Genomic DNA, 57671 nt, shown 5'->3' on the forward strand with positions numbered 1-57671 from the left:
GGAAACAAAGCTACTTTGAAACTTGAAGAAGGAGTAGAAAGATATTCTGACGCTCCTCAGGGAGAAGCTCACGGACATGAAGCCGGAGCTGCAGAGCACAAAGAAGAGGCTCATGCAAAACCAGAAGCTGCTGCTCCAAAAACAGACAGTACTGCTGCAGTAAAACCTGCTGAAGCTGATAAAGCTCCAAAAGCTGAACACTAATTAGAAGTACAAAATATATAATTGCCCTGTTTCTGCAGGGCATTTTTTATTAAAAAGAAGGCTATAAGGTTCATTAGTACAAGATTGGGAAAATCCTTTCTTTTTGTTTGTCCCTGCCGGGCATTTTTTTTAATTTTAACAAAATAAATTTTTACAATGCAAGAGACATTAAGTTACATCAACGAAAACAAACAGCGTTTCGTGGATGAATTATTTGAGTTATTGAGAATCCCTTCTATTTCTGCAGATCCGGCGTATAAAGATGACGTTTTGAAATGTGCAGAGGTAGTGGCAGCACACCTTAAAAATGCTGGAGCTGATAATGTGGAAGTGTGCCAGACAAAAGGGTATCCAATTGTTTTCGGGGAGAAAATTTTAGATAAAAGCTTACCTACAGTATTGGTATATGGGCACTATGACGTTCAGCCGGCAGATCCGTTGGAATTATGGACAAAGCCGCCATTCGAGCCTTATATTGAGAAAACTGAATTACATCCTGAAGGAGCCATTTTTGCCAGAGGTTCTGCTGATGACAAAGGACAGTTCTTCATGCATTTGAAAGCCTTTGAAGCCATGATGAAGACCAATGCTCTTCCTTGCAATGTTAAATTTATCTTAGAAGGAGAAGAAGAAGTAGGTTCTGTAAGCTTAGGCGACTGGGTAAATGAAAATAAAGAAAAATTAGCGTGTGACTGTATCTTAATTTCCGATACACATATCTACAGCAACGAACAACCAACTGTAACAACAGGTTTAAGAGGTTTAAGCTATGTAGAAGTAGAAGTGGAAGGGCCAAACAGAGACTTACACTCAGGCCTTTATGGCGGAGCTGTTCCGAATCCTATTCATGTTCTTTCCAGAATGATTGCTAATCTGATCGATGAAAACGGTCATATCACCATTGATGGGTTCTATGACAATGTTGAAACGGTTTCAGATGCTGAGAGAGCTGAAATGAATAAACTGAAGGACAATCCGGAAGAATTTAAAAAATCAATCGGATTAAGCAATATCGAAGGTGAAAAAGGTTATACTACTTTAGAAAGAACATCTATCCGTCCTACTTTAGACTGCAACGGAATCTGGGGAGGATATACAGGAGAAGGCGCTAAAACAGTAATTCCTTCAAAAGCTTTTGCTAAAATTTCAATGCGTTTGGTTCCTTACCAGACTCCACAGGAAATCACAGAGAAATTCACGAAATATTTCGAAAAGATCGCTCCGGATACGGTAAAAGTAAAAGTAACACCTCACCACGGAGGAATGCCTTACGTTTTACCAACCAATACAAAAGAATTTGCTGCTGCAAAACAGGCAATGGAAGCTGCATTTGGAAAAGAAGTTCTTCCGTACAGAGGAGGAGGAAGTATTCCGATTACAGCCATGTTTGAGCAGGTTTTAGGAGCTAAGTCTGTATTGATGGGCTTTGGCTTGGATTCTGACGCCATCCACTCTCCAAATGAACATTATGGGCTGTTCAATTTCTATAAAGGGATTGAAAGTATTCCATTGTTCTTTGAGAATTATTCAAAATAATTAATCGAAAATACGATATCGCAAGGTGTTTCTGCAAAGAAATACCTTGTTTTTTTGCTCTTTTATCAAATGCCGGCAAACCTTTTTCAAGGTTTTGAAAATTAAATTCACTGAAAATAAAAGGGTTAATTTTTATTTGCAATAAGTTATTTCACTATTCATTGAAAGTTTATATTTTTAATACAAAACTTAATTTAATATGAAAAAATACTACCAAATTGCATTTTTGCTATCATCGTTATGCATTTTTGCCCAACAGACCATATCCTTTGAACCTATTGAGGGATTCAGCGTTGGAGATATTAACGGGCAGGCAGGCTGGATCAGTACTCCTACGGGAGGTGTGCCGGAAAATGTAACCCATCAGACCATCAATTCAGATAAAGCCAGTGATGGAAACCGTTCCCTGAGAATCGTGAAAGAAAATACGTATGGAACTCAGAATGATCCTGTTATCGGAGGATTTTATAACCTTTCAACCCCTTTGGCCTACAATAATTTTTCTGTATCATTCGATATCAATATGTCACAGCTCAATGGTTCAGATTTTGGTTTTCAGGGAGTAAACAATAGTGATGACGAGTTTGTTGTAAGATTGGATTTTGGAAAGACCGGATGGATAAAGGTCCTCGATATGTTATCTGGTATACAGAATCTTATTTCTACACCTTCAGCCTGGCTGCCCAATACCTGGTATCGCTTGAAAGTAGTTGGAAGTGCCACAGATGTGCGGTATTACCTTAATAACATACTGATCTATACAGGATCAGCAGCAAATTCCTTGAATATAAACCAGCTTCGTTTCGTACATAATAATTCATTAGGATCAGCTTATGTCGATAATATCAAAATTAATAGTGAAGCTGCATTGTCTGTAAAAGACGCAGTGAAAAATGACATAAAACTGTCTATCTATCCGAATCCGGCTACTGATATTGTAAAAATCACAACTCCAAACAAAATCAAACATGTTGAAGTATATGATATGTCTGGAAAGAGAGTGGATGCAACATTCAACGGAGATCAGGTAAATGTTAGCAGACTGGCTGCCGGAGCTTATTTGCTGAATGTAGAAACAGAAGGAAGAAACTTTACAGAGAAGTTTATCAAAAAATAATTACTGATAAATCTTAGGATCAGCGAAGCGCTCCAATTGGAGCGTTTTTGTTATTTTAGAGAATTAAAATTTCAATCATATGTCAGATCAAAAAACAGCTTATATAACTGGAGGAACCAAAGGAATAGGTTTCGGAATTGCAAAAATTTTACTTGAAAACGGTATTGCTGTGGCATTTTCAGGAAGAAAAAGAGATGATGTAATAAAGGCGGAAGAAGAACTTAAGCAATATTCAGGGAATGTATTGGGAATTGTTTCTGATGTAAGAAGTCTGGAAAGTGAACAGGAAGCTGTAAAATATGCCGTTGAAAAATTCGGAAGACTGGATTATATCATTGCCAATGCAGGATTGGGGATTTTTAAGCCTGTAGATGAACTTACGGCAGAAGAATGGAATGATATGATAGAAACCAATCTTACAGGTGTTTTCTATACTTTAAAAGCCTCAGTGGAAGAGTTAAAAAAGACAGAAGGTTATTATATTACCATTTCCAGCCTTGCAGGCGCTAATTTCTTTGAAAACGGAACAGGATACAATGCTTCCAAATTCGGAGTGGTAGGTTTCACACAGGCTGCCATGATCGATTTAAGAAAATACAATATTAAATCTACAGTGATCATGCCGGGATCTGTGGCCACCCATTTTAATGGAAATATTCCGTCTGAAAAGGACAGTTGGAAGATTCAGCCTGAAGATATGGGGAATCTTGTACTGGATATTTTGAAGATGAATCCAAGAGTTTTACCAAGTAAAATAGAGTTTAGGGCAACGAAACCAGCTAAGTAACTACATCTAATGTATTGAATAATAATTTAATAAGTATTATGCATGCATAATATATTTTTTATTTATATTAGCAAAAATTAATTCAAACAAAATCTCTGCATAAATTGTCATGATTTTATGCATTAAAAGGAAAATTAAATAGTACACGTGAAACCCTAAGGTTACATATGACCAATAAAAAAAATTAAGAACAACATATGAAAATATTAGTTTGCATTAGTAGTGTTCCGGATACTACTTCCAAAATTAACTTTACAGCAGATAAATCTGCTTTCGACAAAAACGGAATTCAGTGGGTAATCAACCCTCTAGACGAATTTGCGTTGACAAAGGCGGTTAAACTTCAGGAATCTCAGGGAGCAACAGTAACAGTAATCAACGTAGGTGATGCTGCTACAGAGCCTGTAATCAGAAAAGCTTTGGCAATTGGTGCTAACGATGCGGTAAGAGTAAATCTTGATCCGAAAGACAGCTATTCTACAGCAAAAGAAATTGCAGCTGTGGCACAAAACGGAGGATATGATCTTATCCTTTGCGGAAAAGAATCTATCGATTATAACGGAGGTTCTGTTCCGGGAATGGTAGCTCAGTTATTAAACCAGCCTTTCGTAAATGCTTCAGTAGGATTAGACGTAAACGGAAGTGAAGCTACAGCAGTAAGAGAAATTGAAGGAGGAAAAGAAACTATTTCAGTAAAATTACCGGCAGTTATTGCAGGCCAGAAAGGATTGGTAGATGAGAAAGATCTTATCATCCCGAATATGAGAGGAATTATGTCTGCAAGAACAAAACCTTTGCAGGTGGTAGAGCCTTCTTCTTCAGAAGTAAAAGTTCAGGGAGTATCTTATGACAGCGTTCCGCCAAGAGCAGCTGTGAAAATGGTTTCTCCGGATAATCTTGATGAATTGGTAAGATTACTTCACGAAGAAGCTAAAGTAATTTAATAAGAATCAAGTAAAAAGTAAAAAGATTCAGGATAAAATTTGATGTCATCAGACATGATCTGAATTTCATTACTATTCAGAATTAGATAATCTTGAATCCTGAACGTTAAACCTTAAACAAATTAGAAATGGCAGTATTCGTATACGCAGAAAATATAAACGGAGTTTACAAAAAAGCAGCTTTCGAAGCAGTTTCTTATGCTAAAGCTATCGCTGATAAAGCAGGAGATACCGTTACGGCAATCTCTGTAAACCCAACAGATTCTTCAGATTTATTATACAAATATGGAGCATCAAACGTAATCAATATCAAAGACGAAGGTCTTAAAAATTTCTCAGCAAAAGCATTTGCACAGGCTGTAAGTGAAGTAGCAGACGGAAATATCATCGTTTTCCCTCACACTACTGATGCTTCTTCCATTGCTCCTATGCTTGCGGTAATGAAGAACTATTCTTTAATTACTAACGCATTGGAAGCTCCTGAAAGCCTTTCTCCTTTCCAGGTAAAAAGAAGAGCATTCTCCGGAAAAGGTTTCATGCATGCAAAAGCAGAAGGGAACGGAGTAATCGTTACTGTTTCTCAAAACGCTTTCGGTGTTAAAGAAAATGCAGTATCAGGTTCTGAAGAAGTAAGAAATTTATCGGTAGCTAATGAAGATACTAAAGTGATTTCTCACGAGCAGAGCTCAGGTAAATTAGACCTTAAAGAAGCTGAAGTTGTTGTTTCTGCAGGTAGAGGAATGAAAGGACCTGAAAACTGGGGAATGATCGAAGATCTGGCAAACGTTTTAGGAGCAGCTACAGCATGTTCTAAGCCCGTTTCTGATATCGGATGGAGACCTCACACAGAACACGTAGGACAAACAGGAAAAGCTATTTCTCCGAATCTTTACATTGCAGTAGGGATTTCAGGAGCGATTCAGCACCTTGCCGGAGTGAACTCTTCAAAAACTATCGTAGTAATCAACAGTGATCCTGAAGCACCGTTCTTCAAGTCTGCTGACTACGGAGTAGTAGGAGATGCTTTCCAGATTATTCCTGCACTAACAGAGAAAATTAAAGCAATTAAAGGATAAGAAAGTGAATTGTGAATAGTTAATTCTCGCTTTGCTCGTCGATTTTTAATTAAATAAATCACTTGCGAAACAAAATTCACTATTGACGTTTGACAATCATCAACAATACAGATAAAAGCTCGGCTTTCCGGGCTTTTATTTTTGCGTAAAAAAGTGAAAACACAATAAAAAATTAATCTATATTTGTAGCTATGGATTATAAGCAGCTAATTATTCGCGGAATATCGTACAGCCAGACCCAGTCGGGGGCTTATGCATTGTTATTGGAACATGAAGAAACACACATAAAATTACCTGTTGTTATAGGAAATTTCGAAGCCCAGTCTATCTCTCTCGGTTTGGAAAAAGATATTCATCCACCGCGTCCTCTTACTCATGATTTATTTACAAAATTTATAGTTTCTGCCAATTATGAGCTTATTTCTGTCATTATCTATCAGATTGTAGACGGAGTTTTCTTCTCCAATATCAACTTTAAAAATAAAGTAACCGAAGAAGAACTAATCCTTGATGCCAGAACTTCTGATGCTGTTGCCATGGCCGTAAGATTTGACGCGCCAATATTTACAACTCAGCAGGTTTTAAATGAAGCCGGAATTTTATTGGAACTGGAAGATGTTTCAAAAGAAGAGCAATCATTCTCAGAAACAGTACAGACAGAAGATAACTTAAAATCTATTTCTATGGAAGAGCTTCAGAAATTATTAGACGAAGCTGTTAAAGAAGAAGACTATGATACCGCCCTTGAAATCCAGGAAGAAATCAAGAGGAGGAAAAAGAAAATTGATTAAAGAGATACTTTTTATATAAACTATGAATTTAAAATTACGACTGACCATCCTCAGTTTTCTCCAGTTTTTCGTTTGGGGAGCTTGGCTGATTACGATGGCAAACTTCTGGTTTGGCACAAAACATTGGGATGGAACTCAGTTTGGAGCTGTGTTCGGAACAATGGGAATTGCTTCTATCTTTATGCCAACCATTACCGGAATTATTGCTGACCGCTGGGTAAATGCGGAGCGCATATTTTCAGTATTACACATTCTTTATGGGGTTATTCTTTTTATTTTACCTCATTCTGCAGACCCGAATTCCTTCTTTTCAGTAATGCTTGTGGCCATGTGCTTCTATATGCCTACCATTGCACTTGCTAATTCAATTTCTTATACAATCCTGAAAAATAACAATCTGGATGTGGTGAAAGACTTTCCACCGATTCGTGTATGGGGAACTATTGGTTTTATTGTTGCCATGTGGATCACAAACCTTAGCGGGAATAAAGAAACAGAAGGTCAGTTTTATATCGGAGGTGTTGTAGCAATTTTCTTAGGAATTTATGCCCTTACTCTTCCTAAATGTCCACCACAAAAACTGATTGACAAACACTCACCATTATCCGAGCAGTTAGGCTTGAATGCATTTAAGCTTTTTGGAAGCTATAAAATGGCATTATTCTTTATGTTTTCAATGCTTTTGGGAGCTGCACTTCAACTTACCAATGCATATGGAGACGTATTTTTAAGTGAATTTGCCCATTTTCCTAAATATGCAGACTCATTTGTAGTAAAAAGATCTACCATTATTATGTCCATCTCACAGGTTTCAGAAACCCTGTTTATTTTGGCAATTCCTTTCTTTCTGAAGAAATTCGGAATTAAGAAAGTAATGTTGATATCAATGCTGGCCTGGGTATTAAGATTCGGATTCTTTGCTTATGGGGTACCGGAAGGGTTTGGACTTTCACTGATCATTCTTTCATGTATTGTGTACGGAATGGCTTTCGATTTCTTTAATATCTCAGGATCCCTTTTCGTGGAAACGACTACCGATAAAAAGATACGTTCTTCAGCTCAGGGATTATTCATGATGATGACTAACGGTTTTGGAGCGGTTTTCGGAAGTTACGCCGCTGGATGGGCTATTGATAAGTTCTTTACCCACAAGTTTTCTACAGCTTCAGATCTATCTGCTTATCTTCAGACAACCCCTGATAATCCTACTTTCCTGAACATTCTAAAGAAAAGCTTCAACGCAGCAGTGAATACAGATGGAACTCTTTCCTCTGTGGTGATGGTAAAAGACTGGCAGCAGATATGGCTTTCTTTTGCAATATATGCGTTAATACTGGCGGTGTTCTTTGCCGTACTGTTTAAACATAAACATAACCCGGAAGATGTTTCATCAGTGAAACACTAATTGAAACTTATAATTTATAAGATATTAAATTGCATTTTTGAAAAAAAATGCAATTTTTTTATTTTCATATCCTTGTATATAATAAAGCTTTGCTGAAGAAAAATATGGATTCATATCGGTATTGAAATTGTAAGCGGTGATTTTTAATTCTGTAATAAATAAATTATTTCTTTATCTAATGAATAACAATAGTGATCTTTTTTTATGACTAATGAGCGTTTGTGTAGTGAAATTGTATTTTTAAAACACACTCTTTAAAAGTGTGTTTTTTTTTGTATTTTGGCACTTTAGTAAATATGAAAAATATTCAGTTATTAGGATTACTGTTAGTAATTGCAGGTAGCTTTTTACCCCTGGTACACGTGCCTGTAATAGGGAGCTGGAACTATTGGAAGCTTGATCATTATCTGGCTATTACCTGCTGGATCTTTTCCGCTTGTGCAGTTTTTGGAATTGTAAATAACAGTGCTAAAATCGTTAGATTTTTTGGTATTCTGCTTATTCTTTTATTCGGATTTACCCTGGTTGCTGTGAAAATGCAATCGCTGCAATACTTTAGCTTTTTGCCATTCAAATCCTGGCAGGAGACTTTTGCCGGAATTGTTACATTGAAATGGGGTTGGGCTGTAGAGTTTTTAGGGGCTTTTCTGATGGTTTTTGCAGGTGGAAGTAAAAAAGTAAATAATAGAACACAAATATAAATATGAACTTCTTAAAAATATTTTCAGCAGGAATTTTGTTGATGACGGCCGCACAGACGTATGCCCAGTCAACAGAACAGAAAAAACCGGATAATCCGCCTAAATGTACTAACATAAAAGAAGGGAAGTTTTTAAGACCTAAATATCCGGAAGCAATATGGTATATGACCATTAAAGATAATGTTCAAACCGAATATTTCAATAATGGAAAAGATTATATTAAATCGACATTGGTTTTTGTGGATGACTGCAATTATAAAGCAATTGTGATAGAGAAATCCGATAAAAATGATCCCGCACAGATAGGGGATGTCTTCAATAATAAAATAGTAGCCACTCAGGATAATCTTCTGAAAGTGAATTCCAAAATTGAGGGGACTCAATTCGATCTGGTATACATAAAAGTGAAATAAATTCTAACTATAAAAATGGAATCTTTATTCCGTTTTAGCTAAATAAAAATTATATACATGAAAGAAGTATTCATTGTTTCCGCAGTAAGAACACCTATGGGGAGTTTTATGGGAAGCTTATCAACAGTTCCGGCTACAAAACTGGGAGCAACTGCCGTAAAAGGTGCATTAGATAAAATCGGTTTAGATCCTAATACTGTTCAGGAAATCTATATGGGAAATGTTCTTCAGGCAGGAGAAGGCCAGGCGCCGGCTCGTCAGGTGGCTTTAGGAGCAGGTCTTTCAATCAATACACCATCTACTACCGTAAATAAAGTTTGTGCTTCAGGAATGAAAGCTGTAACAATGGCGGCTCAGGCGATCAAAGCTGGTGATGCTGATGTAATTGTTGCAGGAGGTATGGAGAATATGTCTTTAGTTCCTCATTATTACAATGCAAGAGTAGCTACAAAATTAGGTGATATCAAAATGCTTGACGGAATGGTACTTGACGGTCTTACAGACGTATACAACAAAGTACATATGGGAGTATGCGCAGAAAAATGCGCCGCAGACTATAATATTACAAGAGAAGATCAGGATAACTTCGCAGTAGAATCTTACAAAAGATCAGCAAAAGCTTGGAGCGAAGGTAAATTCAACGAAGAAATTGTACCGGTTTCTATTCCTCAGAGAAAAGGAGAGCCTGTAATTTTTGCTGAAGATGAAGAATATAAAGCAGTAAACTTCGACAGAATTTCAACACTTCCTACGGTATTCAAAAAAGAAGAAGGAACAGTAACAGCAGCAAACGCATCTACTCTGAACGACGGTGCTTCTGCACTGATCCTTGTTTCTAAAGAAAAAATGGAAGAACTTGGATTGAAACCTCTTGCAAAAATCGTTTCTTACGCTGATGCAGCCCATGAGCCTGAAAACTTTACTACTGCTCCGGCAAAAGCATTACCTATCGCTCTTAAAAAGGCAGGATTAGAAGTTTCGGATATTGATTTCTTTGAATTCAACGAAGCTTTCTCAGTGGTAGGTCTGGCAAACAACAAGATCTTAGGATTAGATGCTGCTAAAGTAAACGTAAACGGAGGTGCTGTAGCATTAGGACACCCACTGGGAAGTTCAGGTTCTAGAATCATTGTTACATTGATCAACGTATTGAAGCAAAACAATGGTAAATATGGTGCTGCAGCAATCTGCAACGGAGGCGGTGGAGCTTCTGCTATCGTAATTGAAAACTTATAATTGATAAGGATATAACCATATTTTGTGGTTTAAGATATAAAAATCGGGGTCTTTGAACCCCGATTTTTAGTTACAGAATAGGATAAAATTATCTGACAGTCCTACATTACTATGCATTATTTGAACCTTTCGATTGTATATCCGATCAGCTAATTTACTGATATGAATGAGAGAGTTTCAAACCTTACAACACATATACTCTAATCTGAGAAAGTATAAATTATATTAAAACTTTGATGATTGATTTCAATGCCTTACAATTATTATTTTCAAAATAATATTAAAAACCGTAGAATATTCCGTAGTTTTTCTATTTTTGTGCTACTAATATTTATTTGAAATGTCTGAAACTGAGAATCGACAGCCTAAAAACATAAAGAATAATCCGAAAATTATGAAGGCCTGGGCTGTATATGACTGGGCAAATTCTGTTTATTCCCTGGTTATTACCTCTACTATTTTTCCTATTTATTACTCTATCCTTACCACTGCTTACGAGAAAAAAGAATATGTGGCAGAAACCAAAACATGGATTGATGTTCCGGTAAGGCATATGATCAGAATTTTCGGAGAAGAATATCAGCCGGATGCCGTGTATGGATATTCCCTTACCATATCATTCTTTGTTGTAGTATTACTGTCTCCATTTTTATCTTCATTAGCAGATACCATTGGAAACAAAAAGTCTTTCCTGCAGTTTTTCTGTTATCTTGGGGCAACATCTTGTATGGGATTAGCCATGTTTACAGGAATGCATAACGTATTTCTGGGGCTTTTATTCAGTATTACAGCCAGTGTCGGTTTCTGGGGAAGTTTGGTGTTTTACAACTCTTTCCTTCCGGATATTGCCACACCGGACAGACAGGATGCTCTTTCTGCAAGAGGGTATGTTTATGGATATATCGGTTCTGTAGTTTTAGTGGTAATCTGTTTGGTATTGATTCAGGTTTTTGCCAAAGGGGCAGCTCAGCAGTTACTGTTTACAAGAATCAGTTTCCTGTTAACAGGAGCGTGGTGGTTCGGTTTTTCTCAATATACATTCAAGCACCTTCCTCAGTTTGGAGATGTGAAAGATAAACTTCCTAAAGATTTAGTGCTTTTGAACTATAAGAATATCTTCAAAAGACATGAAGAACAGGGTGGCTTTTTTGAGGTATTTAAAGATAATCTGAGCTTCTATAAAGATATTGCAAAAGAAAGTTTTCACGAACTCTTTAAAGTAGGAGGAGAGCTTTTTAAAGATAAAAACCTGAAATTCTTCCTGTCAAGTTTCTTCTTTTACAGTGTAGGAATGCAGACAATTTTCCTTATGGCAACTTTATTCGGAAAGAGTGAGATCAATCTTGCTCAGGATAAACTGATAGGAACCCTTTTGGTGATTCAGATCGAAGCGATCATCGGAGCCGTTATTTTCTCAAGATTATCCAAGAGAATTGGTAATAAAAATGTTATTTCAATTGCCATCATCCTTTGGATTGTGGCTTGTCTTTGGGCTTATTTCCTGAATAAAGAAAACCCGACCGTTGAATACCAGTTTTATGGAGTGGCTGCAGTAGTAGGTTTGGTAATGGGTGGTCTTCAGGCAATGTCCAGATCTACTTATTCAAAATTACTTCCGGAGAACTCAATGGAGAATACTACTTACTTCAGTTTCTATGATGTATTGGAGAAAATTGCCATTATTATCGGAACATTTATCTTTGCAACATTGATCGAGCATTTCAATAATATGCGTATTGCAGCATTGTCTATGACCATATTCTTTGCCGCAGGATTGATTTTAATCAGATTCCTGAAGGTTAAAATGAGAAAAGACAGAGAAACATTATAAAATTGAAAGACGTTATTTTTAACGTCTTTTTTTTATTTTAAAGAATAAAAAACATTTATTAAGCTTTTTGGTTGAATTTTGTTATATAATTAGTATAAATATTAGAATATAGCGGTTGTTTTTCACTATGTGTTGATTTTTTTTGTTTATTTGTAAAAATGATAAAATTATCAAAATCATGAAAAATTTTCTATTAATTTGTTTTTTGCAGTGTTTTGTGCTGAGTTTTTCTCAGAATTTAAAACCGGTCGCTCAAAAAGTTTTAGAATTTCATAATCGAAAATCAGAATTTAAAACGTATGACTTATTTGAAACGAATAAATCTGCAGATAAAACAGCCGAATACAAAAAAGCAGCAACAGACATCACTGTAATGTCTTTAAAATCTGCAGAATTAAAAAGATTAATCAAAGATAAACCTGATTTTATTGAAATTTCTTTTCCTTTTGATGATGGGAGACAAATCATTGTTGAAATGTACAGACATCAGATCTTAACCAGCGATTTTAAAGTAATTACAGATAAAGGAACAACCGTAGAATATACGCCTGGAGTTTATTATCAGGGAATAGTAAAAGGAGATAATGCTTCTATCGCAGCCTTTAGCTTTTTCAATAACGACATTGTTGGAGTTGCTTCCACCCCTGAATCAGGAAATATAGTGGTAGGAAAAGCTAAAAATTCTGAAGATTTTGTAAGCTATTCAGATTCTAAGTTAACAGGATCTAACCCGTTTGCCTGTGATGTAGACGGGCTGAAAGAAAATCAGGTTCAGAGACCTGTCTTTACACCGGATAATACTAACAAAAAAACAGATAATTGCGTAAGGATCTACTATGAAGCAGGTTATGGTCCTTATACCCAAAATGGGAGTAACACTACCACTACCACCAATTGGGTTACCGCTATGCATAATAATGTTTCAACACTTTATGCCAATGAGAATGTTAATGTAGCATTAAGTGAAGTTTTTGTCTGGACTACCACCGATCCTTATACAGGATCACCCGGCACAATTCTGAACCAGTTTAGAACCACCAGAACCACTTTTAATGGTGATTTGGCACAATTATTAAGAAATCCTGCCACAACAAGTATCGCATATGTAAATTCATTATGTACCGATTACAGATATTCTTACTGCGGTACGAATTTTAATTATCAAAATGTCCCCACTTACTCATGGAATATAGAAGCTATGACTCATGAACTTGGGCATAATTTAGGTTCACCACATACTCACGCCTGTTTCTGGAACGGAAATAATACAGCTATTGATGGCTGTGGACCAGCTTCAGGAAATAATGAAGGATGTACCGCAGCTCTTCCTCCGGCAGGTGGTGGTACCATTATGAGTTACTGCCATCTGGTAAGCAGCGTAGGAATTAATTTTGCAAATGGCTTTGGTGTGCAGCCTGGAACATTGATCAGAAATACCGTGGATTCAAAAGGATGCCTTGGTACCAATTGCATAGCATCATGCCCTGCATCAATTACCAATTTTACAATTACCAATATCACACAGAACTCTGCAAATGCAAATTTTACAGACGTAAGTTCATCATCATGGAAATATAAATTAACTACAAGTAACGGAGCGCTCGTATCTTCCGGAAGTACCAATACACCTTCTTTTAATTTTACAAACCTTCAGCCTGCCACTTATTACAGACTAAATGCAGGCACAAATTGCAGCGGCCCTAATGCATTCCAGCTATCAAAGTTGTTTTTAACTGATGGAGCATGGTGTGACGGAGTTCAATTCTTGGACACAGGAGGCTCAGCAGGTCAATATGGAGATAATGAAGAATTAGTAAAAACATTCTATCCAGCGTCCGGTTCCTCTTTAACAATGACTTTTACTGCATTCGATCTTGAACAAGGCTATGATTATATGTATGTGTATAATGGGGCTTCTACGGCTTCACCATTGTTTGCCAATGGAAATAATTTGAGTGGAAGTACTATACCAGGTCCGTTCACATCTACAGATCCTTCAGGAGCAATAACAGTTAAATTTGTTTCAGATGGAGGCGTTACAGGAAATGGATGGAATGTAAATTTCTCTTGCAGCGTTTTAGCCGTAGAAGATATCAATCCCCCAAATAATTCAATAGACATTTATCCGAATCCTGCCAAAAATATGATAACGGTGTCTTCAAAAGAAAGATTAAGAGGATATAAGATTTATGATGAAGCAGGGAGGTTGATCATTTCTGATTCTTCTCTTAAAGGAAATAAACAGGAAATAAATCTTTCCTCAATTCAGACAGGAAACTATGTTATCACCGTGGAAACAGAAAAACAAACCATCAATAAAAAGCTGATCAAACAGTAATTATAGGACGAATCTTTGCAAAAGCCTGATTTTATCAGGCTTTTTTCGTATCTTTATATAGAAAAAATTCGGCCTGAGTTTTGCTTATATTCAGAGGAATAATTTTTAACTTTGCAAAAAGATTTATTGTCAATATGACCAACCCTTTATTTTATGCAAAAATAATCCTGTTTGGAGAATACGGAATGATTGAAGATTCCCAGGGGCTTGTTGTACCTTACAGCTTCTATAAAGGAACTTTGAAATTCTCAGATTTGAGTTCTGATTTTGAACTTAACTCCAACAGACATCTGCAGAAGTATTCTGAATTTCTTACAGCACTTGATCTTTCCGATAACTTTAAGCTGGATATTGATAGCTTTAAAAAAGATATTTCAAACGGACTTTTCTTTGATTCCAATATTCCTCAGGGATATGGAGTGGGAAGTTCAGGAGCCTTAGTCGCTGCTATTTTTGAAAAATATTCAATCAGTAAGCTGAATCCTGAAAACATTTCAAAAGATAATCTTAAAAAATTAAAAGCTGTTTTTGGGGAAATGGAAAGCTATTTCCATGGAAAAAGTTCAGGGATGGATCCATTGATCTGTTATATGAATCTGCCAATTCTTATCGAAAATAAAGAAAATTTAGACAGGGTAAATATTCCGGAAGGAGAAGAAGGAAAAGGAGCTATTTTCCTGATTGATTCCGGAATGACCGGCGAAACAGGACCTATGATTCAGATTTTCTTTGAAAAAATGAAAACAGAAGGTTTCCGAAAAACCCTGAAAGAGGAGTTCATCCGTTACAACAACGCATGTATCGAATCTTTCCTTAAAAAGGACATGAATCCATTCTTCAGAAATCTTAAGAAGCTTTCTCACTGGGCTTATGAACATTTCCGTCCTATGATCCCTGAAAGTATCTTTAATATCTGGAAAAAAGGGCTGGATTCCAATGCTTATTATCTGAAACTGTGTGGTAGCGGTGGAGGCGGCTATATCTTAGGATTTACCAAAGATTATGCAAAAGCTGAAAAAATGCTTGACGGCTTCCAAAAAGAAGTGATTTACAGATTTTAAACAGATTGGAATGAATTCTGAAAAAGAACCTTTCCAATCTAAAAACTATTTATCAAAATCTCTATTTTACAGATTTTCACAATTCGTGGGGTTTCTCCTCGGAGCACGTTTTTTTGTAGCAGCTCTCCTGACTTTTGCTCTCTATGTTTCTACTTTTTTCCTGTTCAACCAGGATGAATCTTTCAGAAAATTTGTTTTCGATTTTAAAGTACACGGTATTATTTTTTGTACCGTTCTTACTATTCTGGCGGGCGGTATTATCAACCAATTTTACGATCTGGAGAAAGATCATGTAGTAAAACCTTTCAGAACACGGGTTCAGAGCTTTATCAAACAGAAATATTTTCTTTATGCCTATCTGGCGCTCAGTGCTATTTCTTTAGGCGTAGCCTGGATGATTTCTCATAATGTATTTGCTTTTTTTGTAGTTTATCAGTTCTTTATGTGGTTTTACAGCCATAAACTGAGCAGAATATTGATCCTGAATAATCTTACATTTGTCAGTCTCACTTTGTATCCGTTCTTTGGAATGATGGTGTACTACGAAACCTTTTCCAAAAAGGTTTTCCTGATGGCTGTCTTTCTCTTTCTTATCCTGCTCTGTATTGATATTGTGAAAGATACTCTTACCAGGAGTGTAGATAAAGCTTTCGGATATACTACTATTCCTAATTATTTTAAAAGCAGAAATACAAAAATCATTCTGACATCTTTATTGATAGTTACTATGGCAGTTTCAATGAAGATTATTACAAAAACCGGCATCACCGGGTTCATGGCTTATTATTTTGCCGGAGGGCTTTTTGTCATGATTGTATGTATTTATCTTCTTTTAAAAGCTTCAAGAAGAAGCAACTTTCTCACATTGAATGTATTAAGGTTCTGGGTTTTTGTCGGAATCATTGCCATGCTGTTAAATGGAATAGAGCATAAATTGTAAAAAAAATCTTTAAATAAACTGAGGTTATTATTACCTTTGCATAACTAAATTTAATAAATAGGAATGCCCATTTTTAATGATACTAAAATTGCATTTGCAGACAAGTCTGATGCACAATTGAGAAAGGCTTACTGGATGTTTAAAATGATTGAACAGCCAGCTCTTACCAGCCTTGGAACATCTGTTCTGAATTTCACAGTACACAATAACTTTCCTTTCGTTACCGGAATTGTAAAAAATACCTTATTTGCACAGTTCTGTGGTGGTGAAACCCGTGAAGAAAGTATGAAAGTGGTGAAGCAGCTGTTCAAAAGAGGAGTTGGAAGTATTTTTGATTATTCCATTGAAGGAAAAGAAGATGAAGAAACTTTTGATGCGGTTTGCAAAGAAATCAAGGACATTGTAAGATTCTCAGTAGGAAATCCGGCGATTCCCTTTATTGTGTTTAAGCCTACTGCTTTTGGAAGAATTGATCTTTATGAAGCTGTTGGAAAAGGGGCTGAGCTTACTAGCAGCCAGAAAGAAGAATGGGAAAGAGTGGTAAAAAGATTTGATGAAGTATGCAGTCTTTGCCATGAGCATGATAAAAAAGTAATGGTAGATGCTGAAGAAACCTGGATGCAGGATGCAGCAGACCACCTTTGTGAAGAGATGATGGAGAAATATAACCAGCAGAAACCTATCGTCTGGAATACCATCCAGATGTACAGAACCGGAAGATTGGAATATATGGAAGCTCATCTTCAGAGAGCAAGAGAGAAGAATTACTTTATTGGTTACAAGATCGTACGTGGTGCTTACATGGAAAAAGAAAGAGCCAGAGCAGCAGAAAAAGGATATGCAGATCCGATTCAGCCAACCAAAGAAGCGTCAGATAAAAATTATAATGCAGGAATCGATTTCGTGATGGATCATTTGGATAAGGTTTCAGCATTCTTTGGAACTCATAACGAAATCTCTTCTGAGCTGATTATGGATAAAATGAAAGCAAAATCTCTGGAAAGCGGTAATCCTCATGTATATTTCGGACAGCTTTACGGAATGAGTGATAATATTACTTTCTATCTGTCAGATAAAGGCTATAATGTGGCTAAATATCTTCCATACGGACCTGTAAAGGATGTTGTCCCTTATTTAACAAGAAGAGCTCAGGAAAATACCTCTGTAGCCGGACAAACCGGAAGAGAGCTTGGACTGATCAAAAAAGAATTGGAAAGAAGAAAGAAATAATAATATTGTTCTTAATACATTTAATTAGACCTGCAGTTTTGCAGGTCTTTTTTTATGGCAATTAAAGGGGCTGAATTGTATGGTCAATTAATAATAATCAGGGTAATCATCTTATGAATTAATTATATTTTAAAATAAATTAATTTTTATTGCTGATTTTATTTTAAATATTTATATTTGATAGAGTCATAAAAAAACGTATAACTATATCCTCATTTACTATTATGCTTCTGTCTTATGGCAGAACCTTTCCAGTACACGAATCAACTTTATTATAGGTAAATTTTAAAAATAAAATAAAGCAATAGCTTTAGTTTTCTTCTTCAAATATTTTTTAACCTGATCATTTTCTTTGGTCAGGTTTTTTTTAAGGCTCAAAACTTTCGAATTTTCCATTTTCGTAGAAGAGAACGATACGTTTTATTTTATTTTGCTGATTACCAAATAGTTGACCTAATATATGATCGCCGGAATTTTCTAATCGCTGAGAATCCGATATTTTTTCCTGAGCTTTATCCTTGGCGGGTATAAACGATTCTCCGGGACTTGATTTTGGAGCCTCTGTTTCCGTTTCATCACTTCCAAATTCATCGTCGTCTTTCATCATGGTAAAAAGATCGGGTAGTGGAGTCGTTTTCATTTTCTCTTCTTCAGTATTCTCTTCGCTAATTTCTGATTCGGGCAGTTGAGATTTCAACATTTCACCTTCACCGGTAACCAGCCAGTCCCATAGAAGTTCAGGGAAACGGGATTTTATTTTTATGATAAATTCAAGAGACGGTTTGTTTCTTCCTGATGTGATATGTGAAATGGATGAACGCTGCACATCAATCTCATCCGCAAACTCGGAAGGAGTAAGACGAGAATACTCTATAATTTTGGAAATTCTTTCATTTAAACTCATAAAAATAAGCCTTTAATTATTTTACAAATGTAACTCTAATAATTTACAAATGCAAAATACAAATGTAAATAAATGAAAATATTATCTGTATACATTTGTAACTTTAATTTAATTGTTTTTAAATCAATAGATTATACTTTAATTACAATTGTATTTATTTAATATGATAATCTTATTCAGTATATTTCTGTAACCATCTTTGATGGAGTAACGAATCATTATTTTACTTAAATATTAGTTTAAAATTGTAAATTAATGCTTTATTGCATGATATTTTGACCGTTAGATCTCTATAAAAATGCGATTTACATTATTAAACTACTGAACCTACTCCAGAGAGTAGGTTTATATTAAAATCTTCATGAAAATACACATAGAACTTATTATGTTTGATGACAGCTTTGTAAATTACCAATGTAAATGCACTATTTTAAGCCCCTATTAAGCTCAATTTAAAGGAAAAATGCCTTCCTATTAAGCAACTAATTTTTTGTAAGATTAAGGCTCTTAAAAAAAGTGTTATTTGAATAATTTTCTGAAGGGCATCTTGTTTTTTACTCATTTTACATATGTATACATCACTAAACAACCTGGTTTTCCACAATTTTAATGTTTAATAAAATAACACTCAAATGCCTTTAAACAGCATTTTCCGCACTTCAAGTATTGTTAGATTTAGTATTTATATAAATCTCATAAAGTGTTGACTTTTAATATTTTGATTATTTGCTTTTAAATTATTCGCAATCCACAATTTTATCCACAGACAAAATGTCATTATGTACTGTTTGATAATGTTACAAGTGTTAACTCACTTATTAAGTTTAAAAATGGAAATAATAAATGTTTGTAAATCGCAATTAAAATATTTGTCAAATGTAAATTCGTGGTTTTTGATGATATTTACAAATGTTAATTTATGTTTTTGGCTAAAAATGGCTAAATTTGATTTTTGTAAACTATTCCTAAAATGAATTTTGAACAGATCTATTCTCAAAACCCCGATTTCTCAAATCGCTATATTTCCCCTGAAAAATTATTTTCCTATCTACAGACCAATCTCAGCGATTATATTCAGGAGATCGGAACATCCTATTTAGATAAACCTATTTATCAGTTAAGCATCGGTACCGGAAACATTCACGTATTGGCGTGGTCACAAATGCACGGAAATGAATCCAACGCCACTCATGCTATGCTTGATCTTTTGGTAAGCCTTGATAAAGCTCCCGAAATGAAAGAAGACTTATTCAGTAAGATAACACTTGATTTCATCTTCATGCTGAATCCGGACGGATCTGAAAAATGGACCAGACTGAATGCAGCCGATATTGATCTGAACAGAGACTTTCATAATGAAGCAAGTAAAGAGATTAAATTCCTGAAAAAAGCAGCTGCTTCCAAAAAATATGATTACGCTTTAAACCTTCATGAGCAGAGAACCATATTTACTACTGATGGAATTCATCCTGCTACACTTTCCTTTTTAGCTCCTTCCGAAAATGTAGAACGTACCGTTACCGAAAACAGAAAAAAATGTATGGCAGTAATCGGAAGTGTTTACAACCATTTAAAAGAAATGATTCCCAACCAGATCGGAAGATATTCTGATGAATTTTATCCTACTTCTACCGGAGATAACTTTATTAAATCAGGAATGCCAACGATTTTATTTGAAGGCGGACATTTTGTAGATGATTATACGAGAACAGGAACAAGAAAATATTATACAATTGCTCTTTATTATGCACTGAAAGCAATCAGTGAACTGAACTCTGATAGTACAGGATGGGAAACTTATCTTGAAATTCCTGAAAACAAGGAAACGCATTATGATATTATTTACAGAAATGTAAAGCTGAATACAGAGCATGAATGTATTCTGGATATTGCAGTTCAGTACAGGGAGATCAAAGAAGAGGGGAAAAGTGAGATCTCATTTATTCCTTTTGTAATGGAAGCAGGAGATGTAAAACAAAAGAAAGGCTGGCTGGAAATAGACTGTACCGGAAAGAAATTTATTTCTGCCACTAAATATCCGAAACTGGATTCTGTGGTAGAATTTACAATTGAAGATTAAAGGATTTTAAATAATCTCCTCATACAAAAGCTTCGGCAGCCCTCAAAGGCTGCCGAAATTTTTTTATAACTAATTTCCAAAATTCAAATGGCTGTCCACTCATTTATAATGTTATTCAATAGGAATGGGCTTTAGCCCATTTAATTTAATGAATATTCAACCGGCTTTAGCCAAAACTTAATTTTAGAATGTCGATTCCTCTAAAGATTAGTTAACCACTTTAATTCCATTCGCTACAAATCTGATTTCCTCTTTTGGTTCAGTGATAGCATCAATTTCAGACTGGGATTGTTTAGCATCTTCTGCATAATGTTTCTGCTCATTTACAGAAATTACTTTTCTTTCTGCATTCCCATCCAATACTACATTTTTTCCTTTTAACGCTGTAGGTACAAAGAAAGCATAATCTTTCATTTTTACAAAAAACTTAGAATTATCTTCGGTCTGGATGGTAAGCCAGCAGCCTTTTTTGTCACATACGTCAGTCACTTTTCCTTTAATAGATACATTTTCAATTTTTTTGTTATCTTTTTTAAGCTGCTTATTCAATTTATCTACGGTGATCGCTTTGGATTCAGCTGATGAAGTTACCTGACTGCCATAAGTATCACCTACCAATGCTTTCCCTTCCGGAGGTCCGGATTGGGCAAATGCTAGCGAAGAACCTGTTAAAGCGGCTGAAAATAATAAAACTTTAAATTTCATGTTTAATATTTTTCTCAAAAATACTAATTAAAATTGAATCATAAAGGAATAAAAAATGATAAAAAACAGGTGTTTTGATGAATTTTTAACAAAATTGAAAATGAAAGGCAGATTTGATTATATTTGATCCCTATACTTGACTATGCAAAAAAAACTGAAACTATGGGATGCCATCATGCTTGTGATGGGATCTATGATCGGAAGCGGGATCTTTATTGTAAGTGCTGATATGATGCGAAACCTGGGATCAGGATTTTGGGTGATTATCGTATGGGTAATTACAGGAGTGATGACCGTAGCTGCTGCCATAAGCTATGGAGAACTGTCTGCACTGTTTCCGAAAGCCGGAGGACAATATACTTACCTGAAAGAGATCTTCGGTAAAAGAATGGGATTCCTTTACGGATGGGGATTGTTTACCGTAATACAAACCGGAACAATTGCTGCCGTAGCAATGGCTTTTGGAAAATTTACAGCCTACCTGATTCCCTCATTAAATGATGCTGCACCTATTTTCCAGAGTGGTGAATTTAAAATTACATGGATACAGATTCTGGCGATTGCCGTCATTGTTTTGCTTACCTATATCAACACCAGAGGAGTGGAAAGCGGTAAAATTCTTCAGAATATTTTTACAGGTTCCAAAATTATTGCATTATTGGGTTTGATAGCTGCCGGTTTTATATTGGTAGACATTTCTCATTTAGCAGAAAACTTCAGCTGGGGAACAGATTCTTTCAATAACCTTAAAAAAGATTTGAGTGGTAATTTCCTTAAAGAAGGCTGGGAACCCATAGGAGGAATGACTCTGTTAGGCGGAATTGCTGCTGCAATGGTAGGTTCTGTTTTCAGTTCTGTAGCCTGGGAAAGTGTAACATTTGTTTCAGGAGAGATTGAAAATCCTAAAAAAAATGTAGTAAAATCAATGATTTTCGGAACTTCTGCCGTAATGATCCTTTATATAGCAGTAAACTACGTCTACTTAAATGCATTAGACAGAGACGGAATTGCATTTGCTGCCAACGACAGGGTAGCAGTTGCTGCCTCTCAGAATATTTTTGGAAGTGCCGGAACCATTATTATTGCTTTACTGGTTATGATCTCCACATTTGGGTGTAATAACGGATTGATTCTGGCAGGAGCAAGAGTTTTTCAGACCATGGCAAAAGACGGAATGTTCTTTAAATCTGCAGAAAAAAATAATAAAAATGAAGTTCCTGAAAATGCACTTTGGATGCAGGGAGTCTGGGCCTCTATTTTATGTTTAAGCGGACAGTACGGAAACTTATTGGATATGATTTCTTTCGTGATCGTTCTGTTTTATATGATTACGGTTTTTGGAGTTATCTATTTAAGAATGAAACAGCCGGAACTGGAAAGACCTTATAAGACATGGCTTTATCCCGTAACACCTGTTATTTACCTTGTAATCGGAACTTGTTTCTGTATTCTATTGCTTATTTATAAACAGCAGTATACATGGCCCGGCTTTGTTTTGGTGTTGCTGGGACTTCCGGTATACTATTTTATCAATAGAAAAAAAGCAAATACTTAAAATAAAAATAGATCAGATTAAGGGCTTTCAATTCAGTTTGAAGGCCCTTTATTTTGAATAAAATTTTAAAGTATTACCATTATTATTGGGCGAAAATGTGTATTTTGGTATTCCGTTTTTAAATAAACGGATACCATGAAGTAAAAACTAAAAGTTATGGATACACCAAATTACAGAATGCCTTTCGTGCCGTCTACTTTAATGACTGAAGGCGGAAGTATCGATACCTGCGATATGGGGGAAAGTATTGCCCACAATATTATGCTGCTGATCACCACCAAAAAAGGGGAAAACAGATATGATGAAAACTATGGAAACGATGTCTGGAATCTCGAATTCGATAATGGAGTTACAAGTGCCATCTGGGAAAGCGTTTTTATCAAAAGCTTAAGGAGACAGATTCAGGAATATGAACCAAGAATCGTAAACCCTCAGATTGATGCTCACATACAATTCGTAGAGCACAGCTATGATACTAAAGAACACACCGAAATTAAAAAGAAAGTGAGAATTGCCATCAATGCAAAAATGGAAGAAACAGGAGAGCGTTTTAGTTTTTCCACAGAATTGTTTCTAAGCCCGATGTCTATTGATTGATATTTTTAACAGCGAAAGAAAATTATGAATTTAGATCAGAATATTTATTCCAAAGAATCTGTAAAAGCAAGAATGCTGCAAAATGCAACTAAAGTATGGGGATTGAAAAGTCCACAGTCTTTAGATCCTTTTGTAAAACTGCTGATAGATGCATTCAGTACAGAAGTTTTTAAAGCGAATAATGAAATACAGACGGTGAATGCCCGTATATTGGAAAAACTGGCAAAACTGCTTACACCGTCCATCTATACACATCCTATTCCGGCTCATTCTGTAGCTTTTACACAGCCTTATGAGTCTTCCGAAATTTTATTGGAACACACGGAATTTTTCTTCCGTAAACAGATGACCTCCACTGTAAAATCAGAATCAGACAAGCAGCTGAACATTCCTTTTACTCCTGTAGGAAATGTAAGAATCAATAAAGTTCACACTTCCATCATGTTTGTAGGAAATACGTGTTACAGCATTGATGACAGATTCAATAAAATTCCTATTGCAAGATTCCAGGGAAAACCTGAAGATTACAGAAGAATTACCATTGGAGTAGATGTAAGCAAATATATAAGTGAAAACTTTCCAAAATACCTGAGTATATTCTGCTCCAACCCGGCTTTTGAACACCTTGATTTCGTATACAAATTATTGCCTTACATTACGGTAACAAGTAATGGAAATCCTCTTTTTGTAAGAGAAGGATTAAGCTATCTTACAGAAAACCAAAATGATGGTTACGAGCAGATGTTCAAAGAACAGTCCATCAGAAATAAGGTGATTGAGGATATTAAAAGTATCTATCGCCATAAATTTATTGAAGTAACAGGAATTTCTCAAAGTTTGTTTTCAGAACCCGGACAGCTTCCACAGAACCTTGATTTTCTTTCCGGAAAAGAAGAGATCACAAAATTTCTTGATAGTAAACAATATCTATGGCTTACTTTTGAGTTTCCACCACAATTTTCAGCAGAAATCCTGGATAATTTTTCCTTTGTTCTGAATGCTTTTCCGGTATACAACAGAGGCTGGAAAAAAACAGAGTACAGCCTGGATATCATGGGGAATAATATTCCTTTGGTAACAGATGAAGGGGAACACTTCCTTTACGTAGACGAAGTTCAGGACGGTGATGGAAGAAAGTACACCGAAATCCCTTTCACTCCGGCTGATGATCTTAAAAAAGGGTTATACACAGTAAGAAAAGGAGGAATGGAACGTTTCACAAGCAGAAATGCCGTTGATATGATTGCCAATGTTCTGGAACTGACAAGGGACGAAATTGCAGCATTTTCCCTTTTGAACAGGGATAATGTAAAAGGAGTTCTCAGCGAAATGTCCGATAAAATGAAATCCATGGTACAAAAAGTAAACAATGCCAAAAGGAGTATCAGACAAGAGCTGAACTACGTGATCATGGAGCCTGTTGAAAAAACAGATCATACCTATGCTGCTTTCTGGGTAACTCATTGTACGCTTGCCAATCATATGCGTCCCGGAACTGAACTTTCCAATCAATTGAAATCACAAACCGTTGTACTGCTTACCGAAACATTAGGCGGAGCTGAAGAGCAGAAAGGGACAGACAGTATTCAGGCTTATAAATATGCACTCACGACCAGAGATAAAATCATTTCTTTGGAAGACGTTAAAAATTACTGCCGCATGATTCTGAAAGATGAGGTAAGAGAAGTAAGGGTAAGAAGAGGCACCATGATCAGCAACAAACCAAAAGAAGGTTTTGTAAGAACTGTTGAGGTAGAAATTATTCCTCAGAATTATTCTTTCTACGGAAGGGCGTATTGGGAAAATATGGCCAATATCATCAGAAACCAGATTATTGCTAAAGCCATCGACGGAATTGAATATATTGTAAGAATTAACAATGAAGATGTTGATTTTCAGGATATATAAATCATTTTAAAAATAAAATCAATTTAAAATATAAAATGCCGTACCCACTACGGCATTTTTAATGTAATAATCAGAATCACAATTCAATGAAAAAAATATCTTTTTTGCTGCTGCTTATCCTTTTCGGAGCCCATTTGAAAAGCCAGACTATTCAAGAGCTGAGAAATAAGATCAATCAGATTATCTCTACAAAAAATGCAACTGTTGGAATATCTTTAAAAGGAATAGAAGATAAAGATACGCTCAGCATCAACGGAAATAAAGAAACCCCGATGTTGAGTGTTTTCAAATTTCATATTGCCTTAGCTGTTTTGAATCAGGTAGATAAAGGAAAATTAAAACTTAATCAAAAATTCTTTATTAAAAAAGAAGACCTTTTGCCTGATACCTGGAGCCCAATCAGAGAAGAATATCCTCAGGGAAATATGTATCTTACATTAGATCAATTGATAAGGTATACGGTTTCCCATAGTGATAACAATGGCTGTGATATTTTGCTGAATATCATTGGCGGAACAGAGACCGTGCAGAAATTCATTAATCAACAGGGAATTAAAGATTTTACAATAAAAGTAAACGAGAAGGAAATGGCATCCTTCGAAAAATGCTACATAAATACCACAACGCCCTTGGCAACCACGGAACTTTTAGAAAAATTCTATAAAGGAAAAGTGCTGAAAAAAGAATCTACAAAATATCTGTATCAGGTAATGGTAGAAACCTCACGAGGACTTACCTGGATGAAGGCAGGGTTACCCACAGGTACAGAACTGGCTCACCGTACAGGAATTTCCGGAAGAAACGAAAATAATCTACGTGCAGCAATGAATGATGTGGGAATTATAAAACTTCCTAATGGAAAACACATCGTTTTATCCATTTATCTGAAAAATATCAATGAAGAAATGACAGATACGGAAAAAATCATTGCAGATGTCACCCGCGCTGTCTGGGATTACTACACGCGCAAATAAGTTGGTAATATGAATTATGAATTATGAATTATGAATTATGAATTATGAATTATGAATTATTCTTTTTCTAAACATCAATAGGAAGAGGCTGTCTCAAAAGTCAAACAATCTGGCTTTTGTTATTCTGACGAAGGAAGAATCTCATTGATAACCAAACATATGAGATTCTTCACTACATTTCATTTCGTTCAGAATGACACTTTTGAGACAGCCTCTTTTTAATTTTAAAAACAAACCTGCTGGCTTTAGCCAAAACATAATTACCTGAAATCAAAACTCAATAATATCTTATTCAATCCATTAACAAAACCTAAGAATTTTTTATGAAACTTTTATCCCTTTTATATTCAAAAAAATTCCATAAAATTCCGTATTTTTGCACGTTGTGATTTTCAGGCAAAGTCACTCCAAATTATGAGCAAATCAACAGAATATATAGAAGTTTACGGAGCCCGTGAACACAACCTAAAAAATATCAATGTAAAAATTCCACGCAATGAATTGGTCGTAATTACAGGCCTTTCCGGAAGTGGAAAATCGTCATTGGCTTTCGACACTATTTTTGCAGAAGGCCAGCGTCGTTATATCGAAACATTCTCTGCCTATGCCCGTCAGTTTTTAGGTGGATTGGAGCGTCCGGATGTAGATAAAATTGAAGGACTTTCTCCGGTGATTGCTATAGAACAGAAAACAACCAATAAAAACCCGCGTTCTACTGTGGGAACGGTTACCGAGTTGTACGACTTTCTGCGTCTTTTATATGCAAGAGTTTCGGATGCTTACTCTTTATCTACAGGACAGAAGCTGGTAAGCTATACTGAAGATCAGATCCTTGAAACCATCAAAGAAAATTATAAAAAAGAGAAAATCATGCTTTTGGCGCCAGTGGTGCGTTCCAGAAAAGGACATTATCATGAGCTTTTTGTACAGATGGCTAAAAAAGGCTACGGACAGGCAAGAATTGATGGAGAACTGCAGGATATTGAATATGATTTAAAACTTGACCGTTATAAAACCCACGATATCGATATTGTGATCGACCGTTGGATTATCGGGGAGAATGCCTCAGAAGGCAGAATGGAAAAATCATTGCGCACCGCGATGGATATGGGTGAAGGCATTATAGGAATTCAGAAACTGGGGAGTACAGACATTGAATATTTTTCTAAAAACCTGATGGATGCAGAAACAGGACACTCTCTGGCGCTGCCTGAACCCAATACTTTCTCATTCAACTCTCCAAAAGGAAGTTGCCCGAACTGTAAAGGTCTGGGAACTATTAAAAAGATCAATACCGATTACTTTATAGACAATCCGAAACTATCCATCAACCAGGGAGGATTGTTGCCATTGGAAGATATCAAATCCAACAAATGGATTCTGTCACAAATTAAAAATATTCTTGAAATCTTCGGATTGGGATTAACAACGCCGTTGCAGGATATTCCGGAGGAAGCACTGGATTACATTTACAACGGATGTCACAAAGAATTTAATAAAGACCTGAAATATGCAGGAATTACCAAGAAAATAAAGATTGGTTTTGATGGTTTGATCGCTTTCATGGAAGAAATTATCGATGAAAGAGAATCCTACGAAGCCATTTTATTGGAAAGACATTTTACCACAGAAGAAACCTGCCCGGAATGTCATGGAACCCGTCTTCAGCCATCAAGCTTAAGTTTTAAAATTGACGGAAAGAATATTGCTGAGGTTAACGGATTAAGCTTAGCAGATTTAAAAGACTGGTTGGCTGATGTTAAAGATAAATTCTCAGAAAAAAATAAAATCATTGCTCACGAGATCTTAAAAGAAATTGAAACCCGACTTCAGTTCCTGCTGGATGTAGGGTTGGATTATTTGAGTTTGAGCAGAAGTTCAAAAACCCTTTCAGGAGGAGAGTCACAGAGAATTCGTCTGGCAACACAGATCGGTTCGCAATTGGTGAATGTGTTGTATATCCTTGATGAACCAAGTATCGGGCTTCACCAGAGAGATAACGAAAGACTGATCCATTCCCTGAAAAACCTGAGAGACATCGGAAACTCTGTTTTGGTAGTAGAACATGATAAAGACATGATTCTTGAAGCCGATGAAGTGCTGGATATTGGTCCGAGAGCAGGAAAATTCGGTGGAGAAATTCTTTGGCAGGGAAAACCAAAAGACCTGTTGAAAGCAGACACCATCACTGCTCAATACATCAATGGAAAAAGAAAAATCGTAATTCCTGAAGAAAGAAGAGCAGGAAGCGGTAAAAATATTGTTTTAAAAGGAGCTACAGGAAACAATCTTAAAAATGTAACGCTGGATATTCCCCTTGGAAAACTGGTAGTAGTAACCGGAATTTCAGGAAGCGGAAAATCTTCTTTGATTAACGGAACATTATATCCGATCCTCAACAAACATTTCTACAGAGCGGTTCAGGAGCCGTTACCCTACAAAAAGATTGAAGGGTTAGAGAATATTGATAAAATTGTAGACGTAGACCAGACTCCAATCGGAAGAACGCCACGTTCGAATCCTGCTACTTACACCGGAATGTTTACTGACATCCGAAACCTTTTTGCCGAACTGCCTGAAAGTAAAATCCGTGGATATAAACCGGGAAGATTTTCTTTTAACGTAAAAGGCGGAAGATGCGAAACCTGTCAGGGTGGAGGATTGAAAGTGATCGAAATGAACTTCCTTCCGGATGTATACGTACACTGCGAAACCTGCAACGGAAAACGTTTCAACAGAGAAACCCTGGAAGTCCGTTACAAAGGAAAATCAATTTCTGATGTATTGGATATGACGATTGATGAAGCCGTAGATTTCTTCCAGCCGATTCCTAAGATTTTTGCGAAAGTGAAAACATTACAGGATGTAGGTTTAGGCTACATTACCCTGGGACAGCAGTCAACAACCCTTTCTGGAGGTGAAGCGCAACGTATCAAGTTAGCAACCGAACTGGCGAAAAGACAAACCGGAAACACCCTTTATATACTTGATGAACCAACAACAGGATTGCATTTTGAAGATGTAAAAATCCTGATGGATGCCATCAACCAACTGGTAGAACTTGGGAATTCATTCATCATCATCGAACATAATATGGATGTCATCAAATTAGCAGACCACATTATTGATGTTGGTCCGGAAGGTGGAAAACACGGCGGACAGATCGTAGCACAGGGAACTCCTGAGGAAATTGTGAAATCTAAGAAAAGCTTGACAGGGAAGTTTTTGAAGAGAGAGTTGGAATAAAAACTATATAAATATATTACGGAAAACCACAATGAAAATTGTGGTTTTTTTATTTACTTTTGGAAAAAACGATAATACATGAGCTTTAAACTTTTAGCGATTAGGCCTTTGGAGGGTTGTAATCCAAAATTTCTGAAAAATTTAAATCCAAATGAAATCTATAAATTTTATCAGGAATATGATTTCTTGGATATTCACGAAAAAAGAATAGAATGCTTTAAAAATCATATAGAAGTAAATAGAGTAAAGAATAATTCAGATTTTTCAGTAATAAATAAACTGTATGGAGAAAAAATTAATATATCTGCGGTTGTAGGTAAGAATGGAAGTGGTAAAAGTGCATTAGTTGAATTACTCATAGTATGTATCAATCAACTTTCTCTAAAATTGATTGATGGAGAGCTGCATTCTGATGCTGAATTGAAAAGTGCTACAGAAAATGAAAATGAAAAAATTAAATGTGAAATATTTTATAAAATTAACAATGATGAATTCTTGAAATTGATCATAAATGATGAAAATTTTTCATTTGCAAATCTGAATAATAAAGAAGAATCATTCAATTTAAAGGATTTTTTCTACACTGAAGTGATAAATTATTCGATTTATGCATTTAATTCAAATATAATAGGTAAATGGGTTGATGGATTATTTCATAAAAATGATTCATATCAAATTCCAATTGTAATTAATCCTAAAAGAGAAGGAAAAGATAATCCATATTGGGCAGGAATTATTGACATTAATAATGAGCATTTTCTTTTGAAACAAAGATTATTGAATAATATTTTACAGCCAATCAAAGATAATAATTTGAATTTTAGAAGGATAGGAGATAATATGATTGCTGTTAAAGTTGAATTAAATAAAAAAGAAATCAGAGACTTTTTTATTTATTCAAATGATGAGAATCAAATAGGAAGGAAAATTACTGAGTATGAAGATAAAAAGAAATTATATGAAAACTTTAAAAATGATGAAACCTTTGATTTTTCGGTAAATATAGAGGCTTATAACCAAGATGCTCCATTGTTATCATGTCATAATATTTTTGAAATTTTAAATAGTATTAAATCAGAGTTTAAATTAAAAGATATTCCTGATAGTGATTTGCAAATGCAGTTAGATTTTTATATTATCTACAAAGTAATAAGTATTTGTGATAAATATGTAGAATATAGGAAGTTTGTTGATGTATTTTATAAAATTTATCCAGATAAAGAATATAAAAGATACAAAATAAAAGTTTTAGAATTTATTAATCATTTAAAAAAATACAGAAGTCATATTACATATAAATTATTTCAAGCTATTAATTATATTAAGTATTATGATAATGTATGGGGTGACCTAAAACTCAATGATAAAATTGATTTAGATCTAATATCTGAAAAATTAATAGAACCTTCAATTGAAAATGAGAGTTTAATAGAAGTGCTATTTCCTCCCATTTTTGATACTGAAGTATATCTTAAGAATGAAAAAGATAATGATTTAATAAAATTGAGTGAATTAAGTTCAGGAGAACAACAACTTATACATTCGGTTAGCTCAATTGTTTATCACTTAAATAATTTAAATTCAGTTAAAGGTGAAAAAATTGTTAAGTATAAATATATAAATCTAGTTTTTGATGAAATTGAACTTTATTTTCATCCAGAATTTCAGAGAAAATTCATTCATTATATTTTGAGACAAATAAATAGTATAAATCTTAATGATATATCTGGAATTAATATTCTTTTTATAACACATTCGCCCTTTATTTTATCTGATATTCCTAAACAGAATGTATTATTTATAGATAATGGTAACTCTGAAGATTTTAAAAGAATGAATACTTTTGGAGCTAATATTTCTGATTTACTAGCAGAAGGTTTTTTCTTTAGTGAGGAAGAAGGCAATAAAATATTAATGGGGGATTTTGTTAAAGAAAAAATAGAAGAAACTATTAAGATTATTAAAGAAAAAGATTTTGCTAAAAAGGAAAAGGCAAAACAAATAATTGATTTAATAGATGAACCACTTATAAGAACTAAGCTTGAAGAAATGTATTATGAATATTTTGATAGTGAAAAGTTAGTGCAAATTGAAATGTTAGAGCTAGAAAGATTAGCAAAAAAATACAATAAAAAAATACAGTAAATGATTTACATTGATTTCGATAAAAATATTTTAGATAAATATCATAAAATTATAAAGTGCTGGTTTTTAAGAAAATTTGCTGGTGGAAAAACTTATAAGAATGGATATAATTGCGGAAATGATAAATGTGAAATTTGTCCTAAGTCCATACACAAAGTTAGTAACATTCCAGAAGCCGCTGTTGACTTTTTTAAAAATAATATTGATACTTTAATTATTGGAAACCCATCTGAACTAACAAAATTGTATAAAGAATATATTAAATTGGGAATTGATGATAGTGATGGTATTATAAGTGATTTTTTTGTTATAACGGGCTATACAAATTGGTTTCAAGATGAATTTGCAAAAGACTTTCTAAGTGATTTAAATATTAATACTTGTATTTATTGTAATAGGAATTATACATTAGATATTTTATATTCTCACACTAGAGCGGAACTAGATCATTGGTTTCCCAAAGATAAATTTCCAATTTTAGCATTATCATTATATAACTTTATTCCTAGTTGTCATTCTTGTAACCATATAAAAGGAAATGGAGATAAGACTTTGAAAAAAATGTTAAAAAATGAAAACCTTTCAAAAAAACAAATACAACAATGGTGGGAAAATGTTTTAGAAACAATGAATCATCCTCATGACAAAAATGAAAATGAAAATTTTACTTTTAGTTATGAATTTGATGAAAGTTTAAATTCTTTGAGTGTGAAATTTAGAATTAATCCTATTTCAAAAAAGGTTTCAACAACATTAGAGTTTAATAAAGTTTTAGAAATTTATAATTCTCATGCTAACTTTGAGTTAAAAGATTTGTATGATTTACGCAAAAAATATTCAGATACTTTTTTAAATATAATTGAAAGTAATTTTGATGGTATTATGAAAAAGGAAGAAGCCTATCGAATGATTTTTGGAATTGAAATTAAAGAAGAAGATTATCATAAAAGACCTTTTTCTAAATTTAAACATGATATTATAGAAGAACTTAAAAGAACTTGTTGATTAAAATAACCCTCCAATATTAAATTTTCAATTATTTTTAAAATTTATTATACTGATATTCAGTGTTTTATGTTTTAATGTTAACTCAATGTTAACTGAATGTAAAATTAATATGAATTATTTTTAATAACTTTGGGTAAGAGATACAAAATAAGGTTAGTATAATATTTAAAACCAAATAGTTATGAAAAATAAAATTCAAATATTGATCGCCTCACTTTTCGTTTGCGGATTTGCTGCTGTTTTGAACACTGCTAAAGCTCAGACTACAGATCATAATACCATTCAGGAAATTCAGCTGAACAAAAGTGAAACGTTTAACGATATAAGAAATAAACTGGAAGCCAATTTTGACCTTACCAACCCTGATTACAAACAGGGAACCGTAAATTCCGTGGTAAAATTTGATATTGCAAAAAACGGGAAAATTGTAAATGTTCATTCCAGCGGAGATTGCAAAACCGTAAGCAAAGAAATTGAAACCGTGTTAAGCGATCTTGACTACAGAGTAGACCGTAAAAAACTGACTGATAATATGGTTGCCTACACTTACGTAATGCCTGTGACAGTAGAGATCCACAACAGATAGTATTTACTGTATATTATTCAATCATGTGTGAATAATGAAAACTTATCCCATGAAGTTATAATAAACAATAGAATATAAGATTTTAATTTTGGGCTACCATAAAATTAAAACTATATGAAAAATTTAAAGAAGCTGACAAAATCAGAGTTGAAGTCAGTGAATGGAGGAGAACCGGTAAAATACTGTACATTTTGCGAATGGGCGAATAAAGTAATTTGCAGCGAAATTCCAATCGTTCAGTGCCCTTAAAAATAAAGCCGCTTTTATCAGCGGCTTTTCTACTGTTGTGAACTTTGAACAAATTCTGTTAATCTGGCTTTAAGATCTTTAGAATTTCCTATTGGATCAAAAGTAACATTATCTACTCTTCATCCTTTATCTGTCCATAAAATATTTTTTACCAATCACAAAAATCGATACATTTGAGTAGATAAAAAAATTGTGAATCCTATTCTTAACGTTGCCGTCCGTTCCCTCTGCGTTTACCTTTTTATGGTAATTGCTATCCGTTTATTTGGTAAAAATCAGCTTTCCCAGCTTAATACAGGGGATGTTGTATTACTGCTGTTAATTTCAAATGCTGTTCAAAACGCAATGGTAGGTCCTGATACCTCTCTTCAGGGCGGAATTATTGCGGCATTGGTTTTGTTTGTTGCTAATTTTGTTTTGAAAAGGATCATGTTTTCCAGCCGCTCCTTTCAGACTCTTATGGAAGATGAGCCGGTTATTTTGATCAGAGATGGAGTCGCTGATCAGGCAGCCCTGAATCGGGTAAAAATCACCGAAAGCGAATTGCAGGAAGCTATAAGAGAGCACGGAATTGAAAAAATAGATAATGTAAAACTTTCCGTTCTTGAAGTGGACGGAAATATCAGTGTTGTTTCTCAGGATGAAAAGAGTAAACAGACTCACTATTCAAGAATTAAAAGAAAAATTAAAAGAAAATACCATTAAACAAGATGAATTACGAACTAAGAGAAATGCTTCCCAGTGATGAGCCCAGAGTCCTTGAGATTTTTAAGCAGGGAGTAGACGGCGGTATTGCAACTTTGGAAACAGAAGTCCCTACAGCTGAAGCCTGGAGCATGGAATATTTTAACGACTGCCGTTGGGTGCTGGAAAATGACAATAATGAAGTAATAGGATGGTGTGCCCTGAAACCAGTCAGCAAACGGGAATCTTTTAAAGGAGTCGCAGAAGTAAGCATTTATTTTGATAATGAATACCAGGGAAAGGGATTGGGTTCCGTATTGCTTAAAAAGATAATTTTGGATAGCGAGAATCACGGATTCTGGACATTACAGACCAACATCTTCTCCGAAAATGAAATGGCCATTAAATCTCATCAGAAAAACGGTTTCAGAATGGTAGGTGTCCGAAAAAAAATCGGAAAGCTCAACGGGGAGTGGAAAGATCTTATCCTGATGGAAAAAAGAAGCGAAGTCATTTAAAAAATTATGAATGATGAATGATGAATGATGAATTTGTTTGATAAGCACACTAATCCGTTGTTACAATAAGGATACAATGCATCCGGCCAGGTAAAGAAAGTGTATATTTATGACGATTGCGGGCATCATTACAAAGGTAAAGGCCGTGATCATGGACATCACAGATAAAAAGAAAAGCACTGAAATTTTTTCAGTGCTTTTTTATGATTAGTTATAATCGCGATTTTTTGGGATTAAGGAAAGTATTAAAGACCATAACTTCCTGTCCAAACTTTTTCTCAATTCTTTCAGAAATATTTAAAAGTTCACTTTTAATAAAGTCTTCACGCAATTCTTCATTATCAAAAATTAACAGGAGATTATAATTTTTGCCTTCCTCGATAAAGTCACTGTGAACTTCGGAAAGAATATATTTGTTGACATCCATCAGGTTTTCAGTCATCAGAACCAGTGTTTCATCAATATAATTTTCCCATTCTTCCAGATTATCTTTTGTGCAGTGGAAAGTTAAACTTAATACGCTCATTTTTTTATGAATTTTTAAGATTTTTTGGATAAATTCTACCACAAAAATCGGCATTTTTTTCGTAAATTAGCCCGTTAATAAAAATTGGAAATAAATAATTTTCAAACCTACAGCTAAGAGTTTGAATATCATTACAATAAAATTTGTTTATGCAAAAAGAAGGAGAAAGACTGATTCCTATCAACATTGTTGATGAAATGAAGTCGTCTTATATCGATTATTCGATGTCCGTTATCGTTTCAAGAGCGTTGCCGGATGTAAGAGACGGCTTGAAACCCGTTCATAGAAGGGTACTTTATGGTATGTATGGACTAGGGGTATTTTCTAACAGAAAATATTTGAAATCTGCGAGAATTGTTGGAGATGTATTAGGTAAATATCACCCGCACGGAGATTCCTCTGTATATGATGCTATGGTAAGAATGGCACAGGACTGGAGCTTACGTTATCCTCAGGTAGACGGACAGGGTAACTTTGGTTCTATGGATGGTGACCCGCCGGCAGCAATGCGTTACACCGAGGCAAGATTGAAAAAAATCTCTGATGAGGTTCTTTCAGACCTGGATAAAGAAACAGTTGATTTTCAGAATAACTTTGATGACAGTTTACAGGAGCCGACAGTAATGCCGACTAAAGTTCCCAATCTTTTGGTCAATGGTACTTCAGGTATTGCAGTAGGTATGGCCACGAATATGGCGCCTCATAACCTGTCAGAATCCGTAGATGCAATCTGTGCTTACATTGATAATAAAGAAATTACGATTGATGAGCTGATGCAGCATATTATTGCACCGGATTTCCCTACAGGGGGTATCATCTATGGATATGACGGAGTAAGAGATGCTTTCCATACAGGCAGAGGCAGAGTGGTTTTAAGAGCTAAGGTGAATTTTGATGAAATTGGGAACAGAAACGCTATCATCGTTACTGAAATCCCTTATCAGGTAAACAAAGCTGAAATGATCGCCAGAACAGCAGAGCTTGTTAAGGACGAAAAAATCCCTGGAATTCATGAAATCAGAGACGAATCGGATAGAAAAGGACTTCGTATTGTTTACGAATTGAAAAACGATGCTATTCCGAATGTTGTTCTTAACCTATTATATAAATATACAGCACTTCAGACCTCTTTCAGTGTAAACAATATTGCATTGGTACACGGAAGACCGGAACAGCTGAACCTTAAAGATATCATTCATCACTTTGTAGAGCACAGACATGAGGTAATTGTAAGAAGAACTCAGTTTGAGCTTAAAAAAGCCAAGGAAAGAGCACACATTCTTGAAGGATTCATGAAAGTGATCGGAACTCAGGATTCCCTGGATAGAGCAATCTCTATTATCCGTCACAGTGCCAACCCTCAGGCAGCGAAAGAAGGCTTGATTGAGGCTTTTGAACTTTCAGACATTCAGGCTCAGGCAATTCTGGATCTTAGGTTAGCTCGTCTTACAGGAATGGAGCTTGATAAAATCCGTGATGAATATGATGCAATCATGAAAGAAATTGCAAATTTGGAAGATATCTTAGCAAATGAGCCAAGAAGATTCCAGATCATCAAAGATGAACTGATAGAAATCAAAGAAAAATACGGAGACGAAAGAAGAACTGAAATTGATTATTCAGGAGGAGAAATGTCTATTGAAGATATCATCCCGAATGAATCTGTAGTTCTTACCATCTCTCACGCAGGATACATCAAGAGAACTTCGCTTTCAGAATATAAAATTCAAAGTAGAGGTGGGGTAGGTAACAAAGCCGCAACAACAAGGGATTCCGACTTCCTTGAATATATTGTTTCAGCAACAAACCACCAGTATATGCTGTTCTTTACCGAAAAAGGAAGATGTTACTGGCTGAGAGTATTTGAAATTCCGGAAGGCTCCAAAACAGCAAAAGGAAGAGCAGTACAAAACCTTATCAATATTGAACCGGATGATAAGATCAAGGCATATATCAGAACCAACAACCTTAAGGATTCCGAATATGTAAATCAAATGAGTGTTGTGATGGTGACCAAAAACGGGACCATCAAAAAAACATCATTGGAAGCCTATTCAAGACCAAGAGTAAATGGAGTAAATGCTATCGAGATCAGAGATAATGACCAGTTATTAGGAGCTTACCTTACCAATGGAACATCTCAGATCATGATTGCTACTAAAAATGGTAAATGTATCCGTTTCCCTGAAGAGAAAGTAAGAGAAGTTGGTAGAGGATCGATCGGGGTAAGAGGTATTGCCATGGAAGACAATGATGAAGCTATTGGTATGATTGTTGTGAACGATGTGGAAAACGAAACAGTTCTTGTAGTATCTGAAAAAGGATATGGAAAAAGAACTGCAGTAGAAGACTACAGAATTACCAACAGAGGAGGAAAAGGAGTTATTACTCTTAATATTACCGAAAAAACAGGAAATCTTATTGCTATTCAGAACGTAACAGACGAAGACGGATTGATGATCATCAACAAATCCGGTGTTGCCATCAGAATGGGAATGGATGAAATGAGAGTAATGGGTAGAAATACTCAGGGAGTAAAACTGATCAACCTGAAGAAAAATGACGAAATTGCAGCCATTGCAAAAGTAGAAATGGATAAAGATGTAGAAGAAGATTCTGAAGAACTTGAAGAAACAGAAGAAGGAGTTGTAGGATCGCTATTTGATAACCAGGAAAACGATGAGGCACCTCAGGCTGAAAATGAAAATTCCGCAGAGGAAAATGAGAATTCTGATTCTGAAGAATAAATTGTACAATTAAATATAAATAGTTATTATGAAGAAACTAATTTTAGGAATGGCTATCGTGGCATCTGCTTTTGCTTTTGGGCAGAAAAAAGATGCCAATGCTCTGAATGCTCAGCTTCAGGAAGCTAATAAAGTGGCTATGGACGCATATAATGCAAAAAATTATGCAGCAGCAGCACCTAAGTTTATTGAAGTTTATGACTTATTAAAATCTAGCGGTCAGGACAATAAAATATACATGTATTATGCAGGGCTTAGTCATGCGTTAGCTAATAACACTGATCAGTCTATCAAAATATATACAGACCTTATCAATTCCGGTTTTACAGGAGTAGAAACTACTTATACTGCAAAAGAAAAGAAAAGTGGCCAGGTGGTAAATCTTGATAAAGCTACCTGGGAACTAATGAAAAAGAACCCGGATTATAGTGATTTTAAAACAGAACAGACTAAAAGTATAGAATCTGATTTGTATGAAACTTTGTCTTCATTACTTTTGAATGCAAAAAAACCAACCGAAGCTCTTACTATTATCGAAAAAGGTTTGGTTAAGTTTCCAAACAATGCTAAGCTTAAAGAAGCTCAGACTACAGCATATCTTCAGTCTGGAAATACAGATAAGTTCGTTTCCGGATTAAAAGAGCAGTTGGCTAAAAACCCTAACGATGCTACCAACTGGTATAACCTTGGGGTAATGCAGGCTAAAAACCCGGCTACTGTTAATGATGCTTTGGAAGCATTCAAAAAAGCTATCGAGCTGAAGCCCGATTTCTCTGATGCATATCAGAATTTAGTATATACTACTATTGGTGATGATGCTAAAGTAGTAGGAGAGATCAACGCATTAAGAAAAGACAAGCCAGATGAAGCTTCTAAGCTGATTGATGGAAGAAGAGAAAGATTCGGAAAAGCATTACCATATGCTGAAGGATGGTATAAAGCAAATCCAAAGAGTCTTGATGCGGTTACTGCGTTAAAAGAAATTTACATTGTAACTAAAAACATGGACAAAGTTAAAGAAATGAAAGCTAAAGAAGCTGAACTTACAGCTGCTGGAGCAAAATAATCATTTTGACAACAACAAATATGAAAACCGGAACAGGAATGTTCCGGTTTTTTTGTTTTTAAAAAAGTGTTGACTGAAGATCTTATCCGGATTGTATATTTCATGCAGGAGCTTTTAGATCTGTTATGATTTTGAATTAGATTCTATAAAAGTAACAGGTTTTAAAAACCTGTTACTTTTCGCCCTGCTATGCAGTTTCTGTCGAAAATTCTTCATGCCGGATTCAGGCATTTAAAATTTCTGTTTTTATAGAGATGAACCTTTAATTTCAACCTGAGAATTTCTCTGTAATTCCGTATCTTTGAGAAAAATTTTTATAAGATGATCGAGTGGAAAACCGCCAAGGAATACGAAGATATTACCTATAAAAAATCTAACGGAGTAGCAAGAATTGCTTTCAACAGACCTGAAGTGCGTAATGCTTTCAGACCTAAAACAACTTCAGAGTTATATGATGCTTTTTATGACGCCTATGAAGATCCTTCAATAGGGGTTGTATTGCTTTCAGGAGAAGGGCCGAGTCCTAAAGACGGAGGATGGGCATTCTGTAGTGGAGGAGATCAGAAAGCCAGAGGACACCAGGGATACGTAGGAGAAGACGGAAGACACCGTTTGAATATCCTTGAAGTTCAGCGCCTGATCCGTTTCATGCCGAAAGTGGTGATCGCAGTGGTTCCGGGATGGGCAGTTGGTGGAGGACACTCACTTCACGTAGTATGCGACCTTACTTTAGCAAGTGAAGAACATGCCATCTTCAAACAGACAGATGCCGATGTTACTAGTTTTGACGGCGGTTACGGTTCTGCTTATCTTGCCAAGATGGTAGGACAGAAAAAAGCCCGTGAGATTTTCTTTTTAGGAAGAAATTATTCCGCTCAGGAAGCTTTCGAAATGGGAATGGTCAATAAAGTAGTTCCTCATGCAGAATTAGAAGATACTGCTTACGAATGGGCGCAGGAAATATTAGCCAAATCCCCAACTTCTATCAGAATGCTGAAATTTGCTATGAACCTTACAGACGATGGTATGGTGGGGCAGCAGGTTTTCGCAGGAGAAGCAACCCGTCTTGCTTATATGACAGAAGAAGCTCAGGAAGGAAGAAATGCTTTTCTTGAAAAAAGAAAGCCCAACTTCGGAGAAGATCAATGGATATCTTAAAAATATAATTGATAATTGATGAATGATGATTGATATTATCATTTATCAATTATCGCTTATCAATGATAAAAATATGACGGATTGGATAAAGGCCGCAAGGCTAAGAACTTTACCGCTTTCCTTAAGCGGGATTATTATGGGGTCTTTCATTGCAAAATGGAGACTTTACGGAGAAGGCGGAACCTGGGATTGGAAGATTTTTGCGCTTGCCCTTTTGGTGACGCTTTTATACCAGATTTTATCAAACTATGCCAATGATTACGGTGATGGAGTAAAAGGAACAGATGCCAAAAGAATCAATGAAGCAGAAGCAAGAGCTGTAGCATCAGGGAAAATTACCGCAAAACAGATGAAAAATGCTGTGATTATTTTCGCTGCTTTATCTCTCATTGCTACCATTGCTTTATTGTATGTAGCTTTCATTCCAAACTATATGAATGAATTTTATATCTTCATAGGATTGGGAGTAGCAAGTATTCTGGCAGCCATTGGATATACAGTAGGTAAAAAACCTTATGGTTACCTGGGACTGGGAGATGTCTTTGTGTTTATCTTTTTTGGATTGGTCTCTGTATGCGGAAGCTATTTCTTATTTACGAAAACTTTCAGCTGGGATATCTTGTTACCAGGCACAGCTGTGGGAATGATGAGTATGGCTGTTCTTAACCTGAACAATATGAGAGATATTGAAAGCGACAGATTATCAGGAAAAAACAGCTTCGCATTGAGAATCGGATTCAAAAATGCAATGATCTACGAAATGGTGCTGTTACAGCTTCCATTATTGCTTATTCTTGTATTTTTAGGAATGAATGGATTTATGCAGCAGCAAAACTATTACGTTTTCATCGTCATGATTCTGTTATTTCCACTATCAAAACTAAGAAGAAAGATTCTATCTGTAAAAGAACCGAAAGAACTGGATCAATATTTAAAGCAGGTAGGAATCATGACATTTGTAATGGCGATTCTAACGGCAGCCGGACTTAATTTATTTAACTAATCCAAAGAACATGGGATTAATCTCAACTTAATTGAGGATAAATTCTCACAAAAATAAAAATCATGAAGACTGCTTTAATGATAACTTCGTGTCTGTCGATCGTTTTGGCTTTACTATTTATTTATTATTTGATTGAAGAGTTAATGGGCGGAATGTCCGTTTTTGAAATTGACTTTATTCCTGCTTTCATCACTTTGATTATTATTTCTAATGCCGTCTTAGCATTCTATGTGTTAATCGGGAAATTGCAAGTGATAAAACCGCTATTAGTTCTCCAGATTTTAATAATAATACCAACATGTCTATTGATATATGAATTTTTTTTAAAGCCACCAATGGGGTGTTCTTAAATTAAAAAAGATGATTCTTTACATTAGACTGATGAATCATTTTTTTTCAAAAATTTTAAAACTAAATTTAAAATGAAAATACAATTCTTAGGGCAAAATTGTTTCCTGTTCACGTACAAGGACAAAACAATTCTGAGCGACCCTTTTTACAACTACAAGAAAGCAGAATCAGGTTTTGATATTGCTGCTCAAAAAATCGACTACATCCTGCTGACCCATGCTCATGGTGATCATATTGCCGATGTAGCAGAGGTGTTGCAGCATTATCCGGAAGCTACCATCATTGGAGTTCCTGAAGTATGCGGTTACTTCCAGCAGGCAAAAAATACAGATGATGTGAACTTAGGAGGATCGGCAAAAATCGACGATCTTAAAATTTCCATGGTTCCGGCCCATCATACAAGTTCTTTCCCGGATGGAAGCTACGGAGGCGTTCCTGTAGGGTATATCTTCAGACTTCCTGAAGGTAAAAATATCTATTTGGCAGGTGATACTGGTGTAATGGCAGATATGGAACTGTTCCCGAGACTATACGGAAACATTAATCTGTCTATTCTTCCCATCGGAAGCCATTATACAATGTGCCCCAGAAAAGCTTCTTTTGCAGCGGCAGAACTATTAAAAACACCGAAAGTAATCGGATGTCATTTTGATACTTTCCCTGCTATTGAAATTAACCATGAAAGTGCATTAAAGCATTTTGCAGATAAAAATGTAGAATTGGTTTTACCAAAATTAGGTGAGACTTTCGAATTTTAATCAATAACTGAACCGGAGGTAATCTGAAAATTAGAAAAATGAAAATGATGCGTAAGGTATTAAAAACAAAAAAAGATAATTATCAAATTACCTCTCTTCTTATTTTAAACCAAAAAAAAATGGCAAGCTACCTAAATCACACCGCTACGACCGATTACCTTTGCTGCGTTCCCACCCTGGAGGATTCTCAGGAGCTGGTTGTTTAGGACTTGCCGTTGCAAAGGTAGGAATATTTTATAAACTTCAAAACTTTATTAAAGAAAATTAGTCGAAAAAATGCAGTGGTAAAGCTAAACGCCTGACATTTAGAGGGAAAATTTTTCAACTTTTTTCTAAAAATTTACATATGACGAAAAGTCCATCAACACTAGGAATTATACTTTTTATCGCTACAATGATCGTTTTCTTTGTAGTATATACTTTTTTCTCGGGAATCAATTACTTTGATATCTCTTTGAAAGCCAATGCTTTCGTTTTGCCGCTTTTATATGCCGGAGTTGCTTTCTGGTCTGTAAAATCGTTTTGGAACAACCATAGAGTGGTAAAATTCAAAGAAGCTTTTAAAAGAGCTTTCGTTCCGATGTTCATCGGAGGAATTCTTTCCATCTTCAGTATTTATGCTTTTTTAACTTTTGTAGATCCTGCAGCTAAAAGCCTGTTGAATTATCAATATGTTCAGAGACAAAAATCAGAACTGGATACAGAATACACTTCTGCAAGAAAAATTCTGAAGCATCAGAAGGATATTGATGAACTTGATCAGAAATACAAAGAGAGATTGCAAAGCTTCACTCCTGAGGCGGTTAAAGGAAAAGATATGCTTACCGCAAGTCATTTTTCAGGATATTTTGCAGCAATTCTTATATTTTACGTAGTTTTGTCGGTGTTTTTCGGAGCGTTTTTCAGAACAAGAACGATACATCAGCCCGAAGAAACAAATCAAGCCTAATTTTTATTAAAATTAAATGAATTTATCTATAGTTATTCCGTTACTGAACGAAGAAGACTCTCTGGAAGAGCTTTTTTCAAGAATTGATAAAGTGTGCACAACCAGTAACTTATCTTATGAGATTTGGTTTGTAGACGATGGAAGTACGGATTTGTCGTGGAGTATTATTGAGAATATGAAAGTTCAGTATCCTCAGATCCACGCTATTAAATTTTCCAGAAATTATGGAAAATCACAGGCTCTTCATGCTGCTTTTGAAAGAACAAACGGTGATGTAGTGATTACAATGGATGCCGATTTACAGGATTTTCCTGAAGAAATTCCGGAGCTGTATAATATGGTAATTCATGATAATTATGATATCGTTTCCGGTTGGAAAAAGAAGCGTTTTGATAATGTAATGACGAAAAATATTCCGTCAAAACTATTCAATGCGGCAGCAAGAAAAGTTTCGGGAGTTTATCTTCACGATTTCAACTGTGGTCTGAAAGCTTATAAAAAACAGGTGGTAAAGTCTGTTGATGTGTACGGAGATATGCATCGTTATATTCCGGTACTGGCTGCCAATGCAGGTTTCAGAAGAATTACTGAAAAAGAAGTTCAGCACCAGGCAAGACCTTACGGAACTTCAAAATTCGGAACCGAAAGATTTATCAGAGGATTTCTGGATTTGATAACGCTTTGGTTTGTAAGCCGTTTTGGAGGTAGACCAATGCATTTCTTCGGAGCTGTAGGCACTTTAATGTTTATTGTGGGTTTTCTTTCAGCACTTTGGTTAGGAATTTCTAAACTGATTGATGTAGCAAGAGGAATCTACGGACATTTAATCACCAATAATCCCTGGTTTTATATTGCCTTAACCATGATGATTATGGGAAGCCTTCTGTTTGTCGCAGGATTCTTGGGAGAAATGATTATCAGAACCAACCGTGAGCATAAGAATTATAATATTGATGAAGTGATATAAAACAGAAAGTTATTCATTCAAAACAAAATGAAAATCAATCTGTTAGTATAAATAACCATTCGATGTATGACCATTCCCATCCTTTGGAGGGGTAGCAAAAATTCAAAGAATTTTTGACGGGGTGGTTAGCTGGATAATAATAACTTCAATCCCAATACAAAAAGCACTCTGCAAAAAACAGAGTGCTTTTTGTATTTTTGAACTTATCAGATTAAAAAGTAAAAGAAAAAGAGAATCAGAAACAGACTTTTTCTCAAAAGCCAGAAAATTGAAAATTATCAGGTATTTTATTGTCAAAAGACAAAGATTTTTAGAAATTTTAATCCTATTTTTGTTCAAAGTAATATTGAAAGTCCTGTGAGAGCAATGAAAAAACTTTTCAGAGATTTTCAGTAAAGATCGTTACGATTGTAATGTAATATTTAAAATTAAATATGAAAAAAGTTTTATACACATTGATGCTGGTGGCAGTGGTTTCCTGCGGGAAAGTTTCCCCAAAAGGAAATATTGAAAAGAAAGATGTGGATGTTTCGGAGTTCGTCAACCTTGATCTGGAAGGAAAATTCCGTGTATTTTATGCCAAAGGTCCAAAGAATTTTGTAGAAATAGAAACCTATCCGAATGTGGCAGGGAATCTTGATGTAGATGTAAAAGACAAAACACTTTTCATTAAAGAAAAAAGAGCTACAAAAGGAGTGGATTTTTATAACGTGACAATTTATTCCAAATATAATCTGGAAAAAGTAGCGGTTTCCGACTCTGTTGAAGTGAATATTTCAAGTGAGATCAAAACAGACAATTTCAGGCTTACTATGAAAAACAATGCAAGCTTCATGGGATCTGTAAACACCAGAAGAGCAGAATTGGAAATGCACAACAGAAGTCGCGCCAACTTTCTGGGATTGTCTAAAGATGCTGTTATAAAGATTTCAGATACAGCAAGTTTAATTGCTCCTTACTGGAAAATTACCAACCTGAATATTGATTCTAAAAACGGAAATTATGCAGAAGTCAATGTAAAAGATTCGTTAAAAGGACATATTCAGAATACTGCAAAATTTATCTATTACAACGACCCGATCAGGGCTTTTAAGATTGATAAGACGACGAAGGTTGAGAATAAGAAATTAGAGTAATTTGGGCTGTAAGAAAGAAGCTGGAAGCTGGGAGTAATGTTGGTTTTTCATACTTCTTGTTTTCAAGATTGAAAATTTTCTTCCAAATTTGAAAAATAAAAAATAGAAAAAATAAAACAAAGCCGGAATTTTGAAGCCGGGTAGGATATAACTTCCAGCCTCCCGCTTCCAACTTCCAGCTTAAAAAACTTAGACATAAATATGAATACACTAGAAAAAGCAAAACTTTGGTTAAGTGATACCTTCGATAAAGAAACGAGAGATGCCGTACAGGCTTTGATCAACAGCAATTCCCCTGATCTGGAAGATTCTTTCTACAGAGAACTGGAATTCGGTACAGGAGGTATGCGTGGGATAATGGGAGTAGGAACCAACCGCTTGAATAAATATACATTGGGACAAGCTACTCAAGGATTGGCTAATTATATGCTTCAGCAGTTCAAAGGAGAAGAGATTAAAGTGGCTATCGCTTATGATGTTCGTAATAACTCAAAAGAATTCGGAAAACTGGTAGCAGATGTTTTGACAGCTAACGGAATTAAAGTACTGCTTTTCAAAGATCACAGACCGACTCCGGAATTGTCTTTCACTGTTCGTGATAAAAAATGTAACGGAGGAATCGTGTTAACAGCTTCTCACAACCCGCCGGAATACAACGGTTACAAAGTATACTGGAATGACGGGGCGCAGATTGTTCCGCCTAATGATGAAGCCATTATCAATGAAGTATATTCCGTAAAATTTGAAGAAATTAAATTCAACGGAAATGATGATCTTATCGAGTGGATCGGAGAGGAGCAGGATGACGTGTATATTGATGCATGTATTGAAAACTCTACCTATCAGAATGTTGGAAAAGAAAACTTAAATATTGTTTTCACATCCATCCACGGAACAACGTATACCACTGTTCCTAAAGCTCTTGAAAAAGCAGGATTCAAAAAGGTAGATCTTGTAAGAGAACAGATGATCCCGAGCGGGAATTTCCCTACCGTAGATTCTCCAAACCCGGAAGAGCCTGCAGCATTGGAAATGGCCATGGATCTGGCAAGAATCACCAATGCAGATATCGTGATCGGAACAGACCCGGATGGGGACAGATTAGGAATTGCAGTAAGAAATCTTGATGGCGAAATGCAGCTGTTGAATGGAAATCAAACCAATACCATTCTGACCTATTATATTCTGAACGAATGGAGAAAACAGGGAAGAATTACCGGAAAAGAGTTCATCGGTTCTACGATTGTAACTTCGGATATCTTCTTTGACATAGCCCAGAAATTCGGAGTAGAATGTAAAGTCGGTCTTACCGGATTCAAATGGATTGGAAAAATGATCCGTGAAGCAGAAGGAACACAGAAATTTGTATGTGGTGGTGAGGAAAGTTTCGGATTCATGACCGGAGATTTTGTTCGTGATAAAGACTCTTGCGGAAGTATTCTTTTAGCCTGCGAAATTGCTGCATGGTGCAAAGCCAACGGAAAAACGATGTATCAGTACATGATTGAGATCTATGAGGATCTTGGAATGTATTACGAAGGATTAATCAATATTGTAAGAAAAGGAAAAGAAGGAGCTGAAGAAATTCAGAACATGATGAAAAATTTCCGTGAAAATCCTCCAAAGGAACTGGCTGGCTCATTAGTAGAAGAAGTGAAAGACTTTAAAGAACAGACAAGTCTTACCATTTCTACAAATGAGAAAAAAGTAATGAATGATATTCCGAAGTCTAACGTTTTGATCTATTACACACAGGATGGAACAAAAGTATGCGTAAGACCTTCAGGAACAGAACCAAAAATTAAGTTTTATGTTTCAGTGAAGGATTCCATTACTTCAGAAGCTGATTTCAGAGACAAATTAAAATCATTGGAAGCTAAAATAGGAGCCGTTAAAACAGATTTAAAGCTGGATTAATGCTCTGAAAAGAGCAGGGGATCATGAAAAAAATAAGAAGATTCATGGAGAACGATAATATAAATTTAAAATAAGAAAAAGTGAAAGTTTCAAAATTAGCAGCGAACCTGATCGGTTCTGAAATTGTAAAAATTGGTAACGAAGTAAATGATCTAAAAGCAAAAGGAGCGGAAATTGCCAATCTTACTATTGGTGATCTGAATTCTAATATCTATCCTATTCCGGCATTGCTGAAGGAAGAAATTCAGAAAGCATATCAGAATAATCTGACGAACTATCCGCCTGCAAACGGACTTTTATCTTTAAGAAAAGAAGTTTCCAAAGACCTTAAAAAAAGATGGAATCTTGATTACTCTCCAGATGATATTCTGATTACCGCAGGATCAAGACCTTTGATCTATGCCGTTTACAAAACAATCGTAGACGCAGGAGATAAAGTAGTTTATCCTACACCATCATGGAACAACAATCACTATGCTTATCTTACTTCAGCCAACGCTGTAGAAGTGAAAACAAAACCTGAAACTAACTTTCTTCCAACGGCAGATGATTTAAGACCGCATTTGGATGGAGCAGTATTATTGGCACTTTGTTCACCATTGAATCCTACGGGAACCATGTTTACAAGAGAACAACTTTCAGAAATCTGTGAATTGGTGATCGCTGAAAACAAAAAAAGAGGTGCAGACGAAAAACCGTTATACTTGATGTATGACCAGATTTATTCTTGCCTTACTTTCGGTGCTGAGCACGTAGATCCTGTTTCTCTTTTCCCTGAAATGAAAGACTACACGATCTATATTGATGGTATTTCAAAATGCCTTGCAGCAACCGGAGTGCGTGTAGGATGGGGATTCGGACCTTCTCATATTCTTGATAAAATGAAAGCGCTTCTTACGCATGTTGGAGCATGGGCACCAAAACCAGAGCAGGAAGCAACCGCTAAATTCTATGAAAATTCAGAGAACGTAGATACTTTTGTTGATGATTTTAAAGCGAAACTTGAAGAAAGTTTAAAAGTTCTTCACAACGGAGTTCAGCATTTAAAAGGAAAAGGGCTTGCTGTAGACAGTATTGAACCAATGGGAGCGCTTTATCTTACTATTAAATTAGACTATATCGGAAAAACAAAACCAGATGGAGCAGTCATTGAAAACTCTTCAGATCTGGTATTCTACTTGATTAATGAAGCAGGAGTGGCTTTAGTACCATTCTCAGCCTTCGGAGAAGAAAAATCTGAACCTTGGTTCCGTGCTTCTGTAGGAGGATTGGCTGTAGATGAGATCAAAGTAATGCTTCCAAAACTGGAAAGTGCTTTGAACAAATTAAAGTAATCTTTACTTAGAATATAAATGTTTCGGCTCTGTCCGGCATGACATCGTTAAAATAAACCAATAGTATTGACTGTGTCACGCTGAGCGGAGTCGAAGCGTTTTTACATACCTTATACAGCCATGAAACTTCCGCGAAAATCTTTTCTTAAAACAAAATATGTGTTTTTTTCAACGTTGGCAATCATCATAGTAGTGATTCTCAGCGTTTGGTTTTCAGGAAAAGCAGATCATCGTTCACTATTTCAGAATTCAATCTTGTCAACTTCTGTTTTGGCTGGGGCATTTTTCCTGTTTATCAGTATAGGACTCTATTCTGGGTTAAAATTAAAAGATAATGTAGGAAATATTTTAAACCAGGAAAGAATACAAAGATATGCAGATAAAATGCCAAAATTTGATGGTTTTGAGTTTGATCCACCAGCAATTGGTGATGGAATAGGAGGTGTTATTTTATCAATTCTTTTATGGATTGTAATTTCAATTCTACTTATTTTTCTTTCCTATTTTTTCGGTCTTTTCTTTTGGTCTGCTGTATTATTATTAGGAGCTATTCTGTATTGGATTTTTTTCAGAGCTTTGAGATTGGTTTTCAAAAACTCCGGAAAATGTAAGGGGGATTTGCTAAAAAGTTTCGGATTCGGATTTTTTTATTCTTTTCTCTATATCTCCTGGATGTATGGAATTATTTTTCTGATCAAATATTTGAATTGAAGTTACATTTACTTCTCAAAAAATTAAATAAATATTAAAAGTTAAATAATTACTTTTTCTACACCCAGTTAGGAATTATCTTTGAGGTTTTTACACACCTGAATATAATAAGTCGAAAATTATACGATGAAAAAACTGAGATTTCTATTCTTGCCAGTTTCAATACTGGTATGCTCACAAGAGGTTGATACTCTGAAGGTACAAGAACCTGCTAAGGAAGTTAAGCTTCCAAAAGTACAAACTTATACTTTAAAAGACGGATCTGTCCGAACATATCCGAAACCTAAACTTCTGGACTTTGTAACCAAATTACCCAGAAACTTTATCAATACCAATAAAGATTTTGTAGCAAAAGATCACGCTTACTATCTGGGAGGAGCTGTTGCATCGACTTTGATTCTCATACCATTTGACCAGAAACTGATTGACAATTCAAGAGAACTGGCAGAAAGATGGGGAATGGATAAGGATAACAATTATCACAAACTGGGAGGTGTTTTTAAAATTCCTAAAGACATTGGATCTACCCTGTACCTGATAGGAAATGGTTCTACATTAGTATTGTTAGGAATTGGTTTCGGAACCTATGGACTGATAAAAGATGATTACAGAGCCCAGGCTACCGCCAGTGGTTTAATGGAAAGCTTAATTCTTTCAGGAGTTTTTACCCAAACCCTTAAAAGAATTACCGGAAGAGAAAGCCCTTTTATTGCTGAAGAATATGGCCATAAAGGAGGGGCGTGGAATCCGTTTCCAAGCTTTTCGGCATTCAGCAAAAATACTTCGAATTATGATGCAATGCCATCAGGGCATTTAACCACCTTTATGGCTGGGATTACAGTAATTGCAGATAATTATCCGGATGCAAAATGGATAAAACCGGTAGGATATACCTTAGCCGGAGCGTTATGCTTTCAAATGATGCAGAGTAAGGTTCACTGGGCTTCAGACTACCCTCTGGCTTTATTAATGGGATATTTTATAGGAAAAACCATCTCAAAAAGCAGATACACATCATCAGAAGGAACAATCGGAAAGACAAAGTATAATCTTAACTTTATAGCATCCCGCCAATGGGAATACAATATGGTAGGTGTAAAACTCTCTTTTTAAACTGCTGAAATCTCTGTTTTTTTGAGTAAATAAGATACTTTTCACTACATTTGATCTCAGGATAAAAGGATTTTCGGATTTTTATAATTACCGGAATGAAACCTGCTGATTTTAAAATAATTACTTAATATCGTATTGAATGAAAATAATCGCTGTTATCCCTGCCCGTTACGAAGCAAGCCGTTTTCCGGGGAAATTAATGCAGATTTTAGGAGAAAAAACAGTTATTACCACTACCTATCAGAATGTAGTGGAAACCGGACTGTTTGATGAAGTGTTTGTCGCCACAGACTCAGAAATTATTTTTGATGAAATTGTAAAAAACAACGGAAAAGCCGTGATGACAGGGCAGCACGAGACGGGAAGCGACCGTATTGCTGAAGCAGTACAGACTATAGACTGTGACATCGTGATCAATGTTCAGGGAGATGAACCTTTCCTTAAGCTCGAACCTTTACAGCAGCTGATTGAAGTTTTCAGAAATGACAACCAACAGGAAATATCTTTAGCTTCTTTGAAAATACAACTGCATGAAAAAGAAGAAATTGAAAACCCGAATAATGTAAAAGTGATTACTGATAATAATGATTTCGCTTTATATTTTAGCCGCTCCGTAATTCCTTTCCACAGAGAAATTTCTTATGATGTAAGCTATTTCAAGCATATTGGAGTATATGCGTTCAGAAAAGAAGCTTTATTACAGTTTTCAAAGCTGGCTATGAAACCATTGGAAATTTCCGAAAAGATTGAATGCATCCGCTATCTTGAATATGGAATGAAAATCAAAATGATAGAAACCAATTTCGTAGGAGTTGGTATTGATACTCCGGAAGATCTTGAAAAAGCACGGAAACTGATCTGAAATTAGCAAATTGACCTTTATCATTTTGCCTTTTTGCAATTTTACATAAATCCCCCTATATTTGAATTTATAAATAAAATTAATGAAGAAGTTACTATTAGTATTTGGACTGATATTTTCGCATGTGATATTCGGACAGACCGCAAAGGAAATTATTGATAAGAACATTGAATTATCCGGAGGATTAACCAATTGGAAATTGTTAAACTCAGTATTGCTTCAGGGAAAAGTAATATTGGGAATCAAAGATGAATATCCGATCAGAATTTTCCAGCAGCGTCCAAATCTTACTAAGACATTGATTACTACAGGCGGAAAAGAAACCGCAATTGAAGGCTTTGACGGTACGAAAGGGTATGCCATGAATTATGCAGCCAACAAGCTTCAGGAGTATCCTGAATATGTACCGGAAAGCTTTGATAATGACTTCATTGATTGGGAAAACAAAGGGTTTGATGCCAGATATCTCGGAAAAGAAAAAGTAGGAGAGATCTACTGCCATAAGGTAGAGCTTACCAAAAATGTGAATAAGAATATGTATTATTTTGATACAAAAACTTATATGCTGATCAAAGAAGTGAAAAAAGATGAAACGCTGATCTATTCTGATTTTAAAAAAGTTGGAAACATAATCATGCCTTTCAGAATTGAATCTTCAAGTGCTAAAAAAGACGGAGATTATGTGATGTTATTAAACAGAGTAGACATCAATAAAGTATTCCCCGCTAATATTTTTAAGTTTTAACTCAACTGCAGTTCTCTGCACAAAATTATAAGAAATGAAAAAGATTTTTTTACTGCTGCTTTCTTTCATGGCATTCCTGCAAAGCTGCAACAACCAAAAAAGTGAAATTTCTAAAGCTAAAACCACAGAACTTATGGGAAAAACAATATATGACTTCAAAGTAGAAGGTCTTGATGGCAAAGAAATCAATTTTGAAGATTTCAAAGGGAAGAAAATCCTGATTGTCAATACGGCTTCAGAATGTGGATTTACCCCACAGTATGCAGATCTTGAAAAGGTATATGAACAATATAAAGATAAATTGGTAGTGATAGGATTTCCTGCTAATAATTTCGGTGGACAGGAACCTGGAACCAACACCGAAATTGGGGCTTTCTGCCAGAAAAATTATGGAGTAACATTCCCAATGGCCGCTAAAGTTTCTGTAAAAGGAGATGATACCGCACCCATCTTTAAATATCTTACTGAAAAGGAGTTGAACGGAGTAAAAAATACAAGCATCCTTTGGAACTTCACCAAATTCCTGGTGGACGAAAACGGAAAACTGATTGATTCTTTTGTAAGCACTACAAAGCCTACTGACGAGGCTATTACAAAGTATCTGAAATAATAAATTACTATATGGATTTTCCGGATCGGTTTGAAGCTTGCATTGTTAGCGGAGCAATTGGAGATGCGTGGGGAAGCAGCTATGAAAATGAAGTTGAAACCGATGATTCACAGATTTATTATTTAGGAAAAAAGAATATAAAGAAAAGAGTTTGGAGTATTACGGATGATACGCAAATGACTTTGGCAACTTGTGAAGTTTTGTCTGAAGGTAATTTTACTCCTGAAAATCTTATCAATAAATTTGTAGAATATTACAGAAGCCGTAAATTAACAGGAATTGGCGCTTCTACACTTAAGGCAATTTTAGATACAGAAGCCGGTATTCATTGGAGTCTGGCTGGTAGAATTGGAGAGTTTGCCGCAGGAAACGGAGGAGCGATGAGAATTGCTCCTTTTGCTTTTTTCTCAGATATTACAAGGCAAAATATTCACGATGCTTGTAAGGTAACACACAGAAATGATGAAGCCTTTTCTGGAGCTTTGGCTGTTTTCCTTTCTATAAAAGCAATCCTCAATTCTGATTGGAATGGAAAAAATAATCTTTTTGATATTATTATTCCAGAAATTCCTGATACCAATGTAAGAGATAGATTAATTGAAATTAATTCAACAGGAAATAATTCTTCAATTTCAGAAATATCAAAATTTGGCAATAATGGCTATGTTGTTAATTCAGTTCCTTTTGCTATTTACTGCTCAACCAAAATTATTGATTTAGGTCTGGAAGAAATGTTGAAACAAATTATCAGTTCGGGAGGAGATACAGATACCAATGCTTCAATTGCCGGACAAATTGCGGGAGCATTGATCGGAACTGAAAATATTCCCCATGAATTAATTTTGAAACTTAAAAAACTACCGGATTATAAATGGATCAAGCCAATTATTGATGTAACAAAACAGAAAATAAGTTAAAGAATTATCCATTACTTTTCTCTGCAAAACAGAAAATATTCCCCAGTTTGATACTGGAATAGCCATTGCTTTTTATTTTTGAAGAATTGATCATGGCCTTTGCCAGAATATCCGTCGGCAGTGGTTTTTGACTTTCTAATAACCCCAGTTTATTAGCAAATTTGATAATACGGCTTCCCAAAACTTCCCCGGTTCTTTCAGAGTCTTTTCGTTCAAGCATTCCAGGTTTAAAAATAGTGATCTTATTAAAATGTAACTGTTTTACAGCTTCTTCCAGTTCACCTTTCATTTTGGAATAAAAAATCTTAGACTGTGGATTCGCACCATAAGCCGATACCAGAATATAATCTTCCACTTCATTATCTTTCGCTGCTTTCGCAAATTGATATTGGTAGTCAAAATCTACTTTCTTCTGGGCCTCTTTGCTTCCGGCATCCTTTAAAGTGGTTCCCAGGCACGAAAATGCCACATCTCCCTTCACCATCTCTTTCCACTCCTCCGGTTTTTCAAAATTCACCACATGAACTTTTAGCTTATCATTTTGAATATCAACAGGCTTTCTGACAAAGATATCCACTTCATCAAATTCTTTATCATTCAATAACTGATTGACAAGATCTTTTCCTGTGGCACCTGTAGCACCTATTACCAGAGCTTTCATAATAATTGTGGTTTTGTGAGATTATTTCTTTCTTAAATTTACTAAATTTGAATCAAAGATTAAAGAATTATCTCAGATATGATTTAATCATTACCCATTACTGATCACTCATTATTTATATTTGATATGGATGCCAACGAAATTTTAGATTACTGTCTTGCCAAAAAAGGAGTTACGGAAAGTTTTCCGTTTGATAATGAAACTCTTGTGATGAAAGTAGACACCAAAATGTTTTTACTGATGGGACTTGAGAGACAACCGTTGGCTATTAATGTAAAAACAGATCCTGAATGGAGCGCAGAGCTTAGAGAGCAATATCCTCAGATTACAGGTGCCTATCACATGAATAAAACCCACTGGAATTCTGTAACTGTAGATGGATTGAAAAGAGATCTGATCTTTAAACTCATTGATCAATCCTATGATCTGGTTTTTAAATCCCTGACTAAAAAAGCTCAGAATGAAGTAAATTCTTTATAACAAATAAAATAAATTGAGGTACGGAATTTGTTATCTATTACCGGTGAAATAATATACTTAACATTAATAAAATAAATAACAAATGAGAAACCACCTTTTATTATTCTTTGCAGCGGGCACAATAGTGCTGTCAGGCTGCACTAAACCACAAAACAAAAGTACTGCTGAAAAAGCCGTTCCGGCTGCTTCAACATCTGAAGTTTCTTCTTCCAAAAATCTTACATTAGAATTTACAGGGACAGATAATTTTAATATCAAAAATCCAAAGTTAAAGGTAAGTTTATATGCCCATGATCCCCTTTTAGCTGATGCTCCAGCTACATTAATTACAGAAAAAGAGTATGAGCAAACATCCGTTCCTTTTACTATTGATCTTCCCGTACCTAAAGATGCTGCCAGCCGTATTAATCCCAAAGCAGCCGGAGATATGAAATATTACGTCTCAATAGAATGGGACTCTGACGGCAATGGTAAAGCAGGTGAAAAAAGAGATATCTACATAGACCACGATAAAGAATTTCCCAATGTGAAATTAAACGGCGAACCACAAAAAGTCTATCTAAAAATATTAAAATAATCAAAAAGGCTATTCAGAAATGAATAGCCTGTATTTTAAAAATTGAAATTTTCTGTTATTTTTTTATCCTCATCCAGTCTTTCAATTAACTTGTCAAGACCTTCAAATTTGATTTCATCATGAAGAAAATCCCTGAAACTTACCGTAATCTTTTCATGATAAATATCATCATCAAAATCAAGGATATAAACCTCCACAGTTAGTTTTTCTCCATTTACCGTGGGATTGGTTCCAATGCTCAGCATACCTTTATATTGGTTGTCCTTTACAAATACTTCAACAATATAAGCTCCTTTTTTAGGCAATAGCTTAATCGATTCAGTATCAATATTGGCTGTTGGATATCCAATGGTTCTCCCAATCTTTTTCCCATGAACTACAGTTCCGGAAACAGAGTAGGAGTATCCCAACATTTCGTTGGCCTCTTTAATATTTCCTGCTAAAAGTGCATTACGTACTTTCGTTGAACTGATATTATTTTCATGAATATTGATCGCTTCCATTTGCTCTACTTCAAAATCGAGTTCTTTTGATAATTTCTGAAGAAGCTCAAAATTTCCGCTTTTATTTTTTCCGAAAGAATGGTCGTATCCAATAATAAGGTACTTTACATTCAGTTTATCAACTAAAATCTGACGTACAAATTCTTCTCCGGTCAGATTTCTGAATTCTTCATCAAATTCTTTCAGGAAAAGATTATCAATGCCATATCTCTCAACCAGCTGTTTCTTTTCCTCTAATGTATTCAGAAGTTTTAAATCTTCGTTAGGATTAAAAACAAATCTTGGATGCGGCCAGAAAGTAAGGATTGCAGTTTCCAGATTGTTTTCTGTCCCTATTTTAGCAAGTTCATCGATAATACTCTTGTGCCCGAGATGTACCCCGTCAAACATTCCTAAAGACAATGCTAAAGGCTTCTGTGAGGAATAATCTGTAAAATTCTTGAAAACTTTCAAAACGGAAAAATTTTGATTGCAAATATAAAACCTTTATTTTTAATGTAACGGCGGGAAAGTGAAAATTTGAAAATGAAAAATTCTGAAAATAATTTACATTATATTATATGATAATAGTGACAAATTAATGAATTGCAGATTTGCTGTTAAATATAATGATAAATATTGAATTTTATCCATTAAACAATAAACTCATTCGTCTCTTGAAAAGCATGATAAAAATCTTTTTTTTACCAATTGCGGGTTTATGAAGAATCACTATATTTGCACCAAGAAAAAATTTAGCAATGGCAAACCAAATTAAAGGTAAAATTTCTCAAATTATTGGTCCGGTAATCGACGTTGTCTTCACAGATGTGGAAGCTGTTCCAGCAATCTATGACGCGTTAGAAATTACAAAAGAAAACGGTGAAAAAGTAGTTTTAGAGGTAGAACAACATATTGGCGAAGATACAGTAAGATGTATCGCAATGGACGCTACTGACGGTCTTAAAAGAGGGCAGGACGTAATTGGATACGGAAATCCTATTATGATGCCTATCGGAGAGGCTGTAAACGGAAGACTATTCAACGTTGTTGGTGATGCTATCGATGGACTTCAAGATATTTCTAAGGATGGTGGTCTTCCAATTCACAGACCAGCTCCAAAATTTGATCAATTATCAACTTCAGCAGAAGTTTTATTTACAGGTATTAAAGTAATCGACCTGGTTGAGCCTTACGCAAAAGGAGGTAAAATTGGATTGTTCGGTGGTGCCGGTGTAGGTAAAACAGTATTGATTCAGGAGTTGATTAACAATATTGCAAAAGGACACGGAGGTCTTTCTGTATTCGCCGGAGTAGGTGAAAGAACGAGAGAAGGAAATGACCTTTTGAGAGAGATGTTGGAATCAGGTATTATCAAGTATGGTGATGATTTCATGCACTCTATGGAAAACGGAGGTTGGGATCTTTCTAAAGTAGACTTAGAAGCTATGAAAGATTCAAAAGCTGCATTCGTTTTCGGACAGATGAACGAGCCGCCAGGTGCAAGAGCCAGAGTAGCACTTTCTGGTCTTACATTGGCTGAGTACTACAGAGACGGTGGAGAAAGCGGACAAGGTAGAGACGTACTTTTCTTCGTAGACAACATCTTCCGTTTTACACAGGCTGGTTCTGAGGTATCTGCACTTCTTGGTCGTATGCCATCAGCGGTAGGTTACCAACCAACCCTTGCTTCTGAAATGGGTGCGATGCAGGAAAGAATTACTTCAACTAAAAACGGTTCAATTACTTCAGTACAGGCGGTATACGTACCTGCGGATGACTTAACTGACCCGGCTCCTGCAACTACGTTTGCTCACTTGGATGCAACTACG

Annotated in this window: 52 protein-coding genes and 1 other RNA gene (2 of these 53 cut by a window edge); 47 read left to right on the forward strand and 6 right to left on the reverse strand. The window is 35.4% G+C overall.

The annotated features are described in order from the left end of the window. The 16 genes from EK417_RS12295 to EK417_RS12370 form a co-directional block, all read left to right on the forward strand. Positions 1-204 carry the 3' portion of a hypothetical protein gene (locus tag EK417_RS12295; protein ID WP_076594584.1) on the forward strand. The gene continues 69 nt to the left of window position 1, outside the view, so the window shows 204 of its 273 coding nt (coding positions 70-273); its start codon lies beyond the left edge, outside the window; its stop codon occupies positions 202-204. Between the two features lie 156 nt (positions 205-360). Beyond that, positions 361-1740 (forward strand): dipeptidase, encoded by a 1380-nt coding sequence (locus tag EK417_RS12300; protein WP_076594585.1) that lies wholly within the window; start codon positions 361-363, stop codon positions 1738-1740. Positions 1741-1939: 199 nt separating this feature from the next. Continuing rightward, positions 1940-2857, forward strand: a complete 918-nt coding sequence (locus EK417_RS12305; RefSeq protein ID WP_136522305.1) for a T9SS type A sorting domain-containing protein — start codon at positions 1940-1942, stop codon at positions 2855-2857. 79 nt (positions 2858-2936) lie between these two features. Beyond that, the gene (locus EK417_RS12310; RefSeq protein WP_076594587.1) at positions 2937-3644 is read left to right on the forward strand and encodes an SDR family oxidoreductase; all 708 of its coding nucleotides are present in this window, start codon (positions 2937-2939) and stop codon (positions 3642-3644) included. Positions 3645-3841: 197 nt separating this feature from the next. After that, the gene (locus EK417_RS12315; RefSeq protein ID WP_047429867.1) at positions 3842-4588 is read left to right on the forward strand and encodes an electron transfer flavoprotein subunit beta/FixA family protein; all 747 of its coding nucleotides are present in this window, start codon (positions 3842-3844) and stop codon (positions 4586-4588) included. 128 nt (positions 4589-4716) lie between these two features. After that, on the forward strand, positions 4717-5664 hold the full coding sequence (locus EK417_RS12320) for an electron transfer flavoprotein subunit alpha/FixB family protein (protein ID WP_076594589.1): 948 nt from the start codon (positions 4717-4719) through the stop codon (positions 5662-5664). A gap of 191 nt (positions 5665-5855) precedes the next feature. Continuing rightward, entirely contained in the window at positions 5856-6455 is a 600-nt protein-coding gene (locus tag EK417_RS12325; RefSeq protein WP_076594590.1) for a bifunctional nuclease family protein, read from the forward strand. Between the two features lie 22 nt (positions 6456-6477). Beyond that, entirely contained in the window at positions 6478-7860 is a 1383-nt protein-coding gene (locus tag EK417_RS12330) for a nucleoside permease (protein ID WP_136522306.1), read from the forward strand. Positions 7861-8156: 296 nt separating this feature from the next. Beyond that, positions 8157-8561, forward strand: a complete 405-nt coding sequence (locus tag EK417_RS12335) for a hypothetical protein (RefSeq protein WP_076594592.1) — start codon at positions 8157-8159, stop codon at positions 8559-8561. Positions 8562-8563: 2 nt separating this feature from the next. Further along, positions 8564-8974, forward strand: coding sequence for a hypothetical protein (locus EK417_RS12340; RefSeq protein WP_136522307.1), 411 nt, complete (start codon positions 8564-8566; stop codon positions 8972-8974). A gap of 57 nt (positions 8975-9031) precedes the next feature. Continuing rightward, positions 9032-10210 carry an acetyl-CoA C-acyltransferase gene (locus EK417_RS12345; protein WP_076594594.1) on the forward strand — a complete coding sequence of 393 codons (1179 nt, stop codon included), beginning with the start codon at positions 9032-9034 and terminating at the stop codon, positions 10208-10210. A gap of 340 nt (positions 10211-10550) precedes the next feature. Then, entirely contained in the window at positions 10551-12041 is a 1491-nt protein-coding gene (locus EK417_RS12350) for an MFS transporter (RefSeq protein ID WP_076594595.1), read from the forward strand. 178 nt (positions 12042-12219) lie between these two features. Continuing rightward, positions 12220-14379, forward strand: coding sequence for a M12 family metallo-peptidase (locus EK417_RS12355; protein ID WP_228457928.1), 2160 nt, complete (start codon positions 12220-12222; stop codon positions 14377-14379). A 134-nt stretch (positions 14380-14513) separates the two neighbouring features. Then, on the forward strand, positions 14514-15440 hold the full coding sequence (locus EK417_RS12360; RefSeq protein ID WP_076594596.1) for a mevalonate kinase family protein: 927 nt from the start codon (positions 14514-14516) through the stop codon (positions 15438-15440). A gap of 10 nt (positions 15441-15450) precedes the next feature. Beyond that, positions 15451-16380, forward strand: a complete 930-nt coding sequence (locus EK417_RS12365; protein ID WP_076594597.1) for a UbiA family prenyltransferase — start codon at positions 15451-15453, stop codon at positions 16378-16380. A gap of 63 nt (positions 16381-16443) precedes the next feature. Then, positions 16444-17610 (forward strand): proline dehydrogenase family protein, encoded by a 1167-nt coding sequence (locus EK417_RS12370; RefSeq protein ID WP_136522308.1) that lies wholly within the window; start codon positions 16444-16446, stop codon positions 17608-17610. A gap of 367 nt (positions 17611-17977) precedes the next feature. Here EK417_RS12370 and EK417_RS12375 read toward each other — a convergent pair whose 3' ends face one another. Next, positions 17978-18514, reverse strand: a complete 537-nt coding sequence (locus EK417_RS12375) for a helix-turn-helix transcriptional regulator (RefSeq protein ID WP_136522309.1) — start codon at positions 18512-18514, stop codon at positions 17978-17980. 970 nt (positions 18515-19484) lie between these two features. Here EK417_RS12375 and EK417_RS12380 point away from each other — a divergent pair. Next, on the forward strand, positions 19485-20594 hold the full coding sequence (locus tag EK417_RS12380) for a M14 family zinc carboxypeptidase (protein WP_136522310.1): 1110 nt from the start codon (positions 19485-19487) through the stop codon (positions 20592-20594). Between the two features lie 207 nt (positions 20595-20801). Here the strand turns inward: EK417_RS12380 and EK417_RS12385 are convergent, their stop codons facing one another. Then, entirely contained in the window at positions 20802-21299 is a 498-nt protein-coding gene (locus EK417_RS12385; RefSeq protein WP_136522311.1) for a DUF4920 domain-containing protein, read from the reverse strand. A gap of 142 nt (positions 21300-21441) precedes the next feature. Between EK417_RS12385 and EK417_RS12390 the strand changes: the two genes are divergently transcribed. From EK417_RS12390 to EK417_RS12440, 11 genes are all read left to right on the forward strand, one after another. Then, on the forward strand, positions 21442-22854 hold the full coding sequence (locus tag EK417_RS12390; protein ID WP_076594603.1) for an APC family permease: 1413 nt from the start codon (positions 21442-21444) through the stop codon (positions 22852-22854). A 156-nt stretch (positions 22855-23010) separates the two neighbouring features. Then, positions 23011-23451 (forward strand): GPW/gp25 family protein, encoded by a 441-nt coding sequence (locus tag EK417_RS12395; protein WP_002979175.1) that lies wholly within the window; start codon positions 23011-23013, stop codon positions 23449-23451. A gap of 24 nt (positions 23452-23475) precedes the next feature. Further along, a complete protein-coding gene (locus tag EK417_RS12400; RefSeq protein ID WP_136522312.1) occupies positions 23476-25359 on the forward strand; it encodes a type VI secretion system baseplate subunit TssF in 1884 nt (627 codons plus the stop codon). 86 nt (positions 25360-25445) lie between these two features. Then, the gene (bla, locus tag EK417_RS12405; protein ID WP_136522313.1) at positions 25446-26333 is read left to right on the forward strand and encodes a class A beta-lactamase, subclass A2; all 888 of its coding nucleotides are present in this window, start codon (positions 25446-25448) and stop codon (positions 26331-26333) included. A 414-nt stretch (positions 26334-26747) separates the two neighbouring features. Then, positions 26748-29579, forward strand: coding sequence for an excinuclease ABC subunit UvrA (gene uvrA / locus EK417_RS12410; protein ID WP_136522314.1), 2832 nt, complete (start codon positions 26748-26750; stop codon positions 29577-29579). A gap of 78 nt (positions 29580-29657) precedes the next feature. Further along, on the forward strand, positions 29658-31724 hold the full coding sequence (locus EK417_RS12415; protein ID WP_136522315.1) for an AAA family ATPase: 2067 nt from the start codon (positions 29658-29660) through the stop codon (positions 31722-31724). Further along, the gene (locus EK417_RS12420) at positions 31725-32729 is read left to right on the forward strand and encodes a hypothetical protein (RefSeq protein WP_136522316.1); all 1005 of its coding nucleotides are present in this window, start codon (positions 31725-31727) and stop codon (positions 32727-32729) included. 184 nt (positions 32730-32913) lie between these two features. Continuing rightward, on the forward strand, positions 32914-33318 hold the full coding sequence (locus EK417_RS12425) for a hypothetical protein (protein WP_076594607.1): 405 nt from the start codon (positions 32914-32916) through the stop codon (positions 33316-33318). A gap of 114 nt (positions 33319-33432) precedes the next feature. Then, on the forward strand, positions 33433-33567 hold the full coding sequence (locus EK417_RS12430; RefSeq protein WP_076594608.1) for a bacteriocin-like protein: 135 nt from the start codon (positions 33433-33435) through the stop codon (positions 33565-33567). A gap of 192 nt (positions 33568-33759) precedes the next feature. Next, a complete protein-coding gene (locus EK417_RS12435; RefSeq protein WP_076594609.1) occupies positions 33760-34272 on the forward strand; it encodes a DUF421 domain-containing protein in 513 nt (170 codons plus the stop codon). 5 nt (positions 34273-34277) lie between these two features. Then, on the forward strand, positions 34278-34769 hold the full coding sequence (locus EK417_RS12440; RefSeq protein ID WP_136522317.1) for a GNAT family N-acetyltransferase: 492 nt from the start codon (positions 34278-34280) through the stop codon (positions 34767-34769). A gap of 211 nt (positions 34770-34980) precedes the next feature. On the opposite strand, the gene EK417_RS12445 is transcribed toward EK417_RS12440, so the two are convergent. After that, entirely contained in the window at positions 34981-35295 is a 315-nt protein-coding gene (locus EK417_RS12445; RefSeq protein ID WP_076594824.1) for a DUF4286 family protein, read from the reverse strand. Between the two features lie 149 nt (positions 35296-35444). Here EK417_RS12445 and gyrA point away from each other — a divergent pair, with 149 nt between their 5' ends. From gyrA to EK417_RS12470, 5 genes are all read left to right on the forward strand, one after another. Then, positions 35445-38042: a DNA gyrase subunit A gene (gene gyrA, locus EK417_RS12450; protein WP_076594611.1), complete on the forward strand. Its 2598-nt coding sequence runs from the start codon at positions 35445-35447 to the stop codon at positions 38040-38042. 28 nt (positions 38043-38070) lie between these two features. After that, the gene (locus EK417_RS12455) at positions 38071-39108 is read left to right on the forward strand and encodes a tetratricopeptide repeat protein (protein ID WP_076594612.1); all 1038 of its coding nucleotides are present in this window, start codon (positions 38071-38073) and stop codon (positions 39106-39108) included. A gap of 321 nt (positions 39109-39429) precedes the next feature. Next, complete coding sequence (locus EK417_RS12460; RefSeq protein WP_034697698.1) at positions 39430-40266, forward strand: 1,4-dihydroxy-2-naphthoyl-CoA synthase; 837 nt, start codon at positions 39430-39432, stop codon at positions 40264-40266. 73 nt (positions 40267-40339) lie between these two features. Next, entirely contained in the window at positions 40340-41269 is a 930-nt protein-coding gene (gene menA, locus EK417_RS12465) for a 1,4-dihydroxy-2-naphthoate octaprenyltransferase (RefSeq protein ID WP_110366380.1), read from the forward strand. Positions 41270-41691: 422 nt separating this feature from the next. Next, complete coding sequence (locus EK417_RS12470) at positions 41692-42378, forward strand: metal-dependent hydrolase (protein ID WP_110366252.1); 687 nt, start codon at positions 41692-41694, stop codon at positions 42376-42378. Between the two features lie 117 nt (positions 42379-42495). On the opposite strand, the gene ffs is transcribed toward EK417_RS12470, so the two are convergent. After that, positions 42496-42593, reverse strand: an RNA gene (gene ffs / locus EK417_RS12475) — signal recognition particle sRNA small type. Positions 42594-42724: 131 nt separating this feature from the next. On the opposite strand from ffs, the gene EK417_RS12480 reads away from it, so the two are divergent. From EK417_RS12480 to EK417_RS12530, 11 genes are all read left to right on the forward strand, one after another. After that, positions 42725-43327: a DUF4199 domain-containing protein gene (locus tag EK417_RS12480; protein WP_034697710.1), complete on the forward strand. Its 603-nt coding sequence runs from the start codon at positions 42725-42727 to the stop codon at positions 43325-43327. 16 nt (positions 43328-43343) lie between these two features. Next, positions 43344-44294, forward strand: coding sequence for a glycosyltransferase family 2 protein (locus EK417_RS12485; RefSeq protein WP_076594614.1), 951 nt, complete (start codon positions 43344-43346; stop codon positions 44292-44294). A 434-nt stretch (positions 44295-44728) separates the two neighbouring features. Beyond that, the gene (locus EK417_RS12490) at positions 44729-45430 is read left to right on the forward strand and encodes a GIN domain-containing protein (RefSeq protein WP_076594616.1); all 702 of its coding nucleotides are present in this window, start codon (positions 44729-44731) and stop codon (positions 45428-45430) included. 201 nt (positions 45431-45631) lie between these two features. Beyond that, the gene (locus EK417_RS12495; protein WP_076594617.1) at positions 45632-47347 is read left to right on the forward strand and encodes a phospho-sugar mutase; all 1716 of its coding nucleotides are present in this window, start codon (positions 45632-45634) and stop codon (positions 47345-47347) included. A gap of 80 nt (positions 47348-47427) precedes the next feature. Then, positions 47428-48681 carry a pyridoxal phosphate-dependent aminotransferase gene (locus tag EK417_RS12500; protein ID WP_136522318.1) on the forward strand — a complete coding sequence of 418 codons (1254 nt, stop codon included), beginning with the start codon at positions 47428-47430 and terminating at the stop codon, positions 48679-48681. A 159-nt stretch (positions 48682-48840) separates the two neighbouring features. Beyond that, entirely contained in the window at positions 48841-49392 is a 552-nt protein-coding gene (locus EK417_RS12505) for a hypothetical protein (protein ID WP_136522319.1), read from the forward strand. Positions 49393-49518: 126 nt separating this feature from the next. Continuing rightward, the gene (locus EK417_RS12510; protein ID WP_076594621.1) at positions 49519-50505 is read left to right on the forward strand and encodes a phosphatase PAP2 family protein; all 987 of its coding nucleotides are present in this window, start codon (positions 49519-49521) and stop codon (positions 50503-50505) included. A gap of 139 nt (positions 50506-50644) precedes the next feature. Beyond that, positions 50645-51367: a 3-deoxy-manno-octulosonate cytidylyltransferase gene (gene kdsB / locus EK417_RS12515; RefSeq protein ID WP_076594622.1), complete on the forward strand. Its 723-nt coding sequence runs from the start codon at positions 50645-50647 to the stop codon at positions 51365-51367. Between the two features lie 82 nt (positions 51368-51449). After that, positions 51450-52112: a histidine kinase gene (locus tag EK417_RS12520; RefSeq protein ID WP_076594623.1), complete on the forward strand. Its 663-nt coding sequence runs from the start codon at positions 51450-51452 to the stop codon at positions 52110-52112. A 34-nt stretch (positions 52113-52146) separates the two neighbouring features. After that, positions 52147-52722 (forward strand): glutathione peroxidase, encoded by a 576-nt coding sequence (locus EK417_RS12525; RefSeq protein WP_136522320.1) that lies wholly within the window; start codon positions 52147-52149, stop codon positions 52720-52722. A gap of 11 nt (positions 52723-52733) precedes the next feature. After that, a complete protein-coding gene (locus tag EK417_RS12530) occupies positions 52734-53639 on the forward strand; it encodes an ADP-ribosylglycohydrolase family protein (RefSeq protein WP_076594625.1) in 906 nt (301 codons plus the stop codon). 4 nt (positions 53640-53643) lie between these two features. Here EK417_RS12530 and EK417_RS12535 read toward each other — a convergent pair whose 3' ends face one another. Beyond that, the gene (locus tag EK417_RS12535) at positions 53644-54300 is read right to left on the reverse strand and encodes an NAD(P)H-binding protein (protein ID WP_076594626.1); all 657 of its coding nucleotides are present in this window, start codon (positions 54298-54300) and stop codon (positions 53644-53646) included. A gap of 126 nt (positions 54301-54426) precedes the next feature. Here EK417_RS12535 and EK417_RS12540 point away from each other — a divergent pair, with 126 nt between their 5' ends. Continuing rightward, positions 54427-54780 carry an MmcQ/YjbR family DNA-binding protein gene (locus EK417_RS12540; RefSeq protein WP_047433219.1) on the forward strand — a complete coding sequence of 118 codons (354 nt, stop codon included), beginning with the start codon at positions 54427-54429 and terminating at the stop codon, positions 54778-54780. Between the two features lie 82 nt (positions 54781-54862). After that, on the forward strand, positions 54863-55357 hold the full coding sequence (locus EK417_RS12545; protein WP_136522321.1) for a hypothetical protein: 495 nt from the start codon (positions 54863-54865) through the stop codon (positions 55355-55357). Positions 55358-55392: 35 nt separating this feature from the next. On the opposite strand, the gene EK417_RS12550 is transcribed toward EK417_RS12545, so the two are convergent. Then, positions 55393-56313 (reverse strand): bifunctional riboflavin kinase/FAD synthetase, encoded by a 921-nt coding sequence (locus tag EK417_RS12550; protein ID WP_136522322.1) that lies wholly within the window; start codon positions 56311-56313, stop codon positions 55393-55395. Positions 56314-56600: 287 nt separating this feature from the next. Between EK417_RS12550 and atpD the strand changes: the two genes are divergently transcribed. Next, positions 56601-57671: the 5' portion of a F0F1 ATP synthase subunit beta gene (gene atpD, locus EK417_RS12555; protein WP_034697748.1), read on the forward strand. It continues 438 nt past the right edge of the window; 1071 of the gene's 1509 nt are visible here — the first part of the coding sequence; its start codon is at positions 56601-56603; the stop codon falls past the right edge of the window.

The organism is Chryseobacterium candidae (genome assembly GCF_004916905.1).
Classification (GTDB): Bacteria; Bacteroidota; Bacteroidia; order Flavobacteriales; family Weeksellaceae; genus Chryseobacterium; species Chryseobacterium candidae.

What these genes read in the sequence shown, in the direction of transcription:
- EK417_RS12300 (WP_076594585.1), top strand. Translation starts at nt 361, where the DNA reads ATGCAAGAGACATTAAGTTACATCAACGAAAACAAACAGCGTTTCGTG.
- EK417_RS12305 (WP_136522305.1), top strand. Translation starts at nt 1,940, where the DNA reads ATGAAAAAATACTACCAAATTGCATTTTTGCTATCATCGTTATGCATT.
- EK417_RS12310 (WP_076594587.1), top strand. Translation starts at nt 2,937, where the DNA reads ATGTCAGATCAAAAAACAGCTTATATAACTGGAGGAACCAAAGGAATA.
- EK417_RS12315 (WP_047429867.1), top strand. Translation starts at nt 3,842, where the DNA reads ATGAAAATATTAGTTTGCATTAGTAGTGTTCCGGATACTACTTCCAAA.
- EK417_RS12320 (WP_076594589.1), top strand. Translation starts at nt 4,717, where the DNA reads ATGGCAGTATTCGTATACGCAGAAAATATAAACGGAGTTTACAAAAAA.
- EK417_RS12325 (WP_076594590.1), top strand. Translation starts at nt 5,856, where the DNA reads ATGGATTATAAGCAGCTAATTATTCGCGGAATATCGTACAGCCAGACC.
- EK417_RS12330 (WP_136522306.1), top strand. Translation starts at nt 6,478, where the DNA reads ATGAATTTAAAATTACGACTGACCATCCTCAGTTTTCTCCAGTTTTTC.
- EK417_RS12335 (WP_076594592.1), top strand. Translation starts at nt 8,157, where the DNA reads ATGAAAAATATTCAGTTATTAGGATTACTGTTAGTAATTGCAGGTAGC.
- EK417_RS12340 (WP_136522307.1), top strand. Translation starts at nt 8,564, where the DNA reads ATGAACTTCTTAAAAATATTTTCAGCAGGAATTTTGTTGATGACGGCC.
- EK417_RS12345 (WP_076594594.1), top strand. Translation starts at nt 9,032, where the DNA reads ATGAAAGAAGTATTCATTGTTTCCGCAGTAAGAACACCTATGGGGAGT.
- EK417_RS12350 (WP_076594595.1), top strand. Translation starts at nt 10,551, where the DNA reads ATGTCTGAAACTGAGAATCGACAGCCTAAAAACATAAAGAATAATCCG.
- EK417_RS12355 (WP_228457928.1), top strand. Translation starts at nt 12,220, where the DNA reads ATGAAAAATTTTCTATTAATTTGTTTTTTGCAGTGTTTTGTGCTGAGT.
- EK417_RS12360 (WP_076594596.1), top strand. Translation starts at nt 14,514, where the DNA reads ATGACCAACCCTTTATTTTATGCAAAAATAATCCTGTTTGGAGAATAC.
- EK417_RS12365 (WP_076594597.1), top strand. Translation starts at nt 15,451, where the DNA reads ATGAATTCTGAAAAAGAACCTTTCCAATCTAAAAACTATTTATCAAAA.
- EK417_RS12370 (WP_136522308.1), top strand. Translation starts at nt 16,444, where the DNA reads ATGCCCATTTTTAATGATACTAAAATTGCATTTGCAGACAAGTCTGAT.
- EK417_RS12375 (WP_136522309.1), bottom strand. Translation starts at nt 18,514, where the DNA reads ATGAGTTTAAATGAAAGAATTTCCAAAATTATAGAGTATTCTCGTCTT.
- EK417_RS12380 (WP_136522310.1), top strand. Translation starts at nt 19,485, where the DNA reads ATGAATTTTGAACAGATCTATTCTCAAAACCCCGATTTCTCAAATCGC.
- EK417_RS12385 (WP_136522311.1), bottom strand. Translation starts at nt 21,299, where the DNA reads ATGAAATTTAAAGTTTTATTATTTTCAGCCGCTTTAACAGGTTCTTCG.
- EK417_RS12390 (WP_076594603.1), top strand. Translation starts at nt 21,442, where the DNA reads ATGCAAAAAAAACTGAAACTATGGGATGCCATCATGCTTGTGATGGGA.
- EK417_RS12395 (WP_002979175.1), top strand. Translation starts at nt 23,011, where the DNA reads ATGGATACACCAAATTACAGAATGCCTTTCGTGCCGTCTACTTTAATG.
- EK417_RS12400 (WP_136522312.1), top strand. Translation starts at nt 23,476, where the DNA reads ATGAATTTAGATCAGAATATTTATTCCAAAGAATCTGTAAAAGCAAGA.
- bla (WP_136522313.1), top strand. Translation starts at nt 25,446, where the DNA reads ATGAAAAAAATATCTTTTTTGCTGCTGCTTATCCTTTTCGGAGCCCAT.
- uvrA (WP_136522314.1), top strand. Translation starts at nt 26,748, where the DNA reads ATGAGCAAATCAACAGAATATATAGAAGTTTACGGAGCCCGTGAACAC.
- EK417_RS12415 (WP_136522315.1), top strand. Translation starts at nt 29,658, where the DNA reads ATGAGCTTTAAACTTTTAGCGATTAGGCCTTTGGAGGGTTGTAATCCA.
- EK417_RS12420 (WP_136522316.1), top strand. Translation starts at nt 31,725, where the DNA reads ATGATTTACATTGATTTCGATAAAAATATTTTAGATAAATATCATAAA.
- EK417_RS12425 (WP_076594607.1), top strand. Translation starts at nt 32,914, where the DNA reads ATGAAAAATAAAATTCAAATATTGATCGCCTCACTTTTCGTTTGCGGA.
- EK417_RS12430 (WP_076594608.1), top strand. Translation starts at nt 33,433, where the DNA reads ATGAAAAATTTAAAGAAGCTGACAAAATCAGAGTTGAAGTCAGTGAAT.
- EK417_RS12440 (WP_136522317.1), top strand. Translation starts at nt 34,278, where the DNA reads ATGAATTACGAACTAAGAGAAATGCTTCCCAGTGATGAGCCCAGAGTC.
- EK417_RS12445 (WP_076594824.1), bottom strand. Translation starts at nt 35,295, where the DNA reads ATGAGCGTATTAAGTTTAACTTTCCACTGCACAAAAGATAATCTGGAA.
- gyrA (WP_076594611.1), top strand. Translation starts at nt 35,445, where the DNA reads ATGCAAAAAGAAGGAGAAAGACTGATTCCTATCAACATTGTTGATGAA.
- EK417_RS12455 (WP_076594612.1), top strand. Translation starts at nt 38,071, where the DNA reads ATGAAGAAACTAATTTTAGGAATGGCTATCGTGGCATCTGCTTTTGCT.
- EK417_RS12460 (WP_034697698.1), top strand. Translation starts at nt 39,430, where the DNA reads ATGATCGAGTGGAAAACCGCCAAGGAATACGAAGATATTACCTATAAA.
- menA (WP_110366380.1), top strand. Translation starts at nt 40,340, where the DNA reads ATGACGGATTGGATAAAGGCCGCAAGGCTAAGAACTTTACCGCTTTCC.
- EK417_RS12470 (WP_110366252.1), top strand. Translation starts at nt 41,692, where the DNA reads ATGAAAATACAATTCTTAGGGCAAAATTGTTTCCTGTTCACGTACAAG.
- EK417_RS12480 (WP_034697710.1), top strand. Translation starts at nt 42,725, where the DNA reads ATGACGAAAAGTCCATCAACACTAGGAATTATACTTTTTATCGCTACA.
- EK417_RS12485 (WP_076594614.1), top strand. Translation starts at nt 43,344, where the DNA reads ATGAATTTATCTATAGTTATTCCGTTACTGAACGAAGAAGACTCTCTG.
- EK417_RS12490 (WP_076594616.1), top strand. Translation starts at nt 44,729, where the DNA reads ATGAAAAAAGTTTTATACACATTGATGCTGGTGGCAGTGGTTTCCTGC.
- EK417_RS12495 (WP_076594617.1), top strand. Translation starts at nt 45,632, where the DNA reads ATGAATACACTAGAAAAAGCAAAACTTTGGTTAAGTGATACCTTCGAT.
- EK417_RS12510 (WP_076594621.1), top strand. Translation starts at nt 49,519, where the DNA reads ATGAAAAAACTGAGATTTCTATTCTTGCCAGTTTCAATACTGGTATGC.
- kdsB (WP_076594622.1), top strand. Translation starts at nt 50,645, where the DNA reads ATGAAAATAATCGCTGTTATCCCTGCCCGTTACGAAGCAAGCCGTTTT.
- EK417_RS12520 (WP_076594623.1), top strand. Translation starts at nt 51,450, where the DNA reads ATGAAGAAGTTACTATTAGTATTTGGACTGATATTTTCGCATGTGATA.
- EK417_RS12525 (WP_136522320.1), top strand. Translation starts at nt 52,147, where the DNA reads ATGAAAAAGATTTTTTTACTGCTGCTTTCTTTCATGGCATTCCTGCAA.
- EK417_RS12530 (WP_076594625.1), top strand. Translation starts at nt 52,734, where the DNA reads ATGGATTTTCCGGATCGGTTTGAAGCTTGCATTGTTAGCGGAGCAATT.
- EK417_RS12535 (WP_076594626.1), bottom strand. Translation starts at nt 54,300, where the DNA reads ATGAAAGCTCTGGTAATAGGTGCTACAGGTGCCACAGGAAAAGATCTT.
- EK417_RS12540 (WP_047433219.1), top strand. Translation starts at nt 54,427, where the DNA reads ATGGATGCCAACGAAATTTTAGATTACTGTCTTGCCAAAAAAGGAGTT.
- EK417_RS12545 (WP_136522321.1), top strand. Translation starts at nt 54,863, where the DNA reads ATGAGAAACCACCTTTTATTATTCTTTGCAGCGGGCACAATAGTGCTG.